The sequence below is a fragment of the Mycolicibacillus trivialis genome (genome assembly GCF_002102395.1).
GTDB classification, from domain to species: Bacteria; Actinomycetota; Actinomycetes; order Mycobacteriales; family Mycobacteriaceae; genus Mycobacterium; species Mycobacterium triviale.
Window position 1 is genome coordinate 57,672 of record NZ_LQPZ01000015.1, and the last position, 56,704, is coordinate 114,375.

General features: G+C 70.4%; 55 protein-coding genes and 1 pseudogene (2 of these 56 only partly in view). 35 read left to right on the forward strand and 21 right to left on the reverse strand.

Going from position 1 to position 56,704, the window contains the following annotated elements; translation table 11 throughout:
- Nucleotides 1-383: the final stretch of an MBL fold metallo-hydrolase gene (locus AWC30_RS05805; protein ID WP_085109249.1), read on the forward strand. Its footprint begins 1,165 nt before the window's first position; the window shows 383 of its 1,548 coding nt (coding positions 1,166-1,548); the start codon falls outside the window, past its left edge; the stop codon is at nt 381-383.
- On the forward strand, nt 380-706 hold the full coding sequence (locus AWC30_RS05810) for a hypothetical protein (protein WP_085109250.1): 327 nt from the start codon (nt 380-382) through the stop codon (nt 704-706). Before AWC30_RS05805 ends, AWC30_RS05810 begins: the two co-directional genes overlap by 4 nt.
- Before the next feature lie 7 nt (nt 707-713).
- On the opposite strand, the gene serS is transcribed toward AWC30_RS05810, so the two are convergent.
- Nucleotides 714-1,970 (reverse strand): serine--tRNA ligase, encoded by a 1,257-nt coding sequence (serS, locus tag AWC30_RS05815; RefSeq protein WP_085109251.1) that lies wholly within the window; start codon nt 1,968-1,970, stop codon nt 714-716.
- A gap of 68 nt (nt 1,971-2,038) precedes the next feature.
- On the opposite strand from serS, the pseudogene AWC30_RS05820 reads away from it, so the two are divergent.
- The 3 genes and pseudogenes from AWC30_RS05820 to AWC30_RS05830 all read left to right on the forward strand — a co-directional run.
- Nucleotides 2,039-3,139 (forward strand): annotated as a pseudogene (locus AWC30_RS05820) (septum formation family protein); the annotation flags it as partial.
- A gap of 28 nt (nt 3,140-3,167) precedes the next feature.
- Entirely contained in the window at nt 3,168-3,506 is a 339-nt protein-coding gene (locus AWC30_RS05825; RefSeq protein WP_109561948.1) for a metallopeptidase family protein, read from the forward strand.
- A gap of 49 nt (nt 3,507-3,555) precedes the next feature.
- A complete protein-coding gene (locus AWC30_RS05830; protein WP_085109253.1) occupies nt 3,556-3,738 on the forward strand; it encodes a hypothetical protein in 183 nt (60 codons plus the stop codon).
- Between the two features lie 4 nt (nt 3,739-3,742).
- Here AWC30_RS05830 and AWC30_RS05835 read toward each other — a convergent pair whose 3' ends face one another.
- Complete coding sequence (locus AWC30_RS05835; RefSeq protein ID WP_085109254.1) at nt 3,743-4,426, reverse strand: histidine phosphatase family protein; 684 nt, start codon at nt 4,424-4,426, stop codon at nt 3,743-3,745.
- A complete protein-coding gene (gene pheA, locus AWC30_RS05840; protein WP_085109255.1) occupies nt 4,423-5,349 on the reverse strand; it encodes a prephenate dehydratase in 927 nt (308 codons plus the stop codon). The genes AWC30_RS05835 and pheA overlap by 4 nt, the downstream gene beginning before the upstream one ends.
- 84 nt (nt 5,350-5,433) lie before the next feature.
- Between pheA and AWC30_RS05845 the strand changes: the two genes are divergently transcribed.
- From AWC30_RS05845 to AWC30_RS05860, 4 genes are all read left to right on the forward strand, one after another.
- Nucleotides 5,434-6,213, forward strand: coding sequence for a DUF2470 domain-containing protein (locus AWC30_RS05845; RefSeq protein ID WP_085109256.1), 780 nt, complete (start codon nt 5,434-5,436; stop codon nt 6,211-6,213).
- Nucleotides 6,214-6,239: 26 nt separating this feature from the next.
- Nucleotides 6,240-7,007: a CPBP family intramembrane glutamic endopeptidase gene (locus AWC30_RS05850; protein WP_085109257.1), complete on the forward strand. Its 768-nt coding sequence runs from the start codon at nt 6,240-6,242 to the stop codon at nt 7,005-7,007.
- Between the two features lie 10 nt (nt 7,008-7,017).
- The gene (locus AWC30_RS05855) at nt 7,018-8,313 is read left to right on the forward strand and encodes an LCP family protein (protein ID WP_085109258.1); all 1,296 of its coding nucleotides are present in this window, start codon (nt 7,018-7,020) and stop codon (nt 8,311-8,313) included.
- A gap of 142 nt (nt 8,314-8,455) precedes the next feature.
- Entirely contained in the window at nt 8,456-9,001 is a 546-nt protein-coding gene (locus tag AWC30_RS05860; protein ID WP_085109259.1) for a ferritin, read from the forward strand.
- On the opposite strand, the gene AWC30_RS05865 is transcribed toward AWC30_RS05860, so the two are convergent.
- Both AWC30_RS05865 and AWC30_RS05870 read right to left on the reverse strand, forming a co-directional pair.
- On the reverse strand, nt 8,998-9,798 hold the full coding sequence (locus AWC30_RS05865) for a glycerophosphodiester phosphodiesterase (RefSeq protein ID WP_085109260.1): 801 nt from the start codon (nt 9,796-9,798) through the stop codon (nt 8,998-9,000). The two genes, AWC30_RS05860 and AWC30_RS05865, sit on opposite strands and share 4 nt — an antisense overlap.
- Before the next feature lie 5 nt (nt 9,799-9,803).
- Nucleotides 9,804-10,763, reverse strand: a complete 960-nt coding sequence (locus AWC30_RS05870; RefSeq protein ID WP_085109308.1) for a DUF4328 domain-containing protein — start codon at nt 10,761-10,763, stop codon at nt 9,804-9,806.
- A 376-nt stretch (nt 10,764-11,139) separates the two neighbouring features.
- On the opposite strand from AWC30_RS05870, the gene AWC30_RS17550 reads away from it, so the two are divergent.
- The 9 genes from AWC30_RS17550 (at nt 11,140) to rraA (ending at nt 16,926) form a co-directional block, all read left to right on the forward strand.
- Nucleotides 11,140-11,334, forward strand: a complete 195-nt coding sequence (locus tag AWC30_RS17550; protein WP_133053660.1) for a hypothetical protein — start codon at nt 11,140-11,142, stop codon at nt 11,332-11,334.
- A 172-nt stretch (nt 11,335-11,506) separates the two neighbouring features.
- A complete protein-coding gene (locus tag AWC30_RS05875; RefSeq protein WP_085109261.1) occupies nt 11,507-12,130 on the forward strand; it encodes a superoxide dismutase in 624 nt (207 codons plus the stop codon).
- 366 nt (nt 12,131-12,496) lie between these two features.
- The gene (locus AWC30_RS05880) at nt 12,497-13,231 is read left to right on the forward strand and encodes a TMEM165/GDT1 family protein (protein WP_085109262.1); all 735 of its coding nucleotides are present in this window, start codon (nt 12,497-12,499) and stop codon (nt 13,229-13,231) included.
- Nucleotides 13,232-13,510: 279 nt separating this feature from the next.
- The gene (locus AWC30_RS05885) at nt 13,511-13,909 is read left to right on the forward strand and encodes a transcriptional regulator (protein ID WP_085109263.1); all 399 of its coding nucleotides are present in this window, start codon (nt 13,511-13,513) and stop codon (nt 13,907-13,909) included.
- Nucleotides 13,910-13,988: 79 nt separating this feature from the next.
- On the forward strand, nt 13,989-14,645 hold the full coding sequence (locus AWC30_RS05890) for a DUF6474 family protein (RefSeq protein WP_085109264.1): 657 nt from the start codon (nt 13,989-13,991) through the stop codon (nt 14,643-14,645).
- A gap of 29 nt (nt 14,646-14,674) precedes the next feature.
- Complete coding sequence (locus AWC30_RS05895) at nt 14,675-15,337, forward strand: YcnI family copper-binding membrane protein (RefSeq protein WP_085109265.1); 663 nt, start codon at nt 14,675-14,677, stop codon at nt 15,335-15,337.
- Nucleotides 15,334-15,849 carry a copper resistance CopC family protein gene (locus tag AWC30_RS05900; protein WP_085109266.1) on the forward strand — a complete coding sequence of 172 codons (516 nt, stop codon included), beginning with the start codon at nt 15,334-15,336 and terminating at the stop codon, nt 15,847-15,849. The genes AWC30_RS05895 and AWC30_RS05900 overlap by 4 nt, the downstream gene beginning before the upstream one ends.
- A gap of 98 nt (nt 15,850-15,947) precedes the next feature.
- Nucleotides 15,948-16,448 (forward strand): hypothetical protein, encoded by a 501-nt coding sequence (locus AWC30_RS17555; RefSeq protein WP_085109267.1) that lies wholly within the window; start codon nt 15,948-15,950, stop codon nt 16,446-16,448.
- Nucleotides 16,449-16,452: 4 nt separating this feature from the next.
- A complete protein-coding gene (rraA, locus tag AWC30_RS05910; protein WP_085109268.1) occupies nt 16,453-16,926 on the forward strand; it encodes a ribonuclease E activity regulator RraA in 474 nt (157 codons plus the stop codon).
- A 12-nt stretch (nt 16,927-16,938) separates the two neighbouring features.
- Here the strand turns inward: rraA and AWC30_RS05915 are convergent, their stop codons facing one another.
- A complete protein-coding gene (locus AWC30_RS05915) occupies nt 16,939-18,408 on the reverse strand; it encodes a flavin-containing monooxygenase (protein ID WP_085109269.1) in 1,470 nt (489 codons plus the stop codon).
- 76 nt (nt 18,409-18,484) lie between these two features.
- Between AWC30_RS05915 and AWC30_RS05920 the strand changes: the two genes are divergently transcribed.
- Nucleotides 18,485-19,153 carry a TetR/AcrR family transcriptional regulator gene (locus AWC30_RS05920; RefSeq protein ID WP_234807958.1) on the forward strand — a complete coding sequence of 223 codons (669 nt, stop codon included), beginning with the start codon at nt 18,485-18,487 and terminating at the stop codon, nt 19,151-19,153.
- Here the strand turns inward: AWC30_RS05920 and AWC30_RS05925 are convergent.
- From AWC30_RS05925 to gltB, 4 genes are all read right to left on the reverse strand, one after another.
- The gene (locus AWC30_RS05925; RefSeq protein ID WP_085109271.1) at nt 19,131-19,562 is read right to left on the reverse strand and encodes a hypothetical protein; all 432 of its coding nucleotides are present in this window, start codon (nt 19,560-19,562) and stop codon (nt 19,131-19,133) included. The genes AWC30_RS05920 and AWC30_RS05925 overlap by 23 nt on opposite strands.
- A gap of 226 nt (nt 19,563-19,788) precedes the next feature.
- Entirely contained in the window at nt 19,789-19,938 is a 150-nt protein-coding gene (locus AWC30_RS17745) for a hypothetical protein (RefSeq protein ID WP_165756443.1), read from the reverse strand.
- A 266-nt stretch (nt 19,939-20,204) separates the two neighbouring features.
- The gene (locus AWC30_RS05930; protein WP_085109272.1) at nt 20,205-21,671 is read right to left on the reverse strand and encodes a glutamate synthase subunit beta; all 1,467 of its coding nucleotides are present in this window, start codon (nt 21,669-21,671) and stop codon (nt 20,205-20,207) included.
- Complete coding sequence (gene gltB, locus AWC30_RS05935; protein ID WP_085109273.1) at nt 21,664-26,247, reverse strand: glutamate synthase large subunit; 4,584 nt, start codon at nt 26,245-26,247, stop codon at nt 21,664-21,666. Before gltB ends, AWC30_RS05930 begins: the two co-directional genes overlap by 8 nt.
- Before the next feature lie 480 nt (nt 26,248-26,727).
- Here gltB and AWC30_RS05940 point away from each other — a divergent pair, with 480 nt between their 5' ends.
- Nucleotides 26,728-27,123: a nuclear transport factor 2 family protein gene (locus AWC30_RS05940; protein WP_085109274.1), complete on the forward strand. Its 396-nt coding sequence runs from the start codon at nt 26,728-26,730 to the stop codon at nt 27,121-27,123.
- Between the two features lie 8 nt (nt 27,124-27,131).
- Here AWC30_RS05940 and AWC30_RS05945 read toward each other — a convergent pair whose 3' ends face one another.
- Both AWC30_RS05945 and AWC30_RS05950 read right to left on the reverse strand, forming a co-directional pair.
- Nucleotides 27,132-27,608 carry a DUF2231 domain-containing protein gene (locus AWC30_RS05945; protein ID WP_085109275.1) on the reverse strand — a complete coding sequence of 159 codons (477 nt, stop codon included), beginning with the start codon at nt 27,606-27,608 and terminating at the stop codon, nt 27,132-27,134.
- A gap of 35 nt (nt 27,609-27,643) precedes the next feature.
- On the reverse strand, nt 27,644-29,758 hold the full coding sequence (locus AWC30_RS05950) for an elongation factor G-like protein EF-G2 (RefSeq protein WP_085109276.1): 2,115 nt from the start codon (nt 29,756-29,758) through the stop codon (nt 27,644-27,646).
- A gap of 218 nt (nt 29,759-29,976) precedes the next feature.
- Here AWC30_RS05950 and AWC30_RS05955 point away from each other — a divergent pair, with 218 nt between their 5' ends.
- Nucleotides 29,977-30,732, forward strand: coding sequence for a L,D-transpeptidase (locus AWC30_RS05955; RefSeq protein WP_085109277.1), 756 nt, complete (start codon nt 29,977-29,979; stop codon nt 30,730-30,732).
- Nucleotides 30,733-30,784: 52 nt separating this feature from the next.
- On the opposite strand, the gene AWC30_RS05960 is transcribed toward AWC30_RS05955, so the two are convergent.
- Nucleotides 30,785-31,480 (reverse strand): potassium channel family protein, encoded by a 696-nt coding sequence (locus AWC30_RS05960; RefSeq protein WP_085109278.1) that lies wholly within the window; start codon nt 31,478-31,480, stop codon nt 30,785-30,787.
- A 195-nt stretch (nt 31,481-31,675) separates the two neighbouring features.
- On the opposite strand from AWC30_RS05960, the gene AWC30_RS05965 reads away from it, so the two are divergent.
- The 3 genes from AWC30_RS05965 to AWC30_RS05975 are packed head-to-tail and all read left to right on the forward strand — an operon-like array spanning nt 31,676 to nt 33,738.
- Nucleotides 31,676-33,172, forward strand: coding sequence for a potassium/proton antiporter (locus AWC30_RS05965; RefSeq protein WP_085109309.1), 1,497 nt, complete (start codon nt 31,676-31,678; stop codon nt 33,170-33,172).
- A 60-nt stretch (nt 33,173-33,232) separates the two neighbouring features.
- On the forward strand, nt 33,233-33,460 hold the full coding sequence (locus tag AWC30_RS05970; protein WP_085109279.1) for a hypothetical protein: 228 nt from the start codon (nt 33,233-33,235) through the stop codon (nt 33,458-33,460).
- The gene (locus AWC30_RS05975) at nt 33,457-33,738 is read left to right on the forward strand and encodes a hypothetical protein (RefSeq protein WP_133053661.1); all 282 of its coding nucleotides are present in this window, start codon (nt 33,457-33,459) and stop codon (nt 33,736-33,738) included. Before AWC30_RS05970 ends, AWC30_RS05975 begins: the two co-directional genes overlap by 4 nt.
- Here the strand turns inward: AWC30_RS05975 and eccCa are convergent.
- Genes eccCa through AWC30_RS05995 form a run of 4 tightly spaced genes read right to left on the reverse strand, consistent with a single transcriptional unit; the run spans nt 33,713 to nt 40,477 of the window.
- The gene (gene eccCa, locus AWC30_RS05980; RefSeq protein WP_085109281.1) at nt 33,713-37,810 is read right to left on the reverse strand and encodes a type VII secretion protein EccCa; all 4,098 of its coding nucleotides are present in this window, start codon (nt 37,808-37,810) and stop codon (nt 33,713-33,715) included. The genes AWC30_RS05975 and eccCa overlap by 26 nt on opposite strands.
- Before the next feature lie 2 nt (nt 37,811-37,812).
- A complete protein-coding gene (gene eccB / locus AWC30_RS05985) occupies nt 37,813-39,276 on the reverse strand; it encodes a type VII secretion protein EccB (RefSeq protein ID WP_085109282.1) in 1,464 nt (487 codons plus the stop codon).
- Nucleotides 39,277-39,278: 2 nt separating this feature from the next.
- Entirely contained in the window at nt 39,279-40,163 is an 885-nt protein-coding gene (locus AWC30_RS05990) for a transglycosylase SLT domain-containing protein (protein ID WP_085109283.1), read from the reverse strand.
- Complete coding sequence (locus AWC30_RS05995) at nt 40,160-40,477, reverse strand: DUF2710 family protein (RefSeq protein ID WP_085109284.1); 318 nt, start codon at nt 40,475-40,477, stop codon at nt 40,160-40,162. Before AWC30_RS05995 ends, AWC30_RS05990 begins: the two co-directional genes overlap by 4 nt.
- A gap of 101 nt (nt 40,478-40,578) precedes the next feature.
- On the opposite strand from AWC30_RS05995, the gene AWC30_RS17750 reads away from it, so the two are divergent.
- Complete coding sequence (locus AWC30_RS17750; protein WP_165756447.1) at nt 40,579-40,722, forward strand: hypothetical protein; 144 nt, start codon at nt 40,579-40,581, stop codon at nt 40,720-40,722.
- A gap of 8 nt (nt 40,723-40,730) precedes the next feature.
- On the opposite strand, the gene AWC30_RS06000 is transcribed toward AWC30_RS17750, so the two are convergent.
- The gene (locus AWC30_RS06000; RefSeq protein ID WP_085109285.1) at nt 40,731-41,450 is read right to left on the reverse strand and encodes a type 1 glutamine amidotransferase; all 720 of its coding nucleotides are present in this window, start codon (nt 41,448-41,450) and stop codon (nt 40,731-40,733) included.
- Entirely contained in the window at nt 41,443-42,672 is a 1,230-nt protein-coding gene (locus AWC30_RS06005; protein ID WP_085109286.1) for a Mur ligase family protein, read from the reverse strand. Before AWC30_RS06005 ends, AWC30_RS06000 begins: the two co-directional genes overlap by 8 nt.
- 119 nt (nt 42,673-42,791) lie before the next feature.
- On the opposite strand from AWC30_RS06005, the gene AWC30_RS06010 reads away from it, so the two are divergent.
- On the forward strand, nt 42,792-43,778 hold the full coding sequence (locus AWC30_RS06010; protein WP_085109287.1) for a DEDDh family exonuclease: 987 nt from the start codon (nt 42,792-42,794) through the stop codon (nt 43,776-43,778).
- Between the two features lie 90 nt (nt 43,779-43,868).
- Here AWC30_RS06010 and leuA read toward each other — a convergent pair whose 3' ends face one another.
- The gene (leuA, locus tag AWC30_RS06015) at nt 43,869-45,680 is read right to left on the reverse strand and encodes a 2-isopropylmalate synthase (RefSeq protein ID WP_085109288.1); all 1,812 of its coding nucleotides are present in this window, start codon (nt 45,678-45,680) and stop codon (nt 43,869-43,871) included.
- A 293-nt stretch (nt 45,681-45,973) separates the two neighbouring features.
- Here leuA and AWC30_RS06020 point away from each other — a divergent pair, with 293 nt between their 5' ends.
- The 4 genes from AWC30_RS06020 (at nt 45,974) to AWC30_RS06035 (ending at nt 50,423) form a co-directional block, all read left to right on the forward strand.
- Nucleotides 45,974-47,239 carry an aspartate kinase gene (locus tag AWC30_RS06020; protein ID WP_085109289.1) on the forward strand — a complete coding sequence of 422 codons (1,266 nt, stop codon included), beginning with the start codon at nt 45,974-45,976 and terminating at the stop codon, nt 47,237-47,239.
- On the forward strand, nt 47,239-48,288 hold the full coding sequence (locus AWC30_RS06025) for an aspartate-semialdehyde dehydrogenase (RefSeq protein ID WP_085109290.1): 1,050 nt from the start codon (nt 47,239-47,241) through the stop codon (nt 48,286-48,288). The genes AWC30_RS06020 and AWC30_RS06025 overlap by 1 nt, the downstream gene beginning before the upstream one ends.
- A gap of 81 nt (nt 48,289-48,369) precedes the next feature.
- Nucleotides 48,370-49,464, forward strand: a complete 1,095-nt coding sequence (locus tag AWC30_RS06030) for a DUF4185 domain-containing protein (RefSeq protein WP_085109310.1) — start codon at nt 48,370-48,372, stop codon at nt 49,462-49,464.
- A gap of 50 nt (nt 49,465-49,514) precedes the next feature.
- On the forward strand, nt 49,515-50,423 hold the full coding sequence (locus tag AWC30_RS06035) for an alpha/beta fold hydrolase (protein WP_234807959.1): 909 nt from the start codon (nt 49,515-49,517) through the stop codon (nt 50,421-50,423).
- An 18-nt stretch (nt 50,424-50,441) separates the two neighbouring features.
- On the opposite strand, the gene fadD12 is transcribed toward AWC30_RS06035, so the two are convergent.
- Nucleotides 50,442-52,061, reverse strand: a complete 1,620-nt coding sequence (gene fadD12, locus AWC30_RS06040) for an acyl-CoA ligase FadD12 (RefSeq protein WP_207568398.1) — start codon at nt 52,059-52,061, stop codon at nt 50,442-50,444.
- 163 nt (nt 52,062-52,224) lie between these two features.
- Between fadD12 and AWC30_RS06045 the strand changes: the two genes are divergently transcribed.
- The 5 genes from AWC30_RS06045 to egtA all read left to right on the forward strand — a co-directional run.
- Nucleotides 52,225-53,661, forward strand: coding sequence for a WS/DGAT/MGAT family O-acyltransferase (locus AWC30_RS06045; protein ID WP_085109292.1), 1,437 nt, complete (start codon nt 52,225-52,227; stop codon nt 53,659-53,661).
- Nucleotides 53,662-53,721: 60 nt separating this feature from the next.
- Nucleotides 53,722-54,018 (forward strand): hypothetical protein, encoded by a 297-nt coding sequence (locus tag AWC30_RS17560; protein WP_133053662.1) that lies wholly within the window; start codon nt 53,722-53,724, stop codon nt 54,016-54,018.
- A gap of 205 nt (nt 54,019-54,223) precedes the next feature.
- Nucleotides 54,224-55,672 carry a catalase gene (locus AWC30_RS06050; protein ID WP_085109293.1) on the forward strand — a complete coding sequence of 483 codons (1,449 nt, stop codon included), beginning with the start codon at nt 54,224-54,226 and terminating at the stop codon, nt 55,670-55,672.
- Nucleotides 55,673-55,794: 122 nt separating this feature from the next.
- Entirely contained in the window at nt 55,795-56,445 is a 651-nt protein-coding gene (locus AWC30_RS06055) for a sensor domain-containing protein (RefSeq protein ID WP_085109294.1), read from the forward strand.
- 49 nt (nt 56,446-56,494) lie between these two features.
- A protein-coding gene (gene egtA, locus AWC30_RS06060; protein WP_085109295.1) for an ergothioneine biosynthesis glutamate--cysteine ligase EgtA crosses the window boundary here: on the forward strand, nt 56,495-56,704 show its 5' portion. Its footprint extends 1,095 nt past the window's final position; 210 of the gene's 1,305 nt are visible here — the first part of the coding sequence; its start codon is at nt 56,495-56,497; the stop codon falls past the right edge of the window.

Consider the following 56,704-nt stretch of genomic DNA (forward strand, 5'->3'; position numbering starts at 1 on the left):
CCATCGCGCCGGAACTGGTCCGGACGGTGCTGCGGGACGACGAACCCGACTGGGTCAACACGATTTTCCTGTCGACCCGGTTCACCGCCTGGCGGGTGGGCGGCTACAACGAATACCTCTACACGTTCTTCAAATGCCTCACCGAGGACCGGATCGTCTACGCCGACGGCTGGTTCGGCGAGGCGCACGACGACTCGGCCACGATCGAGTTGGGCGGCTACGAGATTCAGCGTCGCTGCCCACACATGAAAGCCGACCTGTCGAAATTCGGTGTGGTGGAAGACACGACGCTGACCTGCAATCAACACGGCTGGCAGTGGGATCTGGAGACCGGCCGCTGCCTGACCGCGCGCGGCCACGAACTGCGGTGCGCCAAACTATGACTTCGCAGCGCTACGACGACGGCCTCATCCAGCTGGATCGACAGGCGATCACGTTGCGCCGCTACCACTTCCCGTCCGGGACGTCCAAGGTGATCCCGATCGCCGCGATCCGCGGCTACCGGACCGAACCGCTGGGGTTCTTCATGCACCGGTTTCGGATCTGGGGCAGTTCGGACCTGCGGCGGTGGCTGCCGCTGGACATCCAGCGGCCGCTGCGCTCGACGTTGGTGACCCTCGAGGTCGACGACACCTGGCCGAACCCGGCGTTCACCCCGGCGGATCCGACCGCCTTCATCGCGGCGCTGCGCGAACTGGTCGGCTGACCGGGGCTCAGCCGGGGGTGAGCATCTCCGCACCCACATACGGCACCAGCGCGGCCGGCACCCGAACGCTGCCGTCGGGCTGCTGGTGGTTCTCCAGGATCGCGACCAGCCAGCGGGTGGTGGCCAGGGTGCCGTTGAGGGTGGCCGCGGTCTGCGGTTTGCCGTTCTCGTCGCGGTAGCGGGTCGCCAGCCGCCGGGCCTGGAACGTGGTGCAGTTGGAAGTCGAGGTCAGCTCGCGGTAGGCGTTCTGGGTGGGCACCCACGCCTCGCAGTCGAACTTGCGGGCCGCCGAGTCGCCGAGGTCGCCTGCGGCCACGTCGATCACCCGGTAGGGCACCTCGATGGCGGCGAGCATCTGCCGCTGCCAGTCCAGCAGCCGCTGGTGCTCGGCCTCGGCCTCCCCGGGCCGGCAGTAGACGAACGCCTCCACCTTGTCGAACTGGTGCACCCGGATGATCCCGCGGGTGTCCTTGCCGTGGCTGCCGGCCTCCCGGCGGAAACACGACGACCAGCCGGCGTAGCGCAGCGGCCCGGCGGACAGGTCGAGGATCTCGTCGGCGTGGTAGCCGGCCAGCGGCACCTCGGAGGTGCCGACCAGGTACAGGTCGTCGGCCTCCAGCCGGTACACCTCCTCGGCGTGGGCGCCGAGAAAACCGGTGCCCGACATGATCTCGGGCCGGACCAGCACCGGCGGGATCATCGGGGTGAACCCGTTGTCGACCGCGAGCCGCACCGCCAGCTGCAGCAGACCCAGCTGGAGCAGGGCGCCACGCCCGGTGAGGAAGTAGAACCGGGCGCCGGCGACCTTGGCGCCGCGGGCCATGTCGATCAGGCCCAGCGCCTCGCCGAGTTCGAGGTGGTCGCGCGGGTCGGTCAGGCCGGCCGGTTCACCGACCACGTCGAGCAGCGCGAAGTCGTCCTCGCCCCCGGCGGGCACCCCGTCGACGATGATGTTGGCGATGCCCAGGTGCGCGGCGGTCAGCGCCGCTTCGGCCTGCGCCTGGGCGGCCTCGGCGACCTTGACCTGTGCGGCGAGGTCCTTGGCCCGCTCGAGCAGCGCGGGCCGCTCGTCGGGGGAGGCGGCGCCGACCTGCTTGCTGGCCGCCTTCTGCTCGGCGCGCAGCGTGTCCGCGGCCGAGATCGCGGCACGCCGGTCGGCGTCGGCGGTGAGCAGCGCGTCCACCAGCGCCGGGTCCTCGCCGCGGCTGATCTGGGAGCGCCGGACGGCGTCGGGGTCTTCACGCAGCAACCTGAGGTCGATCACGGCCTGAACACTACTTTTCGGCCCGGCTGCCGGAACGGTCGGCCGGGGTGCCTGTCAGAATGGTGGCGATGTCCGACGAGCCAGATCCGATCGATGACGCGGTCGACGAGCCGAGCGACGCGCCCGCCGAACAGCCGAAACGGCGGCGGGTGCGGTGGCCGCGGCTGCGCACCCGGTCGTCGCGCGCGGCGCGGCGCACGTTGCTGCTCACCGCGCTGGGCGGACTGCTCATCGCCGGGGTGGCCGCCGCCATCCCGCTGGTCGACCAGGACGAGGGGCTGATCGGCTACCTGGGCCTGGACAGCCAGAACCCGGTGACCACGCGGACCAACGACGCGTTCAGCAACGCGGCTGCCGGGGACTGCCTGACCTGGCCGGAGGACAGCCCCAACGCGGTCGCGCTGGCCGACTGCGCCGGCGAGCACCGGTTCGAGGTGGCCGAAGCCGTCGACATGCGGGCGTTCCCCGGCTCGGAGTACGGCCCCGACGCGGCACCCCCGTCGGCGGACCGGCTGCGCGCGATCGGCAGCGAGCAGTGCGAGCGGGCGGTGCACCGCTACCTCGGCCCGCGCTACGACCCCAACGGCCGGTTCGCGATCGGGGTGCTGTGGCCGGGCGACAAGCCCTGGCAGCACTCCGGGGAGCGCCGGATGCTGTGCGGTCTGCAGTTGCCCGGCCCCGGCGACACGCAGTTGCTGTTCAGCGGCCGGGTCGCTGACCAGGACCAGTCGAAGGTGTGGCCGCCGGGCACCTGCCTGGGTATCGACACCGAGACCAACCAGCCCTCCGACATCCCGGTGGATTGCGCCGCACCGCATTCGATGGAGGTCACCGGGACGGTCGACCTGGCCGAGCGGTTCCACGACGTGTTGCCCGCCGAACCCGAACAGGACGCCTACATCAAGGAGGTCTGCACCCGGGTCACCGAGGAGTACCTGGCGCCGGTGAAGCTGCGGGAGACCACGCTGACCCTGCTCTACAGCACGATCTCGCTGCCGAGCTGGACCGCGGGTAGCCGTCAGCTCAGCTGCAGCGTCGGTATGACGCTGGGCAACGGTGGCTGGGCCACGCTGCTCAACAGCGCCAAAGCCGACCTGCTGATCAACGGCCAGCCGCCGGTGCCGCCGCCGGACATCCCCGAGGAGCGGCTGGACCTGCTGCCGTTGCCCGGGAGCTGAACCGGCCGTGGCGGTTTCGATGCCGGCCGAGCGGTTCGAGGAGCTGGTCTCCGATGCGCTCGACCTGATCCCACCCCGGTTGGCCGCCGCCCTGGACAACGTGGTGGTGCTGGTCGCCGACCGCAACCCCGACGAGCCCGACCTGCTCGGACTGTACGAGGGGGTGGCGCTGACCGAGCGGGACTCCAACTACGCCGGGTCGTTACCCGACGCGATCACCATCTACCGCGACGCCCTGCTCGACATCTGCCACTCCGAGCAGGAGGTGGTCGACGAGGTGGCGATCACCGTCATCCACGAGATCGCCCACCACTTCGGGATCGACGACGACCGCCTGCACGAACTGGGCTGGGGCTGACCCGGCACGGCGGCGCCGCGTTGTCGGCGTCGGGTGCTAGAAACGAGCCATGAGCAACGGCTGCCGGTACTGCCACGACGACGTCGACCACTGCCACGGCACCGTGATCGACCACTCCTGCCGCCACTCCGAGTGCACCGCCGACGGCTGCGTCGACCACCACTCCGATCGGCATGTCTGCACGGTCGAGTGCTGCGACACCGGGTGCCGCTGCGCGGAACTGGTGGGCTGAGCCGCTAACCCATCGGGTCGGCGCCGAGTGAGTCGGCGGTCGGCGCGGGTCGCCGTTCCGGGCCGAACGGCGGGGTGCGCCCGCCCCACTGCACGCAGCTCCACCGCCCGTCGGTGATCGGGGCCAACACCACCGACTCGGCGTTGCTGAGGTGGTTGTCGAGCGCGAAGTCGGCCTCGACCCCGGCGAGCACCGCGGCGACCAGCCGGATCGCTGCGCCGTGGCTGACCACGATCACATCGGCGGTCCAGTCGTGATCGTCGAGGTAGCGCACCCGCAACTCGGTCACCGCGGGCAGATACCGGTCCAGCACCTGGGTGCCGCTCTCCCCGCCGGGAACCCGTGCCTCGAGATCGCCGTGATGCCACTGCCGGTAGACCCGGTGGAATTCGTCGAGGGCGTCCCGGTCGCTGCGGTCCTCCAGGTCGCCGGCCTGCACCTCGTAGACACCGTCGACGGTGCGCGGCACCACCGCCAGCTTGCCGGCGATCTCCTCGGCGGTCTGCACCGCCCGGGTCGCCACCGAGTGGGCCAGCAGGCCAGGCCGCAGCGACCCCGCGCCGGCGAAGGCCCGGGCCTGTTCCCGACCGAGCGGGGTGAGCGCGGTGCCGGGCGGCCGGGTGTCGAGTCGGCGGTGGATGTTGCCGTAGGACTGGCCGTGGCGCACCAGCACCAGCCGCCCGCTCACGCCCGCTCCCCACGTTTGAGCGACTCCAGCCAGCGTGCGGCCGCGTCGGCCGGTGGCGGGGTCGCGCCGGCCACCGCACCGGTGGGCCAGGATCCTAGATAGCGCACATCGACACAACGTCGGTGCAGCGCTTTAAGTGCCGCACCGACGGCGTCGTCGTCGAGGTGGCCGACGCAGTCCAGGAAGAACAGGTAGGTGCCCAACTCCACCCGGGTGGGCCGGGATTCGATACGGGTCAGATCGATGTCGCGGATCCCGAACTCGGTGAGCACGGCGACCAGGGCCCCGGGGGCGTTGTCGATGCGCAGCACCACCGAGGTCCGGTCGGCGCCGGTGCGCGCCGGTGGCGGGCCGGGGCGGCCGGCCAGCACGAACCGGGTCCGGGCGTTGGGCTCGTCGACGACACCGGCGGCCAGCGTGGCCAGGCCGTGGTGGTCGGCGGCCAGCGCGGTGCTCACCGCGGCGTCGGCGGTGCCGTCGACAACCTGCTCGGCCGCGGCGGCGTTGGAGTGGGCGGGCAGCAGGCGGGCGGCCGGCAGTTCGGCGGCCAGCCAGCGGCGCACCTGCGCACCGGCGACCGGGTGGGCGGCGACGGTGGCCACGTCGACGGTGGCGCGGCCGGGCCGCACCACGATGCTGAACGCGACGTCGAGGGTGGTCTCGGCATAGAGCTGCAGCGGGCGACCGGTGGCCAGGCTGTCCAGGGTGGGCGCCACCGAGCCGTCGATGGAGTTCTCGATCGGCACGCACGCGTAGTCGGCAGAGCCGTCGCGGACCGCGTCGAGGGCGGCCGCCGCGCCGGTGGTGGAGATCTGCCGGACCTCGCCGGTCGGGCGTGCGGGCAGCGCGCCCGCGGCGATCATCTGCAGCAGGGCCGCTTCGGTGAAGGTCCCATGGGGACCGAGGTAGGCGATACGGACCACCGTCAAACACTATCGGGTGTGCCGACTTGCGCCCCCGCTTCCCGCTTATTAAGTTAGCCTTACCTCACTTACGGAAGGGGAGCGATGACACGCCTCGCCGCGGCGGCACCGACCACCGCCGAGCGGATCCGCAGCGCCTGCGCCCGCGCCGACGACGCCCTGCTCGCGGTGGACGGCCTGACACCGGTCACCGTCCCGGTGCACCACCTGCTCGCCGACGGCGGGTTCGCGGTGGCGGTCCCGGCCGACTTCACCGCGGCGGCCGCCACCCCGGCCATGCTCGAGCTCACCGACCGGGCTCCGCTGGCGCTGCGCACCCCGGTGCGGGCGCTCGTGTGGGTACGCGGCCGTCTTCAGCCGGTCGAGCCGGCGTCGGTCCCCGGCCTGCTGGACCGGATCGCCGCGGAGAACCCCGACCCGGCGCTGCTCCAGGTGCAGACCCCGCTGACCGGGCCGCCGCACGACGGCGAGGTCTGCTACCGGCTGGCGCGGCTGGCGGTGGAGTCGGTGGTGGTCGCCGACGCCGGTGGCGCCGAAGCCATCGGGGCGGCCGAACTGCTCGCCGCCGCACCCGATCCGTTCTGCGCGACCGAAGCCGGCTGGCTGCGGCACCTGGAGATCGCCCACCCCGAGGTGATGGCGCGGCTGGCCGCGCGGCTGCCCACCCGGTTGCGCCGCGGCACGGTGCGGCCGCTGGCGTTGGACCGCTACGGGGTGTCGCTGCGGGTCGAGGACGACGCCGGCGATCACGACGTCCGGCTGCCGTTCCACCGGCCGGTCGATGACGCTCGCAGCCTCGGGCAGGCCATCCGGTTGCTGATGGGCTGCCCGTTCCTGGCCGGGTTGCGGCCGCGCCAGGGCTGAGCCCACCGGTTGGCTACCGTGGGCCGGTGACCGCCGACGGTGAGCCGCCCATCCTGTCGGCCCGGGCGCTGCGCCTGGAGGTCGGCATCGTGCTGGCGGTCACCTTCGGGCTCAGCGCGCTGACCGCGATCCTGGCGCTGACCGATTCGGTGCTGCGCGACCTGCGCGCCGAGCAGGTCCCGCTCAACCCGAAACGCTCCCGGTTCGACCTGATCGATCTGGGTCTCAACGCCGCCGTCGTGGTCCAGCTGCTGGCTTGGGGGGCGCTGGCGGTCTACCTGCTGTGGCGCAGCGGGCTCGGGCCGCGCCGGATCGGGCTGGGCCGGCCGCGCTGGCGAGTGGACCTGCCCGCCGCGGCCGGGTTGGCCGCGCTCATCGGGCTGCCCGGCCTGGGACTGTATTTCGCGGCCCGGGCGATGGGCCTCAACGCCACCGTGATCCCGTCCGGACTCGACGACACCTGGTGGCGGGTGCCGATGCTGATCGCCATCGCCTTCGCCAACGGCTGGGCCGAGGAGGTGGTCGTGGTCGGCTATCTGCTCACCCGGCTGCGCCAGCTCGGCGTGCACCCGGCGGTGGGACTGGCCTGCTCGAGCCTGTTGCGCGGCGCCTATCACCTCTATCAGGGGTTCGGCGCCGGAATCGGCAACGCGGTGATGGGGGCGGTGTTCGGCTACGCCTGGCAGCGCAGCGGTCGGCTGTGGCCGCTGGTCATCGCGCACGGCCTGATCGACACGGTCGCGTTCGTCGGGTACGCGCTGCTGGCGGGCCGGTTCGGCTGGTTCGCCGCGTAGATTTGGCCGGGTGAGCGGCAACCGGCCTCCCGAGCCGCGGCGGGAACCGCCGCAGCAGCTGCGCCGCGATCCGCTCTACCGCCCGCCTCCACCCGGCCGCGCCGGCGGGCCGCCACCGCCGGGCCGGCGACCGCAGCCGCCGCGCCGCCCCCCGCCGCCGGCGCCGTGGCGGCCACCGCCACCGCAGCCGTCCCGAACGCCACGGCCGGCCGATCCCGACGCCGGCCGACCCCCGCCACCCCGACCGGGCCCGCCCGCCGGTCATCCCGGCCGCCCGGCACCGCCGCCACGCCCGGCGCCGACGCCCCCGGCCGCCACCCGTCCGCGGCCGCCGCGGCGCAAACGCCGGTGGGGCCGGCGGCTGGGCACGCTGCTGCTGTTGCTCACGCTGGCGGCCGTCGCGGCGGTGATCGGCGGCGGCATCTGGGCCGACAACGCCCTACATCGCATCCCCGCGCTCGCCGACTACCCGGAACGCCCCGCCGCGGGCGCAGGCACCACCTGGCTGCTGGTGGGTTCGGACAGCCGCCAACACCTGTCCGACGAACAGCAGGGCAGCCTGTCCACCGGCGGCGACCTGGGCGACGGCCGCACCGACACGATCCTGCTGGTCCACCTTCCGCGGTGGGGGTCGGCGCAGCCGGCCACCGTGGTCTCGATCCCACGCGACTCCTACCTGCCGATCCCGGACTACGGCGAGGACAAGGTCAACGCCACCTACTCGATGGGCGGCGCACCGCTGTTGGTGCAGACCGTCGAGCAGGCCACCGGGCTGCGGGTGGAGCATTACCTCGAGGTCGGGTTCGGCGGCTTCGCCGGGCTGGTCGACGCGCTCGGCGGGGTCGAGATGTGTCTCACCGAGCCGATGGCCGACCCGCTGGCCGGGATCGACCTGCCGGCCGGCTGTCAACAACTCGACGGGGCCGCGGCCCTCGGCTATGTGCGCACCCGCGCCACCCCGCGGGCCGACCTGGACCGGATGGTCGACCAGCGGATGTTCCTCGGCGCGCTGCTGCAGCGGGCGGTCAGCCCGGGGGTGCTGCTCAACCCCTGGCGCTGGGTCACGGTGCCGCGCGCCGCGATCGACGCCCTCACCGTCGATGACGGCGACCGGGTCTGGGACCTCGCGCGGCTGGCCTGGGCGCTGCGCGGGGACACCGCGACCGTGACGGTGCCGATCGGCGAATTCACCGCCACCGACTCCGGCGCGGTGGTCGTCTGGGACCACGCCGCGGCCGGGCAGCTGTTCGACGCGCTGCGCACCGACTCACCGTTGCCTGCCGACGTCCTCGACAGCCAACCCTGACCATTCCCGCGCGGGAATCGATAATGGCGGTGAATACCGACGATACATTGATAAACCAAGGCTGGCTTTATTTAGGCAACCCTTGGCTGGGTTAGGTATACCTTCCATGACGAACCCTCTGACCTGCGGTAATCTTGGTCTCATGACTGACTACGATTCTCACAAGACGAAATTCCACGCGCTTCTTCAAGAACAAATTCAACACGAATTCACCGCGGCTCAACAATATGTCGCCGTCGCCATTTATTTCGACGGCGAAGATCTGCCGCAATTGGCGAAGTTCTTCTACGCTCAGGCACTCGAAGAGCGCAACCACGCGATGATGATGGTGCAGTATCTGCTGGACCGCGACGCCCCGGTGGAGATCCCCGGCACCGACACCGTCCGGAACCACTTCGACTCCGCGCGCGACGCGCTCGCGTTGACCCTGGCGCTGGAGCGCACGGTCACCGAACAGGTCACCCGGCTGGCGGCCTCGGCTCGCGACGAAGGCGACTACCTCGGCGAGCAGTTCATGCAGTGGTTCCTCAAGGAGCAGGTTGAGGAGGAGGCGCTGATGGGCACGCTGCTGCGGATCGCCGAGCGGGCCGGCTCCAACCTGTTCGACCTGGAGAACTACCTGGCCCGCGAGGTCGGGTCGGCACCCGCCGAATCCGGCGCGCCGCGCGCCGCCGGTGGCCGGCTCTAACCGCCGGTCGGCAGCTCGTCGCGCAGCCAGGCTTTGACCCGCCCGGGGTGGTGGGTGGCCAGCCAGGCCACCCCCACCTCCTGGCAGAACCGGACGTCGGCGAAGCGGTCCACCGTCCAGCAGTACAGCGCCCGCCCCTGCGCCGCAGCCCGGTCCACCAGCTGCGGGTGACTGCGCAACGTGTCGATCGACGGGCCGATCGCGGTGGCCCCGACCGTCGTGGGGGCGCCACCGCTGAGGTAGCGGTGGGCCTTGCCCAGCAGCACCGTCGGCAGCAGCGGGGCGGCGCGGCGCACCCGCCACAGCGCCGACGCCGAGAACGACATCACCACCGCCCGGGAGTGCCCGGCCGACGCCGGCGTCGCGATGCCGAAGCGGTGCAGCAGGTCCAGCACCGCGTTTTCCACCTGCGCGCCGTACCGCACGGGGTGTTTGGTCTCGATGAACAGTTTCACCGGGCGGCGCCAGTCGAGCACCAACCCCACCAGGGCGTCGAGGGTCAACAGCCCGGTGTGCCCGACGTCCTCGGCGACACCGCCGGCGTGCCAGGCCCCGTAGTCCAGGTCGCGCAGTTGGGCCAGCGTCATCGTGCTCACCGGGCCGACCCCGTTGGAGGTGCGGTCGACCCGCCGGTCGTGGACACAGACCAGGTGCCCGTCGCGGGTCAGCCGGACATCACATTCGACGCCGTCGGCGCCTTCCTGCAACGCCAGGTCGTAGGCGGCCAGGGTGTGTTCCGGCCGGTCGAACGAGGCACCCCGATGCGCGACGACGTAGGGGTGTCCGCCCGTCTCCATACTGTCTATGCTGCCGGTTCGTCATCCACCGGCTCAACCGCTTCGGGCTGATCCGCCCCGACGACCACCCAGCGGTGGGCGGGCCCGGCGGCCGCGGTGCGCTCGAATCCGTCGAAGACGTCGATCGTGGCGCGCAACGCCGCCCAGCCCAGGGCATAGGCCACCACCATCGCCACGGTGTTGTTCCCGATCCCCTGGGCGTCGGTGACCCAGCGGGTGAGGGTGGCGAAGATCGCCATCCCGGTGGCCGCGACCCAACTGATCCACCATCGCAGGATCCGGGTCCGCAGCCGCCGTTGCCGCTGTTCGAGGCCGGCCAGTTCGATGACGTAGACCGGCGCCCAGAACAGGTTGACCAGCGGTATCAGGCAACCCGCCCGCAGGACCCGCACCGAGCGGGTCTCCGGCCGGTCGAGCGCGTCGAAAGCCGCCCGCCGGCGTCCGATCAGCCATCCGGTGAGCATCAGCGCGCAGACGATGATCGCCGTCATGGCGGCCGCGCTGGCCACTGCCGCCAACACCATCGCGGTGATCGCCACCGCCGGGTGGAACAGGGTGCCGCGGTTGATGATCAGCAGGACGTACTGCAGCAGATAGACCGCGGCGGCAGCGGCGATCACCGCCGCGCTGATCCGCAGTGCGCGCCGGACGGTGGCGGGGTCCTGGCGCCGTTCCGCGGCGGGTTCGGAGGCCGGGGCGACCCGGTCGGTCAATCCCCACCGTGGGATGACGGCGTAGCGCGGGGTGGGTCCGCGCGGCGCGCGGCGCGGCCGGCGAGCCGGCGGTGCGCCGGGGCGCACCGCGATCCACCGGTATCCGGACGGGGTCCGCGGACTCGGGGCGCGCGGCGGGGCCACCGGTTCGGCCCGGGGCGCCAGCAGCGCGCCTCGGCACCGCGGGCACCACTGCCGCTGTCGGTCACGCACGTTCCAGCGCGTGCCGCACTGAGAACACCGCTGGATCACGGGCTCAGCGTAGCGGGAGTTGCCGGGGGCGGCAGCCGCGCACATCGCCCCGACGACGACAGCTACTTTCCGGTATCCACAGTTTCCACAGGTTTATCCACAGGGCGTTGGGGGCATCCGGCGGTCATCGGCCGCGCTCGACGCGGGTCGACGGCTCTTGCCTGTGGACAACACGCCGCCTCGGGGCCGTCGTTCCGGATCGGCGCGTCGCCGTTTCCGGCGAAATCGCTAGCCGTTCTCACCGCGTTCACCCACCTGCCGCACCGCGTTCGCTGTCCAAACCCGGGAACGCTATGATGGCTGTCACAGGAACGCTGTGATTCATCTCACCGGAAAACGCGTCGAGCGTCGTTGAATGTCGAGGTCAGGGCTGTCAATGGCATCACAACCACTGGGACCGGGTCCGCACCCGGCGCAGTACGGGCTGCAATCGGGCGCGCCGTCCGGGATGCACGCTTACGGGCAGGCCAACCCGGCGACGTGTAACCGCTCCTACCTGATGGCCGGGCTCCGCGCCGGGGTGATCGCGCTCGGACTGCTGGTCCTGTTCACCTTGTTGATCCTGCTCTGAGGACCCGCGCGGCAACCGCGCCTCGACCACTCGGGCGCCCACCGGTGGGCCGATCTCCTTCCCACGCCTGCCGAGCACGTGCGGTCGTGACTAGGCTGGGTATGCGGCGCGGTTGAACCGCGCGCAAAGAATTAACAACTCAAGATTTGCGTAGACGGAAGGAAGGACTCCGGTGGCTGAATACACCCTGCCCGACTTGGACTATGACTACGGAGCGCTCGAACCTCATATCTCCGGCCAGATCAACGAGATTCATCACAGCAAGCACCACGCGGCCTACGTCAAGGGCGTGAACTCGGCGCTGGAGAAGCTTGAGGAAGCCCGCGCCAACGACGACCACGCGGCGATCTTCCTCAACGAGAAGAACCTCGCCTTCCACCTCGGTGGCCACGTCAACCACACCATCTGGTGGAAGAACCTGTCCCCCAACGGTGGCGACAAGCCGACCGGCGATCTGGCCGCCGCGATCGACGACGCGTTCGGGTCGTTCGACAAGTTCCGCGCCCAGTTCACCGCGGCCGCCAACGGACTTCAGGGTTCGGGCTGGGCGGTGCTCGGCTACGACACCCTCGGTGGCAAGCTGCTCACCTTCCAGCTCTACGACCAGCAGGCCAACGTGCCGCTGGGCATCATCCCGCTGCTGCAGGTCGACATGTGGGAGCACGCCTTCTACCTGCAGTACAAGAACGTCAAGGCCGACTACGTCAAGGCCTTCTGGAACGTCGTGAACTGGGCGGACGTGCAGTCCCGGTTCACCGCGGCGACCTCGAAGGGCCAGGGGCTGATCTTCGGCTGATCCGTCCGCCGAACGCAGACGATGCGGGTGCCGCCGTGGGTGGTGCCCGCATCGTCGTCTTGGGCCACCGGTTGCCGGTCTTTCGCACCGCATCGGCCGAATCCGGCCTCCGCCAACCGTTTTCGACGGTTACCGCACGCCAGGTTACGGCCACCCGAACTCTCGTCGCGCGTTGGCGGCCCGTCGGCGAGACCGCTAGCCTGGGACCGATAGCGAAGGGGAGTAGCCCCCAATCGTCGCGTCGACACACTGGCGCCGAGCCCGGCCGACGAACCGCCTCCGCGGCGGTGGGCGAGACCTTCGACCGATCGCCGGGAACCGCGCCGGACACGCGGCCCCGGCGCCGCGTCGAAAGGGGCTCGGGCGATGTCCACCGCGATCCTGGTCAGCCTCGGCGTGGTCTTCCTGGCCGAACTGGGCGACAAGTCGCAGCTGATCACGATGACCTACGCGCTGCGCTACCGGTGGTGGGTGGTGCTCAGCGGGGTGGCGGTGGCCGCGGGACTGGTGCACGGCATCTCGGTGACGGTGGGCCACTTCCTGGGGGCCACGCTGCCGGACCGCCCCATCGCCGCGGCCGCCGCGGTCGCGTTCTTCGGCTTCGCGGTGTGGACCTGGCGGGAGGGACAGAGCGGGCCGGAGGACGCTCCGACCCCACCGGCCCCGCGGTTCGTGCTCTTCGCGGTGATCTCCTCGTTCGTCCTTGCCGAACTGGGTGACAAGACCATGCTGGCCACCGTCGCGCTCGCCGCCGACCACAACTGGGCCGGCGTGTGGATCGGCGCGACGGTCGGCATGGTGGTGGCCGACGCGGTCGCGATCGTGGTGGGCACGGTGTTGCACCGTCGGTTGCCCGAACGGCTGCTGCACCTGCTCGCCGGCCTGCTGTTCCTGATCTTCGGGTTGTGGATGCTGTTCGACCGGGCGCTCGGGGCGCCCGTGCTCGCGGTCCTCGCCGTCGCGGTGGCGGTGGCGGTCGCCGCGACCGTCGCACTGGTCCGCACGCGTCGCGCCCGGGCCGGTCCCACACCGCCGCCCGACCCCTCAGCCAGCACGGACAGCAAACTCACCAATCACTCAGATAAGAATCTCGGTGGCTAGCCGGGTTCCACGCGCAAACAACCGGCGGGGACCCGACGCGCGGCCGCCGGATCCCCATCCCGGCGCGGTCGACCGCGTTTTTCCTTGGTGTACAGCGTAAATTTGGTGCCGGCGCCCGCCCTACCGGGCATTTCCGCCCAGCCGCGCCGAGGCGTCGCCGGGTGGCGCTGCCGGCGACTTAGTTCGCCCTTGGCTGTGAGCACCGCGGTCGCTACGATGGTCAGCAAATCCTTGCCGACGTTTCTTCGTTCTGTTCCGCCCGGGTTGGAGGTCCCCCCGATGAGCACGTCGTTCGCTGCTCGCCTGAACCGCCTGTTCGATACGGTCTATCCTCCGGGGCGGGGACCCCACACCTCGGCCGAGGTGATCGCGGCGCTGAAGTCCGAAGGCATCACGATGTCGGCTCCATACCTGTCGCAGTTGCGGTCGGGCAACCGCACCAACCCGTCGTCGACGACGATGGCGGCGCTCGCCAACTTCTTCCGGATCAAGCCGGCGTTCTTCACCGATGACGAGTACTACGAGAAAATCGACCGGGAACTGACCTGGCTGGCCACCACCCGCGACGACACGATCCGTCGCATCGCCACCCTGGCCGCGGAACTGTCGGCCGAAGCACGGCAGGATCTGCTGCAGCGAGCCGCCGAATTGCATCGCAAAGAGCAACAGGAGCCCTAGCCGCCCCGCCCCACCCGATAGGGTTGGCTCAGCGATCCCGGCCCGGCCGGGATCGGGCACCAGACACCGGGAGGCGAACGTGGGCCTGTTCCCCAAGCGCAAGAGCCGCTCGCAGCGCCGCGCCGAGGCGCGCGCGATCAAGGCCCGGGCCAAGCTGGAAGCCAGGCTGGCTGCCAAGAACGAGGCGCGGCGGTTCAAGTCGGCTCAAAAAGCCGAGGCCAAGGCGCTCAAGGCACAGCTGAAAGCCCAACGCGACAGCGACCGCGCGGTGCAGAAGGCCGCCGAGACCCAGCTCAAGGCGGTCCGCGAAGGTCGGGTGCTGTCCCCGGTGCGGATCCGGCGGCTGCTGACGGTGGCCCGGCTACTGGCCCCGGTGCTGGTTCCGGTGGCCTACCGGGCGGCGACCGCGGTGCGCGGGCTGCTCGACGAGCGTCGCGCGGAGCGGCTCGGTGTCCCGCTGGCGCAGGTCGGCCGGTTCTCCGGACATGGCGCGGAGTTGAGCGCGCGCATCGCCGGCGCGGAGAAGACGTTGCAGAACGTGCAGGAGAACCGACCCAAGGACCCCGAGACCAAGAAGTTCGCCACCGCGATCAGCGGCCGCCTGGTCGACCTGTCGGCCGCGGTCACCGCGGCCGAGACCATGCCGCCGCAGCGTCGCCGGGATGCGCACAACGCCATCGCCGAGCAGCTCGACGGCATCGACGCCGACCTGATGGCCCGGCTCGGCCTGCCCTGACCCCTTCGAGACAGGAAGTACCCAGTCACATGGCTCTCATCCGTCCGATCCGACGACTCCTGGCAGCCACGGCCGCCGCGGGCCTGCTCGGCGCGACCGTCGGTATCGCCCCGGCCGCGGCGCACGTCACCGCCAGTAGCGAGAACCCGGTCCGGGGCGGGTACGCGACCGTCACCTTCGCGGTCCCCAACGAGTCGACCACCGGCGCCGCAACCACCCAGCTGGTGATCACGCTGCCCGACGTGGCCGCGGTGCGCACCGAGACGGTTCCCGGCTGGACCGCCGAACTCGACCGGGACGTGCAGGCCGGCACCGTCGGCAAGGTGACCTTCACCGCCGAATCCGGCGGTGGCATCCCCACCGAGCAGTTCGGCCTGTTCCGCGTCTCGATGGCGCTGCCCGACACCGACACCGTCAGTTTCCCCACGGTCCAGGTCTACGACGACGGGACCCGGGTCAGCTGGGACCAGGAAACCGCGGCCGACGACACCGCCGAGCCCGAGCACCCCGCACCGACCCTGTCGCTGCGCGCCGGCACGCCCGACCACGCCGGCCCGCACTCGGTGGACGTGGGCACCCACCCGTCGAACCCGGTGCACGCCGCCGACAGCACCGCCCGCGTCCTCGGCGGCGCGGCGTTGCTGCTCGGCGCCGTCGCGATCGGCGTCGCCATGGCCCGGCGGCGGTCATGAGGGCGGCCGCCGCGAAGCTCGCCGCGTTCGGGCTGGCCCTGGTCCTGGCGATGGCGTTGCCCGCCGCGACCGCCTCGGCCCACTCGCAGCTGATGAGCACCGACCCGGTGGAGAACGCCCAACTCGCCGAGGGACCCGAGCGGGTGAGTGCGACGTTCAACGAGCGGCTGCAGAGCGCCTACGCGCAGATGACCGTGGTCGGGCCCGACGGGCGGCTCTGGTCGACCGGAGACCCGCAGGTGGACGGCCCGGTGGTCAGCATCGCGCTGCGTCCGCTCGGTCCGGTCGGCCACTACACGGTCAACTACCGGGTGACCTCCGCCGACGGCCACCCGGTGTCCGGGTCGTGGGAGTTCGAGCTCACGGTCGCCGGTCCCGGTGAGCCCGGCCCGCCGGTGGCCGGACACAGTCCCGGTGAGGGCGACGAGATGCCGGCCTGGCCGTTCATCGTCGGTGCGGTGGTCATCGTGGCCGGCGGCCTGGCCTGGACGATGCGGCGACGCCAGACGTAGGTCGCCAGACGTAGGTCGTCCCGGGCGTCTCGGGCGGGGCTGGCATGATGGGTACCGCTGCTGGTGTAGGCGACGACAAACTGCGAAGGAGCGGCCCGATGGCAGACTCCCCGGATCGGCCCGAAGACAAGCCGGACAAGCCGGACACGACTCCGCCTCCGGGCGGGTTGTCGATGCCGCCGGACCCCGCCAAGAAGCCGGAGCCGGCGTCGGCCGAGGATTCCGCGGAGGCTCCCGCCAAGAAGGCACCGGCCAAGAAGGCACCGGCGAAGAAGACCCCGGGCAAGAAGGCTCCCGCCAAGAAGGCACCGGCGAAGAAGGCCCCCGCCAAGAAGGCGCCGGCCGAGGGCGCGCCGGCCAAGAAGGCGCCGGCCAAGGCCGCCGAGGCCTCCAACGGTTCGCGCCAACTGGCCGACGGCGCCAAACAGGCTGCCGCGCAGGCCAAGTCGACGGTCGACACGGCCAAGAACCCAGTGCCCGCACCGCCGCCACCGCCGGTCACCGACTCCGGGCCGCCGGTGGTGCCGCTGGCCGTCGCCGCGATCCTGAGCCTGCTGGCCATCCTCGTGGTGCGCCGGCTGGTGCGCGGCGACGACTGACGCCGTGGCGACCGAGTTCCGGCCCACCGCCGACCTGGTCGACGACATCGGGCCCGAGGTCCGCAGCTGCGACGTGCAGTTCCGTCAGTTCGGCGGGGTCTCCACCTTCGCGGGCCCGATCAGCACCGTGCGGTGTTTTCAGGACAACGCGCTGCTCAAGTCGGTGCTCGGCGAGCCGGGCGACGGCCGGGTTCTCGTCGTCGACGGTGACGCCTCGGTGCACACCGCGCTGGTCGGCGACCTGATCGCGGAGTCGGCGCGGTCCAACGGCTGGGCCGGCCTGATCATCCACGGCGCGGTCCGCGACTCGGCGGTCCTGCGCACCATGTCGATCGGGATCAAGGCGCTGGGCACCAACCCGCGCAAGAGCTCCAAGACCGGTGCCGGCGAACGCGACGTCGAGGTCAGCTTCGGCGGTGTGACGTTCGTGCCCGGGCAGACCGTCTACAGCGACGACGACGGCATCGTCGTCACCTGACCGCTACAGCTGTCACACGGCCTGGCGCACACGGTGTTTGGTGAAGTGCAGCGCCTCGTCGTCGACCTTGCCGTAGCGGATCAACCGCACGTCGAACAGGTAGTTCTGCTTGAGGCGCCACGGCGTGCGTGAACCCGCCTTGGGCAGGTAGTCCAGTGCCCGCAGCACGTAGCCGGGGGTGAACTCCATCAGCGGGCGCTCGTCGACCGAATTGCCCGGGTGCATCGGCACCACGGTGTCGAACCCGTGCACATCCATGTAGTTGAGCACCCGGCAGACGAACTCCGACACCAGATCGGCCTTCAGCGTCCAGGAGGCGTTGGTGTAGCCGATGGTGAACGCCATGTTGGGCATCCCGGTGAGCATCATGCCCTTGTAGGCCATGGTGTCGCTGAGCTCGATCGGCTCGCCGTTGCGGTAGATCTCCGCGCCGCCGAACAGTTGCAGGTTCAGTCCGGTCGCGGTGATGATGATGTCGGCCGCCAGTTCCTCACCCGAGGTCAGCCGGATCCCGGTCTTGGTGAACCGGTCGATGGTGTCGGTGACCACGTCGGCCTTGCCCTGCTTGATGGTGCGGAACAGGTCGCCGTCGGGGGCCAGACACAGCCGTTCGTCCCACGGGTTGTAGCGCGGGCCGAAGTGCTTGTCCACGTCGTAGCCCTTGGGCAGGCGGTGCTTGGCCATCGTCATCAGCGTCTTGCGCATGTACTTCGGGAACCGCCGGGAGAGCTGGTATTGGGCGATGCTGAACCCGATCGCCTTCCACCGGTTGACCACATGGGCGGCCTTGGGCGGCAGGAACTTGTTGACCTGCACGGCCAGCGGGTCGACTTCCGGCAGCGAGCCGACGTAGGTCGGGGAGCGCTGCAGCATGGTCAGGTGCCCCGCGCCGGTGTTGGCCAGCGCCGGGATGAGGGTCACGGCGGTCGCACCCGACCCGATCACCACGATCTTCTTGCCCTGGTAGTCCAGGTCCTCCGGCCAGTGCTGCGGGTGGATGATCGTGCCCTCGAAGTCCTCGGCGCCGGCGAAGGTCGGACTGTAGCCCTCGTCGTAGTTGTAGTAGCCGCTGCAGGCGAAGAGGAACGAGGCGGTGACGGTCTTCTGCTCGCCGGCCTCGTCGATGGTGACCGTCCACTGGTTGTCGGTGTCCGACCAGTCGGCGGCGACGACCTTCTGCCGGTAGCGGATGTGCTTGTCGATGCCGTTCTCCACGGCGGCTTCGTTGATGTAGTCCCAGATCGCCGAGCCCTGGGCGATGCCCTTGGCCGAGGTCCACGGCTTGAACCGGAAACCGAGGGTGAACATGTCGGAGTCCGAGCGGATGCCCGGGTACTTGAACAGGTCCCAGGTGCCACCGAGGTGCTCGCGCCGCTCCAGAACCACGTAGCTCTTGGTGGGGCAACGCTCCTGCAGGTGCCAGGCGGCGCTGATGCCGGAGATGCCGGCGCCGACGATCACAACGTCGAAGTGTTCGGTCATGCCGCCAGGCTATCAACGGCATGTCGATCAAGTCAACACTCTGTTGAGTACATCGACGGCGTGTAAAGTATGCGGGGTGACCACCGCCAACCACGTGCGCACCCACGGGCGCCGCACCTCGCGCCCCTCCGGCGACGATCGGGAGGCGGCGATCCTGACCACCGCCGAGCGCCTGCTCAGTGAGCGGCCACTGTCCGAGATCTCGGTCGACGACCTGGCCCGCGGCGCGGGCATCTCCCGGCCGACGTTCTACTTCTATTTCAAGTCCAAGGACGCCGTGCTGCTGTCGCTCCTGGAGCCGATGATCGCGCGCGCCGACTCGGAGTTCGACGGCGCGGTGCAGCGCCTGCCCAGCAACCCGCGCGGGATGTGGCGCAGCGGCCTCAAGGCGTTCTTCACCGCGTTCGGCTCGCACCGCGCCGTCGCACGCGCCGGGACCGAGGCCCTGGCCACCAGCCCGGAGTTCCGGGCCATGTGGCAGGACTACATGGGCAAGTGGATCGACCAGACCGCCGCGATGATCACCGCGGAGCGTGCCCGTGGTGCCGCTCCGGACACCATCCCGGCGCTGAGCCTGTCCACCGCACTCAATCAGATGAACGAGCGCACGATGATCGCCACGCTCGCCGACGAGAAGCCGGCGGTCGACCACGACCACCTGGTGGACACGTTGGCCCACATCTGGGTGACCAGCATCTACGGCGAGACGCCCGCGGCGGCGCTCAAACCAGCTGCCCCGCAATAAATCCGACCAGCAGAACGGCGAACCCGCCGACCTCGCCGAGGATCAGCAGCACCATCCCGGCGCGCAGCAGGAACCCGGCATGTTCGAACTGGTTGGTCGTGTCGCGTCGGGCGCCGTGGTAGATGTAGCTGCCGATGGCGGTCAGGAAGAAGTACACCACCACCGCCGCAGCGGTCAGGTTGACCCAGGTCGGCCAGGCGCTGAGTTCCACGAACGGCGCCATCAGCAGCGTGGCGAACGAGTAGAGCAGCGCCGCCCGGTGGGCGATGTCGACGTAGGGGTGGGCCAACCGGTTCTCCGAGGCCATCATCTGCTGGTATTTCCACACGCCCAACACCAGCGCGAGCAGGAAGATCAGGCCGGCGGCCAGCAGGGTCAGCAGGGTGTCGATACCGAGGTCAGCGCACACACCGTGAGTCTAGTGACCGGCGTGGGGGGCGGGCCGGCGCTGGCCGCCGCGCGCGGCCCCCGCGCGGCCCCTTGGTCCCTGCCCGCCCGCGCTCCCACCGCGGCGAGAATGAAACGGCGCAGGGCTCCCTCGGCGTGTCGCCTGCATAGCTTCAATGTCGCGGCGTTCGGTGGGCCGGAAGCGCCGAACTCCCGCGTGCCGAACCGCGCGCGCCCGAACCCGGCGGCTAGCTCACCACGCCGAACCGCAACAGGTCGTCGGCGGTGACCAGGCGTTCGTGCTTGGCCGGGAACTCCCGGCTCTTGACCGGATGTCGCAGCCGCGACCAGGTGACGCGCGCGAGGCGAAAGCGGACTACCGGGTTGGCATGCACCATGATCACTCCTGCGATCGATCTGGCTGAACCGGGTCCCCGACTACCGGAAGGCCCACACCCGGCCATTAGACCCTGAACCGTTGGCAAACAGTTCGAGACTCGCCGGGAAACGGTTCATATGTTTCTGATGTGACGCATGTTACTTTGAAACCGCGCACCGCGTCCTATTTATGCTGGTCACTTCGCGTCATGGTGTGCCGGCCACCCGGAAGCAGCGCACCCAGCCGAATAGCTGTGTGAGCTTTCAGCAACGCATTCGCGGTCGTTCAGCGCTGCGCGACGTCGGTGGGTTTGATCGGGGCGGGCAGCGCGGTGTCACCCGCCAGGTACCGGTCCACGCCGGCGGCGGCGGCGCGCCCCTCGGCGATGGCCCACACGATCAGCGACTGCCCGCGGCCCATGTCCCCGGCCACGAAGACGCCCGGCACCGAGGTCGCGTAATCGCGGTCGCGGGCCACGTTGCCGCGTTCGGTGAACTCCACACCCAGGTCGGTGAGCAGCCGGGAGCGTTCGGGGCCCAGGAAGCCCATCGCGAGCAACACCAGGTCCGCCTCCAGCTCGAAGTCGGTGCCTTCCACCTTCTCGAACTTCCCGGCGCGCGACGTCACCTCGTGGGCACGCAGGCCCGTGACGCGGCCGTCCCGGCCGGTGAACTCCTCGGTATTGACCGCGAAAAGCCGGTCCCCGCCCTCCTCGTGTGCGCCGGTGACCCGGTACATCAACGGATAGGTCGGCCACGGTGTCGAGGCGTCGCGGGTGTCCGGCGGGCGCGGCATGATCTCGAACTGGTGCACCGCGACCGCACCCTGGCGGTGCGCAGTGCCCAGGCAGTCCGCGCCGGTGTCGCCGCCGCCGATGATGATGACCTTCTTGCCCTTGGCCGTGATCGGCGGTTCCCCGTCGGCGCCCAGCACGTCGTCACCCTGCTGTACCCGGTTGGACCAGGGCAGGTATTCCATCGCCTGGTGGATCCCGTCGAGTTCGCGGCCGCGGATCGGCAGGTCGCGCCAGAGCGTGGCGCCGCCGGCGAGCACGACCGCATCGAATCGGCTGCGCAGGTCCTCGGCGGTCAGGTCGGTTCCGACGTCGACGCCGGCGCGGAACTCGGTGCCCTCGGCGCGCATCTGCTCGAGGCGACGTTCGATGATGCGCTTCTCCATCTTGAATTCCGGGATGCCGTAGCGCAGCAACCCGCCGATGCGATCGGCGCGTTCGAAGACGGTCACCGCGTGCCCGGCGCGGGTGAGCTGCTGGGCGGCGGCCAACCCCGCCGGCCCGGAACCGACCACCGCGACGCTGCGCCCGGTCCGGGTGGCGGGCACCACCGGCTGCACCCAGCCCTCGGCGAAGGCGCGTTCAATGATCTCGAACTCGACCTGCTTGATCGTGACCGGCTCCTGGTTGATGCCCAGCACGCAGGAGGTCTCGCACGGCGCCGGGCAGAGCCGACCGGTGAAGTCGGGAAAGTTGTTGGTGGCGTGCAGCCGCTCGCTGGCTTCGCGCCAACGTCCGGTGCGCACCAGATCGTTCCACTCCGGGATCAAGTTGCCCAGCGGGCACCCGTTGTGGCAGAACGGGATCCCGCAGTCCATGCACCGGCTGGCCTGGTCGCGCAGCGTCTTGACCGGAAACGGCTCGTAGATCTCGTTCCAGTCGCGCAACCGGACGTCGACCGGGCGGCGCTGCGGGAGTTCACGCCGGGTGTGGGTGAGAAAGCCTCGGGGATCAGCCATGTGCCACCGCCATAATCGCCTCGTCGGGGTCGGTGCCGGAACGCTCCGCTTCGGCGATCGCCTCCAGCACCCGTTTGAAGTCACGCGGCATCACCTTCGCGAAGTGACCGCTTTCGGTCTCCCACGCGTCGAGGATCCGCCGGCCGACGGCCGAGTCGGTCGCCTCGACGTGGGCGGACACCATGTCGCGCAGCCAATCCAGGTCGGCGTCATCGAGGGCGTCGATCTCGACCATCTCGGTGTTGAGCTTCGCCGGCAGCCGACCCTGCGGGTCGTAGACGTAGGCGACGCCACCGGACATGCCCGCGGCGAAGTTGCGTCCGGTAGACCCCAGGATGACCACTTTGCCGCCGGTCATGTACTCACAGCCGTGGTCCCCGACGCCTTCGACCACCGCGTGCGCACCGGAGTTGCGCACCGCGAACCGCTCCCCCACCACGCCGCGCAGGAAGGCCTGACCGCTGGTGGCGCCGAACAGCACCACGTTGCCGCCGATGATGTTCTCCTCGGCCCGGTAGTCCGCAGGAGCCTGGGCGGATGGTCGCACCACGATGCGCCCGCCGGACAGGCCCTTGCCGATGTAGTCGTTGGCGTCCCCGCGGATGCGCAGGGTGATGCCTGCGGGCAGGAACGCGCCGAAGCTGTTGCCCGCCGAGCCGTCGAAGGTGATGTCGATGGTGGAGTCCGGCAAGCCTTGGGCGCCATGGGCTTTGGTGACCTCGTGGCCGAGCAGCGTGCCGACGGTGCGGTTGACGTTGGAGATGGCAGTGGTGAATCGCACCGGGGTGCCATTGTCGAGCGCTTCGCGGCACATCGCGATCAGCTGCTGGTCCAGGGCCTTATCCAGGCCGTGGTCCTGTTGCGAGCTGCAGTAGAGGTCCTGGTTCATGAACGCCGACTCCGGGGCGTGCAGCACCGGGGACAGGTCGAGCTTGTGGGCCTTCCAGTGCGCCCGGGCCAGGGTCGCGTCCAAGGCTGCCACTTGGCCGACTGCCTCGTTGACGGTGCGGAACCCCAACTGGGCCATCAGTTCGCGGACCTCTTCGGCGATGAACAGGAAGAAGTTCTCGACGAACTCCGGTTGGCCGGTGAACCGCCGCCGCAGCACCGGGTTCTGGGTGGCCACCCCGACCGGGCAGGTGTCGAGGTGGCAAACGCGCATCATGATGCAGCCGGAGACGACCAGCGGTGCGGTCGCGAAGCCGAACTCCTCGGCGCCGAGCAGCATGGCGATCATCACGTCGCGGCCGGTCTTGAGCTGGCCGTCGACCTGAACAACGATGCGGTCGCGTAACCCGTTGAGCAGCAGGGTCTGCTGGGTCTCGGCCAGGCCGAGCTCCCACGGCCCGCCGGCGTGCTTGAGCGAGGTCATCGGCGCGGCACCAGTACCGCCGTCGTGCCCGGAGATCAGCACGACGTCGGCGTGCGCCTTGGACACCCCCGCGGCGACCGTGCCCACACCGTTCTCGGCGACCAGTTTGACGTGCACCCGGGCGGCCGGGTTGGCGTTCTTCAGGTCGTAGATCAGCTGGGCGAGGTCTTCGATCGAGTAGATGTCGTGGTGCGGCGGCGGGGAGATCAGCCCTACGCCGGGTGTGGAATGCCGCACCTCGGCGATCCACGGGTACACCTTGTTACCCGGGAGTTGCCCACCCTCACCGGGTTTGGCGCCCTGGGCCATCTTGATCTGGATGTCGGTGCAGTTGGTCAGGTAGTGGCTGGTCACACCGAACCGGCCGGAGGCGACCTGTTTGATGCTGCTGCGCCGCCAGTCGCCGTTGGCATCCGGCTCGAAGCGGTCCGGGTGCTCGCCGCCCTCGCCGGAGTTGGACCGGCCGCCGAGCCGGTTCATCGCGATCGCCAGGGTCTCGTGCGCCTCGGCGGAGATCGAACCGTAGCTCATCGCGCCGGTGGAGAACCGTTTGACGATCTCGCTTGCCGGTTCCACCTCTTCGAGCGGCACCGGTGGGCGCAGCCCGGTCTGGAACTTCAGCAGACCGCGCAGCGTGACGAGCTGTTCGCTCTGGTCGTCGACGAAGCCGGTGTACTCCTTGAAGATCGAGTACTGGCCAGTACGGGTGGAATGCTGCAGCTTGAACACGGTGTCGGGGTTGAACAGGTGGTACTCACCCTCGCGGCGCCACTGGTATTCGCCGCCGACCTCGAGTTCGCGGTGCGCCCGTTCGGTGGGCCGGTCCAGGAAGGCCAGGTGGTGGCGCGCGGCGACGTCGGCGGCGATGTCGTCGAGGGTGATGCCTCCGATCGGACAGCTCAGCCCGGTGAAGTACTCGTCGAGCAGGTCCTGGGAGATGCCGACCGGCTGGAACAGTTGCGCGCCGGTGTAGGAGGCGCGCGTCGAGATGCCCATCTTCGACATCACTTTCAGCACGCCCTTGCCGGCCGCCTTGACGTAGTTGGCCAGGGCGTGTTCGCGGTCCAGGTCGTCGATGACTCCGCGGTCGAGCATGTCCTCGATCGATTCGAAGGCCATGTAGGGGTTGATGGCGGCGGCACCGAACCCCAGCAGCGCGGCCATGTGGTGGACCTCGCGGGCGTCGCCGGACTCGACCACGAGGCCGACCTGGGTGCGGGACCGGGTGCGCACCAGGTGGTGGTGGACCGCGGCCACGGCCAGCAGCGACGGGATCGGGGCGAGGGTTTCGTCGGATTCGCGGTCGGAGACCACCAGGATGCGCGCGCCGGCGTCGATCGCCGCCGACACCCGGGCCCGGACGTCGTCGAGGGCGGCGCGCAACCCGGCACCGCCGTCGGCCACCGGGTACAGGCAGCGGATGATCTCGGTGCGCAGACCCATCTGTCTGCCGTTGATCTCGGTCGCGGGGTCGAGGTTGATCAGCTTGGCCAGTTCGTGGTTGCGCAGGATGGGTTGGGGCAACACGATCTGGTAGCAGGACGTCTCGTCGGGGCTGAGCAGATCACCTTCGGGCCCGAGTGCGCCCTGCAGGCTGGTGACCACTTCCTCGCGGATCGCGTCCAGCGGCGGGTTGGTGACCTGGGCGAACATCTGCTGGAAGTAGTCGAACAGCATGCGCGGGCGCGCCGAGAGCACCGCGATGGGGGTGTCGGTGCCCATCGAGCCGATCGGCTCGGCGCCGTTGCGCGCCATCGGGGCGACCAGAAGGTTCAGTTCCTCGTAGGTGTAGCCGAACATGTGCTGGCGCAGCACGATCCGGTGGTGCGGCATGCGCTGGTAGTCACCGACCGGCAGCGAGGCCAGCGGGACGAGGCCGCGCTGCACCCAGTCCTGGTAGGGCTGCTCGGCGGCCAGTTCGGCCTTGATCTCGTCGTCGGAGACGATGCGGCCTGCCGCGGTGTCGACCAGGAACATCCGGCCCGGTTGCAGCCGCAGCCGGCGCACCACGGTGGCGGGATCCAGCTCCAGCACACCGGATTCCGAGGCCATCACGACCAGATCGTCGGTGGTGACCCAGATTCGGGAGGGGCGCAACCCGTTGCGGTCGAGCACCGCTCCCACCAGGGTGCCGTCGGTGAAGGTGATCGAGGCCGGGCCGTCCCACGGTTCCATCAGCGAGTCGTGGTACTCGTAGAAGGCGCGACGCGCCGGGTCCATCGCCTCGTCGCGCTCCCAGGCCTCGGGGATCATCATCAGCACCGCATGCGGCAGACTGCGCCCGCCCAGGTGCAGCAGCTCGAGTACTTCGTCGAAGCGGGCGGTGTCCGATGCGCCGGGGGTGCAGATCGGGAAGAGTTTCTCCACGTCGGCGGGTGAGCCGAACACGTCGGTCTTGATCAGCGCCTCACGGGCCCGCATCCAGTTCTCGTTGCCGGTGACGGTGTTGATCTCGCCGTTGTGGGCGACCAGCCGGAACGGGTGTGCCAGTGGCCAGGACGGGAAGGTGTTGGTGGAGAAGCGTGAGTGCACGATCCCCAGCGGGCTGGTCAGCCGCTCGTCTTGCAGGTCGAGGTAGAACGCCTTGAGCTGCGGGGTGGTCAGCATGCCCTTGTAGACCAGGGTGCGACCGGACAGGCTGGGGAAGTACACCGTCTCGCGTCCCGGCCCGTCCTGGCCGGGGCCCTTGCTGCCCAGTTCGTGTTCGGCGCGTTTGCGGATCACGTAGGCGCGGCGTTCCAGGGTCATGCCGTCGGCGCCGGCCAGGAACAGCTGCCGCAACGTCGGCATGGCGTCGCGGGCCAGTGCCCCCAGCGAGGAGTCGTCGATCGGCACCTCGCGCCAGCCGAGGACCGTCAAGCCTTCGGCTTCGACGATCTTCTCCACCGCCTCGCAGGCGGTGGCGGCGTCCTTGGCGGACTGGGGCAGGAACGCGATGCCGGTGGCGTAGCTGCCCGCCGGCGGCAACTCGAAGTCGACGACCGCGCGCAGGAACGCGTCGGGGACACCGATCATGATGCCCGCGCCGTCGCCGCTGTTGGGCTCGGCGCCGGCAGCGCCGCGGTGGTCGAGGTTGACCAGGGCGGTGATGGCCTTCTCGACGATGTCGCGGCGGGCCCGGCCGTGCATGTCGACGACCATCGCGACGCCACAGGCGTCGTGCTCGAAGGCGGGATTGTAGAGCCCGACTCGGCTGGGGGTCATATCACCTGCCCCTTCGGAAACGGGCGCGTCGTTCCCGGGGCGGCGAGGGTGGTGCCGGTCCCCGAAGACGGCGGGCCGGCGCTGCTTCGGTCTTGTCGTTCGCGTGACGATGGCTTGGGCGGGAGTGTGCGTCCGTGCAGCGCTGAACGGTGCCCTGCCCATGCCGACAAGTACTTGAAACGATATGCCGCCACCCCGGATCGCCGTCAACCCGAATCCGGGCCGGAGATCGGCTGACCAGGCGGTCTCGGCGCGCCCGATCGCCCACTCCGCCCGCTTCGGAAGTTTGCTGGATGGAAGGATCGTGCTAGTCAGCTACCGAGTTGCTGTGATCGAGGTTTTGCTCCCCGCCGCCCCGCCGAGCGTCCAGGAAGTACACAGGTTGGACTGCGTCACAATCGCTTCGTCGCACCGCTACCGGCCCGGCTCGGATCGAGCAACGGAACGATCGGCCAACCACCCACGGGGTGGAAAGGCGACGTGTCCCCCGCGCCCACCGAAGATGTCGTACGGCGGGTCGTCGCGACCTATATCCGTGCCGGGGAGTGCCAGGATCCCGACCTGATCGTCAGCGTCTTCACGCCGACGGCCACCTATCACGAGCGGGTGCTCGAGGAGCCGATCCGCGACGCGTCCGGGATACGGCGGTATTGGCAGGCCAAGGTCGTCGAGCAGCAGGACAACATCGAGGTAGTGCTGGTGAACCTGTATCTGGACGGCGCGACCGCGATCGCCGAGTGGGAGGCCCGCGTCGACGATCTGGTCGACGGCGAACGCAAACTGATGCGGGAGGTGGCGCTCCTGGAGTTCGACGGAGACCGGATCTGCGTGCTACGGGAGTACCGGGCGTCGCGCCGGCTGGGCGGGTTGGGCTGAGGCCGCACTCACCCACTCACCGACGACACGAAGCTCCCCCACGCCGAACGCGCCCCGGATTCACCGGTGCGATAGATCTGCACCAGCGAAGCGCCGGAGGCGGCGAGGACCAGGACGATGATCAGCAGGTGCACAACCGGTTTCATGTTACCGGCGCGGTTCTTGCGGACATGCAGCACCGCCAGCAGGATCGCGGCAACCAGCAGCGCCGCCGCGAAATAGGGCATGGTGTCGCCGAGATCAGCGTGGTGGTTGAGCATCTGGGTCTGCTTGTCGGCGTGGTCGATCAGCCACTGCCCGGAGCTGACCGTCAGCGCGGTGAGCGCGGCGGTCGCGATCGCGAGCACCAAAACCAGCCACACCAGCCGTTCCCGGGCGCCCGGCCACACCACGCACAGGATCGCCAGCAGCGCGGTGAGCGGCATCAACACGACCACGAAATGATTCAGCAGGATATGGGCGGGCAGGCCCTGCAGTGTCGACAACGGTCACCTTTCTGTCCTCGGCCGCGTCGGCCGGTTCACGGGTCGGCCCGGGCGACGGCCGCCGCGGGCACCGGGGCGTAGCGGGCGAACGCGCGGTGGAACGACCCGCTGCCGTGACTGCATGAGCGTAAATCGATCGCGTAGCGGGCCAACTCGATTTGGGGCACTTCGGCGCGGACCACGCTGCGGTCCTGGTCCGCTTTCTCGGTGCCCAGCACCCGGGCCCGCCGCCCGGACAGGTCGGTCAGTACGGCGCCGACCAGGTCGTCGGGCACCAGCACGGCGACGGTGTCGAGCGGTTCGAGAAGCTCGATGTCCGTGTTGGCCGCCGCATCGCGAAGCGCGAGGGCGCCCGCGAGTTGGAAGGCCACATCCGAGGAGTCCACGCTGTGCGCCTTGCCGTCGACCAGGGTGACCCGGATGTCGACCACCGGGTGGCCGCTGCGCACACCGTGCGCCATCTGGGCCCGCACGCCCTTCTCCACGCTGGGAATGAACGTCCGCGGCACCGCACCGCCGACCACCTTGTCGACGAATTCGAATCCCGCACCGGCGGGCATCGGCTCCACGACGAGGTCGCATATCGCGAATTGGCCGTGTCCGCCCGATTGTTTGACGTGCCGACCGCGCCCCCGCGCCGGACCGGCGAAGGTCTCCCGGTACGGCACCCGCAGCTCGACGATGTCCACCCGCACCCCGGAGCGCTCCGCCAGCGACTCGAGAACCAAGCCCGCGTGTGTCTCGCCGGCACACCACAAGACGATCTGATGCGTCTGCTGGTTCTGTTCGACCCGCAGGCCCGGGTCCTCGGCGGCCAGCCGCCCCAACGCCACCGCCAGCTTGTCGTCGTCGGTGCGGGTATGCGGGGCGATCGCCACCGGCAGCAGCGGTTCGGGTGTCAGCCAGGGTTGGAGGACCAGTGTGTCGGCGCAGGAGGACACCGTGTCACCGGTTTCGGCGTGGCCGAGTCGGGCGACAGCCCCCAGGTCTCCGGCGATCAGTTGCTGGGCCGCCCGTTGGTGTTTGCCGAACGGAAAGGCCAGTGCCCCGGCGCGGTCGTCCTCGTCATGGTCGGGATGCGACCCCGGCGCACCGAAGAAGGCGGTATCGCGACCGCAGACGTGCACCGGGGTCTCGGGTCGCAGCGTTCCGGAGAACACCCGCAGCAGGCTGATCCGGCCGACGTAGGGGTCGGAGGTGGTCTTGACCACCTCGGCCAGCAGCGGTCCGGCCGGATCGCACGGCAGCGCGGCCCGGCCCGCCCCCTGCGGGGTGAACACCGCCGGCGGGCCGTGTTCGGCGGGCGAGGGCAGGTCACGGGCGATGCCGTCGAGCAGCTCGGCGGCACCCAGGCCGGTGGTCGCGCACACCGGGAACACCGGAAACAGCGTCGCGCGGGCCACCGCTCGCTCCAGGTCGGCGATCAGGCCCGCCTCCTCGAGTTCCGCTCCGGCGAGGTAGCGCTCCATGAGCGACTCGTCTTCGGACCCTTCGATGATCGCTTCGATCAGATCCGCGCGGTGGTGCTCGATGCGGGCGCGCTGCGCCGGATCGGCCGGGCCGCTGCCGTGGTCGCCACCGCGGAAGGTCTGCGTCAACACGCCCAGCAATCCGCTTCCTTCGGGCAGATAGACCGGTAACACCGTGGCGCCGAATGCATCCCGGACGCCGGACAACGTCGCTGCGAAGTCGGCGCGGGGGTGGTCCAGCTTGGTGATCACCACCGCGCGCGGCAGATCGGCGTCTTCGCACTCGCGCCACAGCGCCGTGGTCGGTTCGTCGACGCGTTCGTGTGCCGCGACGGTGAACAGCGCCGCGTCGGCGGCACGCAGGCCCGCGCGCACCTCGCCGAGGAAGTCGGCGTAGCCGGGGGTGTCGATGAGGTTGATCTTGGTGTGCCCGTGCCAGACCGACGCGACGGCCAGACCCAGCGACCGGCGTTGGCGGATCTCGGCGGCGTCGTAGTCGCAGACCGTGGTGCCGTCCTCGATCGAGCCGGCGCGGGACAACTCGCCTGCCGCGACCAGGAGCGCCTCGACCAGGGTCGTCTTACCCGCCCCGGAGGGGCCGATCAGCGCCACGTTGCGGATGGCGGCGGGGCTGTCCACGGCGGGGCCGGCGCCCGCCGATCGGGACGTCTTCTCCGCCATGCCGATCCTCCTGGGTCCCAAGCTTTCCCCCAACCGGGGGCCGGCACAAGACCCGGACCGCCAAGAACACATTCAATGTTTGCTGTGTTGACATCACAATGCGTCATCACCCGTGCGAATCACGGAATAGACCCCATCTAGTCAGTTTGCTGAGCAACGATCCGGCAAAGGCCGGATAGAATACGGACGGGTTTGACACTTCAAGAAGGGGGGACGCCGTGCGCCGCGTGGTTCGCTGGTTGGGCGTCATGGTTTCGGTGACGGCACTGTTCGCGGTGGGGTCGGGCAATGCCGGTTGGGCGGCGATCGCTCCGCCGCAGCCGACCCCGGCGGTCGCCGAGGTCCTGCCCGCGCCGGGCGCGGTGGTGGGGGTCGCCCACCCGGTCGTGGTCACGTTCGTCGCACCGGTGCGCAACCGGGCCGCCGCGGAACAGACCATCGCCGTCACCTCCTCGAGTGACACCCCCGGGCACTTCGAGTGGGTCAGCGACCGCGAGGTCCACTGGGTGCCCGACGACTACTGGCCCGCCCACACCACCGTCGACGTGGAGGCGCACGGCCTGTCCACCGGCTTCGAAACCGGCGACGCACTGGTCGCGGTGGCCAGCATCTCCGGGCACAGCTTCACCGTGAGCCGCAACGGCGAGGTGCTGCGCGAAATGCCCGCCTCCCTGGGCAAGCCGAGCCGGCCCACCCCGATCGGCTCGTTCACCGCGCTGTCCAAGGAGCGCACGGTGAAGTTCGATTCGCGCACCATCGGCATTCCGCTCGACGACCCGGAGGGCTACCTCATCGACGGCCAGTACGGCGTCCGGGTCACCTGGAGCGGCGTCTACGTCCACTCCGCACCCTGGTCGGTGGACTCGCAGGGGTACGCCAATGTCAGCCACGGCTGCATCAACCTCAGCCCGGACAACGCCGCCTGGTACTTCGACCAGGTCAGCCTCGGCGACCCGATCATCGTTGAAGCCTGAGGTCGAAGCCTGACGCCGGTCCCTGACGCTTGCCTGACGCCACTACCCGGCGTCAGGCCGGCTCCGCGCCCGGCCCGGCCAGCGCGGGGTCCTGGGCCTCGATGACCGCCCGGATGCGGTGCTCGGTGGCGCGGTTGGCGGCGAAGACCAACTCGTCGCCGGCGGCCAGCATCTGCGGCGAGCGCGGCAGAATCGTCTCGTCGTCGCGCAGCACCACCACCAGCGCGGTGTCCGCCGGCAACTCGACATCGCAGATCCGTTGTCCCACCAGCGGGTTGGTCGCCGGCAGGGTGAGTTTGGCCAGGTTGACCTGGCTTTGTCGCAGCCCCATCACCGGCACGAGATGCCCGACGTCGATCGCGCCCTCCACGTTCGCGACAATCGCCCGCGGTGTCGACACCGCCACGTCGACACCCCACTCCTCGGTGAACAGCCACTCGTTGCGGGTCTCGTTGACCCGGGCGACCACCCGCGGCACCGCGAACTCGGTCTTGGCCAGCAGCGCCACCGCCAGGTTCACCTTGTCTTGACCGGTCGCGGCGATGACCACGTCGCAGGTCTGCAGGCCCGCCTCCTCCAGCGTGGAGAGTTCCGCGGCATCGCCCAACAGCCAGTCGGCGTCGTCGACCTCACCGGGCTGATAGTGCCCGGTCTGGCGTTCGATCAGCAGCACCTTGTGGCCGTTGTCGAGCAGTTCGCGGGCGACCGCGCGGCCGACGGCCCCGGCACCGGCAATGCCGACCCGCATCACCCGCCTACCCATCGCCTGTCACCCTCCGCATCGCCTGTTCTGCGCCCGTACCGCTGATGCCCTCGGCCCGCCGGGGACGCCCTGGGTTAACTTTACTGGCACCGGCACACCTCCTTTGGGCCTTGCCGCCACGATCGGCGGAAGCAACCCGGCCCGATGCCCACCGAGCCGACCGGCACTAGCGGGGACGACATGACCTTGGAGCAGCTGTACCTGGCGCTGCTGGCCGGCGGCCTGGTGCTGCTGGCCAGCATCGTCGGCACCCGGGTCGCCAGCCGGGTGGGGCTGCCCAGCCTGCTGCTGTTCCTGGCGGTCGGGATGGCCATCGGCGACGGCGGACTGGGGCTGGTCTTCGACAACTACGAGATCGCCCGCGATCTGGGCATCGCCGCACTCGGGGTGATCCTGGTCGAAGGCGGGTTGACCACCCGGTTCGCCGACGTGCGCAGCGTGCTGGCCCCCGCCGGGGTGCTGGCCACCGTCGGGGTGGGCATCAGCACGGTGGTCACCGCCGTCGGCGCGCATCTGCTGCTGGGCTTCGAGTGGCAGCTGTCGCTGCTGCTGGGCGCGATCATCTCCTCCACCGACGCCGCCGCGGTGTTCTCGGTGCTGCGGCTGCTGCCGCTGCCCCGCCGGCTGGCCGGGCTGGTGGAGGCCGAGTCCGGTTTCAACGACCCGCCCGCGGCCATCCTGGTGCTGGTGTTCAGCGCGACCCCGCTGACCGTGTCGCTGGCCGACACCGTGCTGGAGATCGTCTTCGAGTTGGCGCTCGGCGCGGTGATCGGCGTGGGCGCCGGTGTGCTGGGCGGGTTCGCGCTGCGGCACACCGCGTTGCCTGCGACCGGGATGTACCCGCTGGCGACGTTCGGGGTCGGCATGGTGGCGTTCGCCGCGGCGGGCACCGCGCACGCCAGCGCCTTCCTGGCCGCCTACGTGGCCGGGATGGTGCTGGCCAGTTCCAAACTGCCGCACCGCTCGGCCACCCGCTCCTTCGCCGAAGGCTTGGCGTGGCTGGCCCAGATCAGCCTGTTCGTGCTGCTGGGTCTGCTGGTCACGCCCCGCAATCTGCCCCGGGAGGTGGTGCCCGCACTCGTCATCGGGCTGGTGCTGCTGCTGGTGGCCCGTCCGCTGTCGGTGGCCGGCTGTCTCACCTGGTTCCGGGTGCCGTGGCGCGAACAGGTCTTTTTGTCCTGGGCGGGCCTGCGCGGTGCGGTGCCGATCGTGTTGGCCACGTTCCCGATCGTCGAGGGCGTCGAGCACAGCCAGCGGCTGTTGAACATCGTGTTCATCCTGGTGGTCAGTTTCACCCTGGTGCAGGGGCCCAGCCTGAGCCTGATCGCCCGGCGGCTCGGGCTGATGGCCCACGACGCGGCCCGCGAGATCCACGTCGAATCCGCGCCGCTGGACGTGTTGGAGGCGGAACTGCTGACCATGCGGGTGGCGCCGGAATCCCGGCTGCGCAACGTGACGATCCTGGAGTTGCGGCTGCCCGAGCCCAGCGTGATCACCTTGATCATCCGCAACGGTCACACTTTCGTGCCGCAGCCCGACACCGTGATCAAGGCGGACGACGAGCTGCTCATCGTCACCAACCCGCCCACCCGGGAAGCCACCGAGCGTCGGCTGCGCGCGGTGAGCCGGCGCGGAAAACTCGCCTACTGGTTCGACGAGTACGGCCACCGCGACTGAGGACCGGGTAGCTTTGGCCCCGGCAGCGCGAAACGGTCGAGGTACCCGAGGAGGCCTGCGGTGCTCACCACCCTGCGCAGGGTCCTACGTTTCGAACTGCTCCTGGCCGAGTGGGCTCTGCTGGCCGGGCTGATCGCCGCGCCCTACCTGTTGGCCGGGTTGGCGTGGGCGCTCATCGACAGCGACCGCTTCGCCGGGCTGAGCGGTGCCCGGGCGGTGATCTCGATCCTGGCGGGAATCGCGACCTGGCCGGTGCAACTGGTTTTCTCCAGCGGCTGCGGAACGTGATGGGCCGGCGGATCGCGGACTTGCCCGCGCGGGCGTGGGCGGTGGCCACCCGACCGGTTTCGGTGGCCGCACTCGCCGAGACGGCCTTCTGGCTGGCCATCCCGTACCTGCTGATCGGACTGACGTTGGCTTTCCTCCAACCCGATAACCTGACCCAGGTGCGTCAACAGCTGCAGCTGCGCGCACCGCAGAGCACCGAATTCGACGTAGCGGCTTTGGGTTTGGCGGCGGCGCTGTGGCCCGCGCTGCTGGTCAGCCCGGCGGAGTGCCCACGCTAGGTTCGGCCGTGCCGACCAGAACGCCCTCGACCGCGCCTTCGGTGGTAACCAGCAGTCCGCGGCCGGGCGGGAGTTGCTGGGCGCTGATGCGCCCGAAGACCTTCACGGTGGCCGGGTCGTTGTCCATGAACAGCGTCGGCGTGCGCGCCGCGGTCAGCTTCTGCAGCAGCGGGTTCATCACCGCCTGCGCCACCCAGTTGCCGGGCAGCCGGGCCACGAACACATGCAGGCCGATCTCCCGGCTGCGTTCGATCAGCGGCCACAGCGGCGCAGTGGCAGCCGCCTTGCCGATCCCGCCGTGTCCGCGCAGTTCCTGTTCGTCGTCGATGATGACCACCCGGCGTGGCCCCTCCCAGCCCGGCCAGGCCAGCAGCTCCCGCTGGCTCAGCCCCGACGGCGGCAACCGGTCGCGCAACACGCCGGCGAGTTCACCGATCACCGCGTCGATGTCGTCGGCGGTGTAGGCGTAGGCGTCGACGTGCGGGCCCTCGATCCGGCCGATCAGGGTGGTCTTGGGATCGATGATGGTGATGCGGGCCTGTTCGGGGCTGAGCCGGTTCATGATCGCGTGGCCCAGGGCGGTCAGGGTGGTGGTCTTACCGCATTGTTGACGTCCCATCACCAGCAGGTTCGGCAGGGTGCGCAGCGGCACGGCCACCGGTTTCAGGGCGCTCTCGCCGACCGCGAACGGGACGGTCAGCGGGTCGTCGTCGGCGGCGCTGCCGGCGAAGGCGGCGTTGAGCCGCGCCAGCGCGACCCGCTGCGGAAGTCTGGCCAGCCGCTCGACCCGCACCGCCCCGGTTCGCTCGGCGATCAGGGCGCCGATCCCCCGGGTGGGGATCCGGGTGGTGCCGTCGGGCCCGCCGAGTTCGGGGACCGCGACCAGCAACTCGTGGCCGTCGGCGGTCAGGCCGAAGCCGGGGCGGTCCAGGGTGTGGCGTGCCGCCTTGCGCCGCTCCAGCCCGGTGCCCATCTGCGACTCGTCGGGGTTGGACAGCCGCAGCTGAATCCGAGCGTTGGAGACGTTGAGCAGACCCTGCTTCTGCCCGACGAACCAGGCGGTGGCGCTGGTGATCACGTGCACCCCGTAGGACAGACCCTGACGGGCAATGGCGATCGCGCGGTCCCCCAGGGCCGGGTCCTTGTCGTAGAGGTCGCCGTAGTTGTCGATGACCAGGAACACGTCGCCGAACTTGTCGTCCGGGTCAGTCGCTCCGCCGGCGGCGCCGAAGCGGCGCTGACGGAACTCCGCGATGTCGATCTGGTGGCGTTTGAACGCGGCCTCCCGGGCCCGGATCAAACCCTCCAGCGTGGCCACCGTCCGGGACACCCCCTCGGCGTCCGAGACGCTGACCACGCCGGCGACGTGCGGGAGTTCCTCGATCGGATAGAGCGCGGCGCCGATGCAGAAGAAGGTCACCCGCCGCGGCCGGTACAGCAGCGCGGCGGCCACCAGCAACGTCATGATCGTCGTCGACTTCCCGCGCTGCGCGGTGGCGACGACCATGATGTTGTCCATCTCGGCGTCGATGACGTGGACGCGCTGGGCGTGGTCCTCGGGAATGTCGACCACCCCGACCGGCAGCGCCAACCCCGCGTTGTCGCCGTAGTCGACATCCCACGGCCGGCCCCGCCAGGCCGACACCAGGGCGTCGATCGGCTCGCTGGTCTCCAGCGGCGGCAGCCAGATCCGGTGCGGCGGTCGCACCGGCTGGGCGGCCAGCGTTTCCCGCACCACGTCGACGACCTTCTTGCGGCGGAAACCGTCATCGTGGAACAGGTATTCGTCGGGTTTCTCCGGGCGCGGCGCGGGCAGCGCGTCGCGTTCGGCGGCGCTGAGCGGCTGGTGCTGCCAGTTCAGCAGCCGCGGCTGGGCGAAGACGACCGGGGTGGGGAGGCCGTCGTCGCCGGTGTGCTTGGGGACCACGAACGGCGCCGAGACGTAGAAGCAGCGGAACTGTTCCAGATCCCGCGGCCCGACCTTGAGCAGCCCGTAACCGTTCTCCGCCGACGGCAGGTGCAGCGCCGCGTCACTGCCGATGACGTCGCGGGAGTCCTCGGCGGTCTCGGCGCGCAGCGCCACCCGGAACGCGATGTTGCTCTTGACCTTGCTCAGCGACGACAGGTCCAGCCGTTGCCCGCCGAGGGTGAAGAAGACGTTGCAGCCGCGGCCCTCCTGACCGATATGGATCACCAGATCGATCCATTCCGGGTGATGGATGAACAGCTCCAGGTATTCGTCGATGATGACCAGCAGGATCGGGACCGGCTCCAGTTCCCTTCCGGCCAACCGCATCTCCTCGTACTCGTTGGCGTCGCGGGCACCAGCGTCCTTGAACAGCCGGTAGCGGCGGGTGATCTCGCCGTCGACCGCCTTGCGCATCCGGTCGGCGAGGTGCCGTTCGTCGTTGCCCAGGTTCGACAGCGAGCCCGCCACGTGCGGGAAGCCGTCGAGATCCTGCGCGGCCGACTCGAACTTCATGTCGACGAAGATGACGATGAACGTCTCCGGCGAGTGGGTGAGCGCGATCCCGCTGCACAACGACAGGAAGTACTCCGACTTCCCCGACCCCGAGGTGCCGATCACCACCGAGTGAAATCCGAAGCCACCGAAATCCTTGGCGCGCAAGATGATGTACTGCAGTTCGCCGCCCGGCTTCGCACCCACCGGCACCATCGCCCACTTCGGGTCGCCGCGGCCACGGCTCTCCGCCCACAGCCTGCGGACATCCAGCCGTCTCGGGTCGGCGATGCCCAGGCTGCGCAGCAGCTCACCGCCGCGCCCGTCGACCTCGGCCAACTCCCCCGCGGTCATCGGCGCCCACCGCGCCAGCGCGCGGGCGTAGCGGTGCGCTGTGCTGTCCGCCAGCCAATCGGCGACGGCGTAGAACGCGCCACGGTGCCACAGACTCCCGCCGCGCAGCTCGAAGCGCTGGTCTTCGGCGAACCCCACCCCGGTCCCCACCCGGGTGGCCAGGCGCAGCACGGTGATCCCGGCCATCCCCTTCTGCCCGGTCACCCCTTCCCACTGCTCCGGGGTGCCGGCATTGTCGTCCACGATCAGCCAGTGCGGCCCCAGCTCCCGGCCGGTGCCCGACTCCATCGGCGAGGGCATGGTGGAGGGGCTGCTGCCGATCGGCGGCGACCAGGGGCCCCGACCCTTGCGGTGCAACTCGGCGTCGAGGGCTTCCTCCAGCGCGGTCGGCGTGGTGAACACCAGCCGACGCGGCCCGCAGGCGTCGATCATCTCGTCGTGCTGGTTGTGCGGCAGCCACACCAGCCAAGACCAGCGCTCCGGGTGGCGGGTCACCAGCATGATCTTCACGTCGTCGGGACTGTGGTAGACCGCGAGCGAGCACAGCATCGCGCGCAGCAGTCCGTGCAGGTCGGTGATCGCGTCCGCCAGGAAACTGAAACCCGGTTTGGCGCGCAAGCTCACCACCTTGCCGATCGCGCGGATCTTGCTCTGCTCCAGGATGAAATCGCGCAGGGCACCGCCGGTGACCGGCTCGAGTTCCTCGGCCACCGGCACGTCGGGCCACTGCACCGAGACGGCACAGTCCCCGGCCTGCTGCATCCCCTCCCCCAGCCGCACGTCGAGGAAGTCGGTGTCGCCGCTGCGGCGTTCCCACATCCGCTTGCCGCCGATGACCGTGTCGAGCTGCCCGGGCGGGATGTGGACGAACAGTTGACTGAGACGCAATTGCGCGGCGGCGCGGTGGATCTCGTCACGGTCGTCGTCGAGTTGACGCAGGTAGCCACGGCGTTGCCGCTCCTGCTCGCCCCAGCTCACCCGATGCCCCCGGCCCAGCCGCCCGCTGAACATCAGCGCACCGAACCCGGCCAGCCCCATCATCGGGAAGAACCCCGACCGCAGACTGCGGATCCCCGAGGCGTACATCACGATCAGCGTGCCGAGGATGCCGACGAGGACCGCGGGGATGGCGATCATCAGCAGGATGTTGCGGGGTTCGCGTTCCGGCAGCGCCAGCGGCGCGGCGACCGCGATCCGCGCCGGGGGCACCACCGGTATCGCCGCGCGGGTACCCCGCACGAATCCGCGTCTGGTCATCGTCAGCCTCCTTGCGGGACCGCCGCCGCGGCACCGGGGACCGTGTCGCGCGCCACCAGGGCGGCGTCGCGGCTGATCGCCGGTCCGGCCGCGAAGGTGCGCAACAACGGCCACGGCGCCTGCACCGCCTGGGTCGGGTCCAGTCCCAACGCCCGCAACGTGGACTGGTCGGCTTCGACGCCGTAGCGCACCCCCTGCGGCGACAGCCAGTACAGGCTCTCCCGGCTGGTCGCGGTGGCCAGCCCGCTGGTGGTGGCGACGAAAGTCGCCGCCCGGGGCTGGATCAGAGCCCGGTCGGCCTCCACCGTGTCCGGCCCACGGTCATCGCGCACCAGCGGCACCGCGGCCGACTCCGCCTCCCCGGTCACCGGCAGCCCGCGCCCGCTGAACACCACCACCGCGGCCTGCGGGTCCCCGACGTGCTTGGCCCAGGCCAGGCAGGTGACCGGGTCGGCGGAGCTGTCGACGAACTGCAGCCGGCCGGTCGGGTAGTGCTCGACGTTGAGGACGTCGACGACGGGGATGGCCACCACCGTGTCCGGGGAGACCAGCCGCGGCGTGACCGTGCGCTGCGGCCGCGCCGCCCGCAACAGGTCGGCGACGAACCCGCTGACGCGTTGCACTCCCCCGCCGAGCAGCACGTAGACGCCGGTGACCGAACCGGCGGAGTCGCGGGTCTCCAGCACGTCGCCGATCCGGGAGCCGGGCAGCCAGCTCGACGGGGCGTCCGCGTCCGGGATCGGTGGCACCGCGATCGGTTCGACCGCGGGGATGGCGTCGAACAGCGCGGTGGAGATCTCGACCGGGTGGGTGGCGGCGGGGTCGACGCCCAGAGTGAAGGTGATGGTGCGGTCGGTGGGGTCGATGCGCGCGCGTCGGTTCGCCCAGATCAGGTAGGTGGCGTCGCGGTGGGTGGCCAGGATGGCCCGGTCCGGGCCGAGCGGCCCACCGCGCTCGGTGGCCGTCAGGTCGCCGGCGACGGCGGTCACCGCCGGGGTGCCACGGCTGTTCGCGGTGTCGCAGACCGCCCACGCCGAGCGTTGCGCCGGGGCCGCGGTGAGGGCGTCGGGGATGCCGGGGATGCCGATCAGCGGGCCGGCCGGGTACCTGGCGATCTCGGCGCCGGTCACCCAGGTCGGGGTGGCGGCGTTGCCGACGGCGAGGCGCGCGGACGTGAGGTTGAGCGCCGGGTAGAGCCGATCGTTGATCCGGGCGTAGATCTGTCCGGTGTCGCGGTTGCCGACGAGCGCGGACCGGCCGATCAACCCGGCGGGTTTCATCAAGTGCAGCAACGTCATCCATCCGACGCCGATGAGCACGAACACCATCGCCAGGGCCACCGCGGCCTGTTGTTTGCGGTCGTCGTGGCGCATGCGTACGGAGAACCGGGTGATCGCGGCGCGCAGCCTGCGGTTGTAGAACAGGTGCCCGGAGTTCTGGTCCCGGTTGGACAGGTTCAGCGGCATGCTCAGTAGCCCTTCGGGGCGCGTCGCGGATCGGCCTGCTGCACCAGCGCGGCCAGGTTGACGCCGTCGGCGGTGACGCCGTAGCGGTGCATCACGTAGTTCATCGAGGCGCAGATGTTGGCGACCGGGTCGTAGATGTCGGCGGCGGTGCCGGGCTGGTGGTAGCGGGCGAAGGTCTGCGGGAGGGTCTGGGTGAGCCCGCGGGCGTAGCCGAGCGGGTGCCCGTCGGGCTGGACGGGGCCGGGCGCCGTCGCCGGCCGGTCGGCGATCGCGGACGGGTCTCCGCCGGACTCGCGGGCGATCAGCGTCGTGTACCCGCGCAGCCAGCGTTGCCGGGCCCGCGGGTCGGTGATGCCGAGGTGGTCGAGTGCGGCGAGGATGTGGCTGCGCACCGCGCCCCGGTGGTGTCGACCGCGGTAGCCCACCCGGGCCGGCGGGATGGGGTGAGCGCGATGAGCCCGATACCGCAGCCGCCGCATCCGGTGGGTCAGGTCGCGTGCGCTGCGGCGGGAGTGCCGGATGTGGCGGTGCTGGCCGCGCAGCCGCGCCGCCATGCGGCGCAACGCTTCCCGGCGGCCGATCGCGGTGTCCCCGCCCGGGGCGGTGTCGGCGTGGGCGTCGGCCAGAATGCGCCCGGTGGCGTGCCGTCCTGCGTTGCGTGCGGCATACGCCTGGGTCAACAGCGCCGACAGTTCGCGGTCGGACAGGTTCATCCGATGCTGCGCGGCAGCCAGTTCCGCGATCCTCCGGGCCGGCACCCCGGCGGGCCGGGCCTGCGGCGGACGGTGCGGCTGCATCGGCACGGCCACCGGGTCGGACCCGGCGTACAACCGGTGACCGCGGGCTAGCAGGTCCAGTGCCCGCGCGAGTATCGGATCGGTGCTCACCGCGGTGGGCCGCCGTATCGGGCTTCGTTGTCGGCCCGGGCTTCCTCGCGCAGGGCGGCGAAGACGAGGTTGAGCCGGTCGGCGAGTTCGGTGTGGGTGTAGTCGGCGGTCACGCCGGGCTGCAGCGTCAGCCCGATGAGCCTGCCGTCGGTGTTGGCGACCGCGCGCACATCGCCGAGGTCCACGCTGTAGGTGATGGTCTCCGCTTCGGCGACGAGCGCTTCCCAGCGTTCGGCCGCTTCCCGCAGGTCGCGCAGCACCGCCTCGACAAGATCCTTGCCGCCCAACTCCGTGCGCCTGCCGGCCCCCGGCATCGTCTCAGTATCCGACTGCCCTGTCCGCAACGTCAATTCACAGTTTTCGGGGCCTCCGGGCTGAATTGTCGGGGCCCGTCCGGGTGGGTAGCGTCGCGGACGTGGCGGACTCTGTCCTGCAGGAGCAACTCGACGAGGTTCGGGCTCTGTTGGCCCGGGCCCGGCAGCTGTTCGGTGCCGAACCGGTCGAGCCGCCGGCAGCGTTCGCGCCCGATCCCGGCACCGCCGGCGGTGGGCTGCGCTAGCGGCCGGTTCAGTCCGCGGCGAGCCGCTCGCGGCGCAGCAGCTCCACCTCGGGCAGCTCCAGTGGCGCCAGTTCGCCGACCACCCGCGACAGCAGCAGGTCGGCCAGTTCGGGGTTGCGGGCCAGGCAGGGCCCGTGCAGGTAGGTCGCGATCACGCTGCCCTGCACCGCGCCGTCCACACAGGCGCCGAGGAGGTTGCCCGCACCTTTGACCACCCGGCCCAGCGGGGCGGCATCGGCTCCCAGAACGGTTCCGCCACGGTGGTTTTCGAATCCGGTGAGCGGCTGGGTGAGTTCGGGCAGGGCGGGGGTGGCGACCAGTTCGCCGATGCTGCGCTCGGCTTGCGGCGAGGTGGTCAGGTCCAGCAGCCCGACCCCGTCGACGCGTTCGCCTGCGGCGGTCTCATACCACTGCCCCAGCACTTGCACGGCCGCGCAGATCGCCAGTACCGGCGCCCCGCGGGTGGCCGCCCGCTGCAGCCCGGGATGGGTGCTCAGGTGGCGGGTGGCCAGCCGCTGGGCGTAGTCCTCCGCCCCGCCGAGGGTGTAGAGGTCCAGCGAATCGGGCACCGGGTCGCTCAGGGTGACCTCGATGATCTCGGCGCGGTGACCGCGCAGCCGGAGTCGCTGGCGCAGCACGACGGCGTTGCCGCCGTCGCCGTAGGTGCCCATCACGTCGGGCAGTACCAGGCCGATGCGGACGACGGATTCGCTGTGCGGTTCAGCCATGACGCTCCAGCACCCGGTTCAGTTGCAGGAACGCGGTGTAGTTGGCGATCACCTCGACCCGCCCGGGCGGGCAGGTCCCGATCGCGCGGACCGTGTCGTGGACCAGGGTGTGTTCCACGCCGGCATAGCCGAGCCGCACCGCCAGGTCGGTGCCGCGCTCGCCTGCGGCGACCACCGCGGTGTCCTCGAAGTGTTCGAACCGCACGTCCCAGAGCCAGGACAGGTCCACCCCGTCGGGCACCTGCCCGTTGACCGCGATCACCACCCCGGTGGCGGCCGGGTCTATCATCGCCAGGGCCTCCTGCCAGCCGGCGGGGTTCTTGGCCAACAGAACCCGCACGGTGTGCTGCCCGAGTGTGACGGTGCGGTAGCGGCCGGCGACCTCGTCGACGGTGGCCGCGGCGGCCACCGCGGCCACCGGGTCGGCGCCCAGGGTGACGGCCGCGGCGACCGCCTGCGCGGCGTTGCCCCGGTTGACCGCTCCGGGCAGCGCCAACCGCATGGGCAGCGCCACGTCGCCGGGCCCGTAGAGGGTGTGTTCGTCGAACCACCAGTGCGGTGTCGGGCGGGCGAAGTCGGTGCCGGTGGAGTACCAGTGGCCCTGCTCGCGCACGATCACCTCGCCGCTGCGCGGGCAACTCACCGAGTCACCCGACCAGCTGCCGCCGGCTGCCACCCACACCACCTGCGGGTGGTCGTAGGCCGCGGAGGTGATCAGGACGTCGTCGCAGTTGGCGACGACGACCGTGTCCGGGTGGCGGGCCAGGCCCGCCCGCAACGCCCGCTCGATCGTGTTGATCTCCCCGACCCGGTCGAGCTGATCGCGGGAGAGGTTGAGCAGCACCACGACCGCCGGCTCGACGGCGTCGGCGACGTGCGGCACGTGCATCTCGTCGACCTCGAGCGCGGCCAGCGGCGCGGTCCGGTCGGCGGCCAGCGCGGCGATCAGCCCGGCGTCCATGTTGGCGCCCTCGGCGTTGGTGGCGACCGCACCGAGGTCGTGCAGGGCCGCCGCCGCCATCCGGGTGGTGGTGGATTTGCCGTTGGTGCCGGTGATCACCACCGTGCGCCTGCCCCGACCGAGCTGACCGAGCAGCGAGGAATCCAGGGTCATCGCGACCAGCCCGCCGATCATGGCGCCGGCGCCGCGGCCGGTCACCCGCGAAGCCCACCGCGCGCAGGCGCCAGCTGCCAGGGCCAGTCGGCCTCGGACGCTGATCACGCGGCTGAGTTTAGGGGGCGACACGACCGGCGGGCGACACGGCGGGCAGGCGACACGACCGGCAGGCGACACGATGATGTCCGCCGCGCATGCCATGCTCGGGACATGAGGAGGCTCCGATGAGCGGTTGGGGCCGCCCGGCCGGGGAACCGGGGGCGGGCTGGGCGGTCGTCGACGTCGAGACATCCGGCTTCCATCCCGACCGGGCCCGGGTGCTCAGCCTCGCCGTGTTGGCGCTGGACGCCGACGGCCGGGTGGAGCGCTCGGTGGTGAGCCTGCTCGACCCCGGCGTCGACCCCGGCCCTACCCACGTGCACGGTCTGACCGCCGCGATGCTGGACGGCCAGCCGCAGTTCGGTGAGATCGTCGGCGAGGTCGCCGACCTGCTGCACGGGCGCACCCTGGTGGCCCACAACGTGGCGTTCGACTATGGGTTCCTGACCGCCGAGGCGGAGCTGGCCGACTCGGCGCTGCCGGTGGATTCGGTGATGTGCACCCTGGAATTGGCGCGGCGCCTGGATCTGGGTGTGCCGAACCTGCGGTTGGAGACCCTGTCCGCGCACCTGGGTTTCCGGCAGGCCCGCCCCCACGACGCGTTCGACGACGCGCTGGTGCTGTCGCAGGTGCTGGCGCCGTTGCTGCGCCGGGCGGCCGAAACCGACGTGTGGTTGCCGATCCGTCCGGTGAGCAGGCAGCGCTGGCCCAACGGCCGGGTCACCCACGGCGAGCTGCGGCCGCTGAAGATGCTGGCCGCGCGCATGCCGTGCGCCTACCAGAATCCCGGCCGCTACGTTCCGGGTGGGCCGCTGGTGCAGGGCATGCGGGTGGCGCTGTCCGCGGAGTGCACCCGCACCCACGACGAACTGCTCGAACGCATGCTGCACGCCGGGCTGGCCTACAGCGACAGCGTCGACCCGCACACCTCGCTGGTGGTGTGCAACGCGGACCGCCCGCTCCAGGGCAAGGGCTATCTGGCCGCCGAGCTGGGCGTGCCGGTGCTGTCCGACGCCGCGTTCCTCGCCGGCATCGACGACGTGCTGACCGGCGTCGGGATCGAGGAGTTCACCGACACCAGCCCCCGCGGGGAGCAGTTCGCACTGTTCTGATCCCTGAAATCGACACGCCAGCGGGCACATAGGCGCAGAATCGGCCGTTTTCGCCGCCGGCGCGTCGATTTCAGGGATGTCCGCGCTGTCTCAGGCGCGAACGGCGCGGTTGACCGCCGAAACCACCGCGCGCAGCGAGGCCGTGGTGATCGACGGCGCGATCCCGACGCCCCAGACCGTGTTGCCGCCGATGTCGGCCTCCACGTAGGCCGCGGCCTGGGCCTCCTCGCCCGCCGACATGGCGTGCTCGGAGTAGTCCAGCACCGCGACGTCGAAACCGACGTCGGTGAGCGCGTCGACGAACGCGGCCAGCGGTCCGTTGCCCGCGCCGCTGATCGTCTTCTCCGCGCCGTCGACCTTCACCACCGCCTCGATGCGGTCGGTGCCGCCGTCGACCTCGGCCGCACTGACCCGCTGGCGCATCCGCTCCAGCGGGGTGACCGGCGCCAGGTACTCCTCGTAGAAGGCGTCCCACATCACCTTCGGCGACACCTCGCCGCCCTCGCCGTCGGAGAGCGCCTGGACCACCTGGGAGAACTCGATCTGCAGCCGGCGCGGCAGCACCAGTCCGTGGTCGGTCTTCATGATGTAGGCCACCCCGCCCTTGCCGGACTGGGAGTTGACCCGGATCACCGCCTCGTAGGTGCGGCCCACGTCGCGGGGGTCGATCGGCAGGTAGGGCACCTGCCACAGCAGGTCGTCGACATCGGTGTCGGCGGCGTCGGCGTCGATCTTCATCTGGTCCAGGCCCTTGTTGATGGCGTCCTGGTGGCTGCCGGAGAACGCGGTGTAGACCAGGTCGCCGCCGTAGGGGTGGCGTTCGGGAACGCTCAGCTGGTTGCAGTACTCGACGGTCCGGCGGATCTCGTCGATGTCGGAGAAGTCGATCTGCGGGTCCACGCCCCGGCTGAACAGGTTGAGCCCCAGGGTGACCAGGCAGACGTTGCCGGTGCGTTCCCCGTTGCCGAACAGGCAGCCCTCGATGCGGTCGGCGCCGGCCTGATAGCCCAACTCGGCGGCGGCGACCGCGGTGCCCCGGTCGTTGTGCGGGTGCAGGCTCAGGATCACCGCATCGCGCCGTTTGAGGTTGCGGTGCATCCACTCGATCGAGTCGGCGTAGACGTTGGGGGTGGTCATCTCCACGGTGGCCGGCAGGTTGAAGATGATCGGGTTCTCCGGCGTGGGTTCGATGACGTCGCCGACCGCGTCGCAGACCTCTTTGGCGTACTTGAGTTCGGTGCCGGTGTAGGACTCCGGGGAGTACTCGTAACGCCACCGGGTCTGCGGGTGCTTGGCGGCCTCGACCAGGCACTTACGCGCCCCGGCCACCGCGATCTCGCGCACCGCGGCCCGGTCGGCGCGGAACACCACCCGGCGCTGCAGGATCGAGGTCGAGTTGTAGAAGTGCACGATGACGTTCGGGGCGCCCGCGCAGGCCTCGAAGGTGCGCTCGATGAGTTCGTCACGGCACTGGGTGAGCACCTGGATGGTGACGTCGTCGGGGATGTGCCCACCGTCGATGATCTCGCGGACGAAGTCGTAGTCAGTCTGGCTGGCCGACGGGAAACCGACCTCGATCTCCTTGTAGCCCATCCGGACCAGCAGGTCGAACATGCGCCGTTTGCGGGCCGGGCTCATCGGGTCGATCAGGGCCTGGTTGCCGTCGCGCAGGTCCACCGCGCACCACAGCGGTGCGCGCTCGATGACGGTGTCCGGCCAGGTGCGGTCGGGCAGCGTGATCGGCTCGACTTCGTCGGCGAACGATCGGTACCGGCCGACCGGCATCGACGAGCCGCGCTGGGTGTTCCACGGCGGCTGGCCGGGGTGGGGTGGGCCGTCGGGGGTGGTGATGGACCGCGTCGAGCCCGCGGTGAAGGCGTCGGGTGAAGAGAAACTGGTCACGGTGATTGCTCCCCGGTAGTGAGAAGGACCTCAGACCGGCGCATCAGAACACCCGCGACGGGGAGCCGGTCTCGATCAGGCCCCGCCGCGGCGTTCCAGGAGGAGCACCCGCTGCACCCGGCCGAGTCTACCCGCGCGCCCGGCGCTGCTCAAAGGCGTCGGCTCCGGCGTTACCCAGGTCACACCCGCGGCGAGGCGCGCAGTTCACGGCGTCGCGGCGCACGGCCTTCGAACGCGGGGTCCGCCGCCCTCTATCCTGGGGAGTGGCCGCCGTCAGCTGAGGAAGGATTCTTGTGGCACTCATCGTGCAGAAGTACGGCGGATCGTCGCTGGCCGACGCCGATCGGATTCGCCGGGTCGCCGAGCGCATCGTGGAGACCAAGAAGGCCGGCAACGACGTCGTCGTGGTCTGCTCGGCGATGGGCGACACCACCGACGACCTGCTCGACCTCGCCCAGCAGGTCTGCCCCTCCCCGCCGGCGCGGGAGATGGACATGCTGTTGACCGCCGGTGAGCGGATCTCCAACGCCCTGGTGGCGATGGCGGTCGAGTCGCTCGGCGCGCAGGCCCGCTCGTTCACCGGGTCGCAGGCCGGGGTGATCACCACCGGCGCGCACGGCAAGGCGAAGATCATCGACGTCACCCCCGGCCGGCTGCGCTCGGCCCTCGACGAGGACCAGATCGTGCTGGTCGCCGGCTTTCAGGGCGTCAGCCAGTCCACCAAGGACGTCACCACCCTGGGTCGCGGCGGCTCGGACACCACCGCGATCGCGTTGGCGGCCGCGTTGAACGCCGACGTCTGCGAGATCTACACCGACGTCGACGGCATCTTCAGCGCCGACCCGCGCATCGTGCCCAACGCCCGGCATCTCGACCGCGTCACGTTCGAGGAGATGCTGGAGATGGCGGCGTGCGGCACGAAAATCCTGATGCTGCGCTGCGTCGAGTACGCCCGGCGCTTCAACATCCCGGTGCACGTCCGCTCGTCGTACTCGGACAAACCCGGCACCCTCGTTACCGGATCGATCAAGGACATCCCCATGGAAGACCCCATCCTGACCGGCGTCGCCCACGACAACAGCGAAGCGCAGGTCACCGTCGTCGGCATCCCGGACACCCCGGGCTACGCCGCCAAGGTGTTCCGCGCCGTGGCCGACGCCGACGTCAACATCGACATGGTGTTGCAGAACGTCTCGAAGGTCGAGGACGGCAAGACCGACATCACCTTCACCTGCCCGCGGGCCGACGGGCCGACCGCGGTGGACAAGCTGGAGTCGCTGCGCGACGAGATCGGCTTCTCCAACGTGGTCTACGACGACCACATCGGCAAGGTGTCGCTGATCGGGGCGGGGATGCGCAGCCACCCCGGGGTGACCGCCACGTTCTGTGAGGCGCTGGCCGACGCCGGGGTCAACATCGAGCTGATCTCCACCTCCGAGATCCGCATCTCGGTGCTCTGCCAGGACACCGAACTGGAGACCGCGGTCCGCGCGCTGCACGAGGCGTTCAACCTCGGCAGCGTCGAGGAGGCCACCGTCTACGGCGGGACGGGTCGCTGATGGCCGGGGTCGCCCTGGGAGTCGTCGGGGCCACCGGTCAGGTCGGCCAGGTGATGCGCGCCCTGCTGGCCGAACGGGACTTCCCGGCCGACAGCGTGCGGTTCTTCGCCTCGTCCCGGTCGGCGGGCCGCAAGTTGCCGTTCCGCGGGACCGAGATCGAGGTCGAGGACGCCGAGACCGCCGACCCGTCCGGCCTGGACATCGCGCTGTTCTCCGCCGGCGGGGCCATGTCGAAGGTGCAGGCGCCGCGGTTCGCCGAGGCCGGCGCCACCGTGATCGACAACTCGTCGGCCTGGCGCAAGGACCCGGATGTGCCGCTGGTGGTCGCGGAGGTCAACTTCGATCGCGACGTCGCCCAGGCGTGGCCGCTGAAGAAGGGCATCATCGCCAATCCGAACTGCACCACGATGGCCGCGATGCCGGCGCTGAAGGTGCTGCACGACGCCGCCGGCCTGCGCCGGATCATCGTCTCGACCTACCAGGCGGTCTCCGGCAGCGGGCTGGCCGGGGTCACCGAGCTGGCCGATCAGGCCCGGGCGGTGGCCGACGACGCCGAGAAGCTGGTCTACGCCGGTGACGCGGTGGACTTCCCGGACCCGAACACCTACGTCGCGCCGATCGCCTACAACGTGGTGGCGCTGGCCGGGGCGCTGGTCGACGACGGCTCCGGGGAGACCGACGAGGACCAGAAGCTGCGCAACGAGAGCCGCAAGATCCTCGGCATCCCGGAGCTGGCCGTCAGCGGCACTTGCGTGCGGGTGCCGGTGTTCACCGGCCACAGCCTGTCGATCAACGCCGAGTTCGACCGGCCGATCTCCCCGCAGCAGGCGACCGAGTTGCTCGAGAAAGCCCCCGGTGTCCGGCTGGTCGACGTGCCGACGCCGCTGGCCGCCGCCGGGGCCGACGAGACGCTGGTCGGGCGGATCCGCACCGATCCCGGTGTGCCCGACGGGCGGGGCCTCGCCCTGTTCCTGGCCGGGGACAACCTGCGCAAGGGTGCGGCGTTGAACACCATCCAGATCGCCGAGCTGCTGGCCGCCAGAACCTGATCCGCGGTGAGCCCGGCCCTGCCCCGCAGCGGGTTCCGCCGATGGTCGGCCCTCGCCTTCGCGCTGGCCTGTGCGTTGCCGATGGCGGCGCCCGGGCCGGCCCACGCCGATCCGCCGACGTCGGATTCGCGGCTCCCGCCGCTGGCTCCCGGGCAGGTGGTGCGGCTCGGCCCGACGGCGGGCACCGGCACCCCGACCCGCGACTACGGGATCGGCGCGACCGACCTGTGTGAGTTCATGCAGTTCCCCACCGAGGTGCTGCAGGTCTGCGGGGACAGTTTCGCCGGGCAGGGCGTCGGGTTCGGCGGCTGGTACTCCCCGATCGCGCTGCACGTGGACACCGACTCGATCGGCGCGCCCGACGGGGTCACCTACAGCGGGGTGACCGGGGTGTTCGAGCCGCTGCTGGCCGATCCGACCCCGCCCGGGGCGTCGCAGCTCCCGGCCGGGGTGGTCGAGATCAACCGGAAGAACTATCTACTGGTCACCACCACCACCCGGCTGGTGCCCACCTCGTCGCGGCTGGTGCGCGCCGAGGCCGGCCGCGCCGGCTGGGAGACCGTGCCCGGCTCGCTGCGGGCCGCCGACTACCGCGGCGGCGGGCAGACCCAGATCAGCGGCTACTACGACCCGATCCCCACCCCGGAATCGTCGACCGGGTGGGTCTACATCGTGGCCAACAACTTCGACCGCAGCGCCCCGGTGGTGCTCTACCGGGTGCCCCCGGAAGGGTTCGGCGACCGCTCCGGCTGGCAGGGCTGGGCCGCCGGGCCGGAGTTCGCCGGCGGCGGCTGGGGCAACACGCCGACCCCGCTCTGGCCCGACCAGGTCGGCGAGATGAGTTTCAAGCAGATCGACGGCAAGGCGGTGCTGTCGTACTTCAACGCCACCACCGGCAACATGGAGATCCGGGTGGCCAACGACCCGACCTCGCTGGGCAGCGCCCCGGTGACCACCGTGGTGCAACACGCCGACTGGCCGGCCTGGCCCGAACCGGTGGAGAGCCTGCCCGATCCCGGCGACAACCGGTTGGCCCAGCCCTACGGTGGCTACCTGTCCCCCGGCTCGACGCTCGACGAGGTGCGGGTGTTCGTCAGCCAGTGGAACACCTCACCGCGCGACCGCTCCCCGTATCGGGTCATCCAGTTCGCGGTCAACCCGTTCAAGCCCTGGTGAGGCTCCCCCGCCCGGCCCGAACCGTGTGCTTCAATGGGGAAATCGACGTCTTGACCGGCCTGCGCGGCCTTCCCTCGCAGCTCCTGGCGAACAAACTGCCGGGAGCGGAGGCGCTCGGCCCCAGCCCCACCGGCCGCGTTCTCGACCTGCCCGGCCGTGGCAGCACCTACGTGGTCGACAGCGGCCCGACCGGTCACGGTCCGACGTTCCTGCTGCTGCACTCGGTGGCCTGCACCGGCATGCTGACCTGGTATCCGTCCCTGGCGATGCTGCAGCGGTTCGGCCGGGTGGTCGTGTTCGACCAGCGCGGGCACGGCTCCGGGATCACCGCCCCGCGGGTGCTGCTGGAGGACTGCGCCGACGACGCGGTCGCCGTCGCCGACGCACTCGGCATCCGCACCTTCATCCCGGTCGGGTTCTCGATGGGTTCGCTGGTGGCGCAACTGACCTGGCGTCGCCACCGCGCCCGGGTAGAGGGGCTGGTGCTGTGTGCCGCGGCCGCCACCTTCGCCGAGGCCATGCCGATGCGGCTGGGCACCAGCCTGTTCGCCGCCCTGTTGGACGCCTTCACCCCGGTCCCGGGCGCCCGCGCGGCCACCGCGCCCGAGACGGCCGGCACCGCGAACAACATGCAGTGGGCTCTCGACGAGTTCCGGGCGACCAGCGTGCCGGGAATGCTGCGCTCGCTGGCCGAGATCGTCCGGTTCGACTCCCGCTCCTGGGTCGCGGAGATCGACGTGCCCACCACGGTGGTGGTGCCCGGCCGCGACCGGGTCATCTCGCCGCGCCACCAGCGGTGGCTGGCCGAGCAGATCCCGGACGCCGATGTCGTCGACGTCGCCGGCGGGCATGCCTGCTGCACGTTGCAGCAGGGGGCGTTCGTGCCGGGCCTGCAGGCCGCGGTCACCTCGGTGCTCGCCCGCAGCCGCGGCACGGATTCCGCGTCGGCCGCGAGCTGACCGCACTCCCGTGGGCGGTCACCCGCCGATGCGGGCCAGCAATTCGCTTCGGACGATCTTGCCGGTGGCGTTGCGCGGCAGTTCGTCGAGGACGGTGATCTCCCGCGGCACCTTGTAGCCGGCCAGGTTGTCGCGCACGTGCTGCTTGAGCGCATCGGGGGTGGCCGCCGCCGCGGGTTCGAGCACCACGAAAGCGGTCAGCCGCTGGCCGAACTGCTCGTCGTCGACGCCGAGCACCGACGCCTCGGCCACCTCCGGGTGGGCGGCGAGCACCTTCTCCACCTCGATCGGGTAGACGTTCTCCCCACCGGAAACGATCATCTCGTCGTCGCGGCCGACCACGAACAGCCGACCGGCGGCGTCGAGGTAGCCCATGTCGCCGGAGGCCATGTACTCGCCGTGGAAGTCCTTGGTCTTCCCCGAGGTGTAGCCCTGGAATCCGGTGGTGTTGCGCACGAAGATCTGGCCGACCTCCCCGACCGGCAGCTCCCGCAGCTCGTCGTCGAGGATGTGGATCTCGGTGCCCTCGGCGGGCCGGCCCGCGGTGTCGGGTGCGGCCCGCAGGTCGGTGGGGGTGGCGGTGGCGATCATGCCCGCCTCGGTGGCGTTGTAGTTGTTGTAGATGACGTCGCCGAACTCGTCCATGAACGCGGTCACCACGTCCGGACGCATCCGCGATCCCGAGGCGGTGGCGAACCGCAGGGACCGGCCGCTGTAGCGGCGGCGGACGTCCTCGGGCAGTTCCATGATCCGGTCGAACATCACCGGGACCACGCACAGCCCGGTCGCGCGGTGCCGGTCGATCATCGCCAGCGTGGCCTCGGGATCGAATTTCCGTTGGGTGACGATGGTGCAGGCCAGCGACGCCGACAGCACCAGTTGCGACCAGCCCCACGCGTGGAACATCGGCGCGACCACCACCGTGGTCTCCTCCGCCCGCCACGGAGTCCGCTTGAGCACCGCGGCGAGCTCGCCGGGCCCTCCCCCGGATCGCTTGGCGCCCTTCGGTGTTCCGGTCGTGCCCGAGGTGAGCAGGATCAGGTCGCCCTTGCCGGATCCGGCGGCGGGGCGCCGGCCGGCGTACTCACCGATCATGGCCTCCACGGTGCGCTGCGCGGGGGCCTCGGAGTCGGTCCAGGCCAGGATCCGGGTCGTGTCGGGCCGGTCGGCCAGGGCCCGGTCGACCATCGCGGTGAACTCTTCGTCGTAGACGATCGTGTCGGGCGCCTCGCGGGCCACCACCTCGGCCAGCGCGGGCCCGGCGAACGAGGTGTTGAGCAGCACCACGTCCGAGCCGATCCGGTTGGCCGCCACCAGGGCCTCGACGAATCCCCGGTGGTTGCGGCACAGGATCCCGATCACCGCGGGAGCACCACCCGGCCGGTCCTGCAGGGCAGCGGCCAGCGCGTCGCTGCGCTGGTCGAGTTCGCGCCAGGTGAGCGTGCCGAGTTCGTCGATCAGGCCGGGGCGGTCCGGGCAGCGGCGCGCCGACGAGGCGAACCCGGATGTCGAGCCCATGTGCTCGCGGCGCATCGCGGCGATCATCCGGATGTACTTGTCGGGGCGCAGGGCCGCGATCAGCCCTGCCCGACGAAGCGTCGCGACCAGGTCGCCGGTCGAAGCGAGCCGGTCTCTCACGTCTCTCCCCCGTTCGGTGGGCCGTACAGCACGCCGATAGTACCCAGCGCAGCACGGGTGTGCGGCGGGCCCGAAGAACCCCTCACCGCCGCGGCGCAGCGACTACATTGGGGGCATCCCCGGCTCGGCCCTGCCGGCCCGTCCCGTCGTATCGAGGTGGACCATGAAACGGCTGCACGGCATGGACGCGCTGCTGCTCTACACCGAGACCCCCAACGTGCACACCCACACCCTCAAGATCGGGGTTCTCGACGTCTCCCGCTACGGCGCCGCCTTCAACGTCGATCTCTTCCGGGAGTTACTGCGGACCCGGCTGCACCTGCTGGCGCCGTTCCGCTACCAGCTGGTGCCGATCCCGTTGCGGCTGCACCACCCGGTGTGGCGGGAGAACGCCGACATCGACCTCGAGCAGCACGTGCTGCCGGCCCGGGTGGCCGCCCCCGGCGGCCGCCGCGAGCTCGATCAGCTGATCGGCGAGATCGCCGGCACCCCGTTGGATCTGAGCAGGCCGCCGTGGGAGATGCACGTGGTGTCCGGGATGGCCGACGGCTCGGTGCCGGTGATCGTCAAGATCCACCACATCCTGGCCGACGGTGTCGCCTCCGGGAATCTGCTGGCCCGCACGATGCGGTTCACCGGCACCGACGCCGACGAGCGGGAGCCCGCGCCCTCGAGTGCGCCACCGTCCGCGGCCGCCCTGCTGCTGTGGGCCGCCCGCGACCACGCGCGCCAGGTCCTGGCCCTGCCGGGACTGCTGGCGCAGACGGCCACCGGGGTGTGGCGGCTCTGGCAGACCGGCCGCCGCCGCGGGCCTCACCCGGAACTGGCCGGGCGGCTGTCCCCCGCCCCCACCTTTTTCAACCACAGACTCTCCCCCGGGCGCGAGTTCGCCACCGCCACACTGTCGTTGGCCGATATCAAGGAGACCGGCAAACGCCTGGGCGTGACGATCAACGACGTGGTGCTCGCCGTCACCGCAGGCGGGCTGCGTGAGTTGTTGTTGCGGTACGACGGCCGCGCCGACCGCCCGTTGATCGGCTCGGTACCGGCGAGTCTGGACACCGACCCCGACCGGCTCACCGGCAATGAACTGGGTGCGATGAACGTTTCCCTGCCGGTCCAGATCGACGATCCGCTGGAACGGCTCCGGTTGGCCGCGTTGAGTTCGGCTCTCGGCAAGGAGGACTTCGTCGCGTTGGGTCCGGGCCTGATCAAGTCGTGGATGGAATACCTGCCGCCGTTGCTCGCCCCGGCGTTGTTCGGTTGGCTGTCGACCCGCCGTGCCCCGAGCCGGTTGCAGAACCTCACCGTGTCCAACGTGCCGGGGCCGCGGGAGCGCGGCAGTGTGGGCGGTGCGATGCTGCGGGAGTTCTACTCGGTGGGCCCGCTGCTGGCCGGCAGCGCCCTGAACATCACGGTGTGGAGCTACGTCGACCAACTCAACATCGCCGTGCTCACCGATGACCAGACCCTGCGTGACCCGCACGAGGTCACCGACGCGATGGTGCACGCGTTCCGCGAACTGCGCACCGCCGCGGGTCTCTCCGGTGACCTCACCCCGGTCGACACCGCGCTGGCCGCGGCCACCGCGATCGCCTGATGGGCCGGCTCGTCCCGGCGAACCGTGGCGCGTCCGCCTCCGCGTCGGCATGATGGCGGTATGACCGAGACTCCTCAGCCGACTCCTCAGCCCCAGGGCGAGCCCGCCCCGGCCAGCGCGACACTGAACCGGCCCGCGCCGAATCGGCTCTATCAGGTGGCCGCCTGGGTGGTGATCATCTCCGGCGTCGTGTTCACCACCGCGGTGATCTTCTTCTCCGGCGCGGTCCTCACCCACCGGGGGCATCACCACCATCATCACGACGGTCCACCGCCGTGCATGATGCACCACGACAAGAAGGACCGCGGGCCGGGAACTGAGAAGCCTCCTCCTCCCCCACCGCCGCCGCATCGCTGACCACACGCGGCCTTGACAGCCTGTCGAAAAGGACCAAACTGGTGCTGGTGATGTCCGTGACCGCCGGCAGGCACTCAGCCGCCGGCGCCCGGGCACCGTCTTCTCCCCACCGCACGACACGCGCGAACAGTCCAGCACGCCTTACGTATTGGCCGAACCGGGCGTCCCACTCAGCTTCAGCCCGCCCCGACAAGGAGATCCCGCGATGACCGAGAAGTTCACCACCACCGACTCCGGCGCGCCCGCCCCCAGCGACGACACCTCGCTGACAGTCGGCCCGGACGGCCCGATCGTCCTGCACGACCACTACCTGATCGAGCAGATGGCCAACTTCAACCGGGAGCGCATCCCGGAACGGCAGCCACATGCCAAGGGCGGCGGCGCCTTCGGACACTTCGAGGTCACCAACGACGTCAGCGCCTACACCCGCGCCGCGGTCTTCCAGCCGGGCACCCGGACCCCGACCCTGAGCCGGTTCTCCACGGTGGCGGGGGAGCGGGGCAGCCCCGACACCTGGCGCGACCCGCGCGGGTTCGCCCAGCGGTTCTACACCACCGAGGGCAACCTCGACATCGTCGGCAACAACACGCCGATCTTCTTCATGCGCGACCCGATGAAGTTCCAGCACTTCATCCGTTCCCAGAAGCGGCTTCAGGCCAGCAACCTGCGCGACCACAACATGCAGTGGGACTTCTGGAGCCTCTCGCCGGAGACCGCGCACCAGGTCACCTGGCTGATGGGGGACCGCGGCATCCCCAAGACCTGGCGACACATGAACGGCTACTCCAGCCACACCTACAGCTGGGTCAACGCCGCGGGCGAGATCTTCTGGGTGAAGTACCACTTCATCACCGATCAGGGCAACGACTTCCTCACCCAGGAGGAGGCCGACCGGCTCGCCGGGACCGACGCCGACCACCACCAGCGTGACCTGTTCACCGCGATCGAGGGCGGCGACTACCCGAGCTGGACGCTGAAGGTCCAGATCATGCCGTTCGAGGAGGCGAAAACCTACCGGTTCAACCCCTTCGACCTGACCAAGGTCTGGCCACACGGCGACTATCCGCTGATCGACGTGGGCACCCTGACCCTGGACCGCAACGTCACCGATTACCACACCGAGATCGAGCAGGCGGCGTTCGCGCCGAGCAACACCGTTCCGGGCACCGGTCTGAGCCCGGACAAGATGCTGCTGGCGCGCGGCTTCTCCTACGCCGACGCACACCGCGCCCGTCTCGGTGTCAATTTCAAACAGATCCCGGTCAACCGGCCCGCGACCCAGGTGAACGCCTACTCGAAGGACGGTGCGCTGCGGGTGGACAACTACACCCAGCCGGTCTACGCGCCCAACTCCTTCGATGGCCCGCAGGCCGACCCGGATCGGGCCGCCGAGGTTCGCTGGCACACCGACGGTGAACTGGTCCGGCAGGCCTACACGCTGCGCGAGGACGACGACGACTGGGGTCAGGCCGGCGCACTGGTGCGCGACGTCATGGATGACGACGAACGGGACCGCTTGGCCGCCAACATCATCGGCCATGTCAGCGGTGGCGTGAAGGAGCCGGTGCTGTCGCGGGTCTTCGAGTACTGGCGCAATGTCGATCCGGACCTGGGCCGCAAGGTCGAGGAGGGTGTGCGCGCCAAGAACGGCTGACGCGCAGCGGTGGTGCTGGCATGATCGACAACGAGACCATCGCCGCGGCGTCCTCCGGCGTCGTCGGCGCGACGAGGAGTCGACCGCACGGTTCGCAGACGGAGCCCGGAAAGAGGTAAGCCATGCACTGGACCACTCCGCTGCGGGTGGCGGGCATCGCGGCGGCGGCCGGTCTGTTGACCGCGTCGCCGGCCGGCGCAGCGCCGTCGGAACCGGGCGTGGTGAACTACGCGGTGCTCGGCAAGGGCTCGGTGGCCAACATCGTCGGCGCCCCGATGGGCTGGGAGTCCGTGTCCGGGCGCCCGTACCAGGCGTTCTGGGTCGAGAATGCGGCCTGTAACAACTGGGCCGACATCGGGCTGCCCGAGGTCTACAACGATCCGGACCTGGCGTCGTTCAACAGCGCCCTGACCCAGACTTCGGCCACCGACAACACCCACATGGCCAAGCAGGCCGTCGGCGTGTTCGCCACCGCGGACGCCGCCGGGCGCGCGTTCCACCGGGTGGTGGACCGCACCGCGGGCTGTTCGGGACAGACCACCGCGATGCACCTCGATGACGGTGCCACCCAGGTGTGGACGTTCGAGGGCGGGCCGGCGGGGGAGAGCGACGCGTCGTGGACCAAGCAGGAAGCCGGGGTGGACCGGCGCTGCTTCACCCAGACCCGGCTTCGCGAGAACGTGCTGCTGCAGGCCAAGGTCTGCCAGCCCGGCAACGGTGGGCCTGCCGTCGACGTGCTGGCCGGAGCGATGCAGAACAGCCTGGGGCAATGACGCGAGACCAACCGCGGTAGACGGCGGCCAACGAGGGGGAGATCCGGGAATGCACCCAGTAGCACCACCGGGTCGTCGGTCGGCCCGCGGGCCGACCGATCCGGCCGGGCGGTCGCGGCCGGCGGAGGTCCTCGCCGGGTCGGCGGCCGCCGCCGAGTACATCACCGCCGCATGCCTGGCCGACACCACCGCAGGCCCGGTCGGCCTCGAGGTCGAGGCGCACTGTTTCGACCTCTCCCGCCCGCGGCGCCGACCCAGT

Excerpts from the sequence above, each read along its gene's own strand:
- AWC30_RS05810 (WP_085109250.1), top strand. The coding sequence starts at position 380 with ATGACTTCGCAGCGCTACGACGACGGCCTCATCCAGCTGGATCGACAG.
- AWC30_RS05825 (WP_109561948.1), top strand. The coding sequence starts at position 3,168 with ATGCCGGCCGAGCGGTTCGAGGAGCTGGTCTCCGATGCGCTCGACCTG.
- AWC30_RS05830 (WP_085109253.1), top strand. The coding sequence starts at position 3,556 with ATGAGCAACGGCTGCCGGTACTGCCACGACGACGTCGACCACTGCCAC.
- AWC30_RS05845 (WP_085109256.1), top strand. The coding sequence starts at position 5,434 with ATGACACGCCTCGCCGCGGCGGCACCGACCACCGCCGAGCGGATCCGC.
- AWC30_RS05860 (WP_085109259.1), top strand. The coding sequence starts at position 8,456 with ATGACTGACTACGATTCTCACAAGACGAAATTCCACGCGCTTCTTCAA.
- AWC30_RS05865 (WP_085109260.1), bottom strand. The coding sequence starts at position 9,798 with ATGGAGACGGGCGGACACCCCTACGTCGTCGCGCATCGGGGTGCCTCG.
- AWC30_RS17550 (WP_133053660.1), top strand. The coding sequence starts at position 11,140 with ATGGCATCACAACCACTGGGACCGGGTCCGCACCCGGCGCAGTACGGG.
- AWC30_RS05880 (WP_085109262.1), top strand. The coding sequence starts at position 12,497 with ATGTCCACCGCGATCCTGGTCAGCCTCGGCGTGGTCTTCCTGGCCGAA.
- AWC30_RS05885 (WP_085109263.1), top strand. The coding sequence starts at position 13,511 with ATGAGCACGTCGTTCGCTGCTCGCCTGAACCGCCTGTTCGATACGGTC.
- AWC30_RS05895 (WP_085109265.1), top strand. The coding sequence starts at position 14,675 with ATGGCTCTCATCCGTCCGATCCGACGACTCCTGGCAGCCACGGCCGCC.
- AWC30_RS05900 (WP_085109266.1), top strand. The coding sequence starts at position 15,334 with ATGAGGGCGGCCGCCGCGAAGCTCGCCGCGTTCGGGCTGGCCCTGGTC.
- AWC30_RS17555 (WP_085109267.1), top strand. The coding sequence starts at position 15,948 with ATGGCAGACTCCCCGGATCGGCCCGAAGACAAGCCGGACAAGCCGGAC.
- AWC30_RS05915 (WP_085109269.1), bottom strand. The coding sequence starts at position 18,408 with ATGACCGAACACTTCGACGTTGTGATCGTCGGCGCCGGCATCTCCGGC.
- AWC30_RS17745 (WP_165756443.1), bottom strand. The coding sequence starts at position 19,938 with ATGGTGCATGCCAACCCGGTAGTCCGCTTTCGCCTCGCGCGCGTCACC.
- AWC30_RS05930 (WP_085109272.1), bottom strand. The coding sequence starts at position 21,671 with ATGGCTGATCCCCGAGGCTTTCTCACCCACACCCGGCGTGAACTCCCG.
- gltB (WP_085109273.1), bottom strand. The coding sequence starts at position 26,247 with ATGACCCCCAGCCGAGTCGGGCTCTACAATCCCGCCTTCGAGCACGAC.
- AWC30_RS05950 (WP_085109276.1), bottom strand. The coding sequence starts at position 29,758 with ATGGCGGAGAAGACGTCCCGATCGGCGGGCGCCGGCCCCGCCGTGGAC.
- AWC30_RS05960 (WP_085109278.1), bottom strand. The coding sequence starts at position 31,480 with ATGCGGGTCGGCATTGCCGGTGCCGGGGCCGTCGGCCGCGCGGTCGCC.
- AWC30_RS05965 (WP_085109309.1), top strand. The coding sequence starts at position 31,676 with ATGACCTTGGAGCAGCTGTACCTGGCGCTGCTGGCCGGCGGCCTGGTG.
- eccCa (WP_085109281.1), bottom strand. The coding sequence starts at position 37,810 with ATGACCAGACGCGGATTCGTGCGGGGTACCCGCGCGGCGATACCGGTG.
- eccB (WP_085109282.1), bottom strand. The coding sequence starts at position 39,276 with ATGCCGCTGAACCTGTCCAACCGGGACCAGAACTCCGGGCACCTGTTC.
- AWC30_RS05995 (WP_085109284.1), bottom strand. The coding sequence starts at position 40,477 with ATGCCGGGGGCCGGCAGGCGCACGGAGTTGGGCGGCAAGGATCTTGTC.
- AWC30_RS06000 (WP_085109285.1), bottom strand. The coding sequence starts at position 41,450 with ATGGCTGAACCGCACAGCGAATCCGTCGTCCGCATCGGCCTGGTACTG.
- AWC30_RS06010 (WP_085109287.1), top strand. The coding sequence starts at position 42,792 with ATGAGCGGTTGGGGCCGCCCGGCCGGGGAACCGGGGGCGGGCTGGGCG.
- AWC30_RS06025 (WP_085109290.1), top strand. The coding sequence starts at position 47,239 with ATGGCCGGGGTCGCCCTGGGAGTCGTCGGGGCCACCGGTCAGGTCGGC.
- AWC30_RS06030 (WP_085109310.1), top strand. The coding sequence starts at position 48,370 with ATGGCGGCGCCCGGGCCGGCCCACGCCGATCCGCCGACGTCGGATTCG.
- AWC30_RS06045 (WP_085109292.1), top strand. The coding sequence starts at position 52,225 with ATGAAACGGCTGCACGGCATGGACGCGCTGCTGCTCTACACCGAGACC.
- AWC30_RS17560 (WP_133053662.1), top strand. The coding sequence starts at position 53,722 with ATGACCGAGACTCCTCAGCCGACTCCTCAGCCCCAGGGCGAGCCCGCC.
- AWC30_RS06050 (WP_085109293.1), top strand. The coding sequence starts at position 54,224 with ATGACCGAGAAGTTCACCACCACCGACTCCGGCGCGCCCGCCCCCAGC.
- AWC30_RS06055 (WP_085109294.1), top strand. The coding sequence starts at position 55,795 with ATGCACTGGACCACTCCGCTGCGGGTGGCGGGCATCGCGGCGGCGGCC.